General features: G+C 62.0%; 42 protein-coding genes (1 of these 42 running past the window's edge). 36 read left to right on the top strand and 6 right to left on the bottom strand.

The window, feature by feature from the left end; translation table 11 throughout:
- The 6 genes from B7Z66_08110 to B7Z66_08085 all read left to right on the top strand — a co-directional run.
- Nucleotides 1–613, top strand: partial view of a potassium-transporting ATPase subunit B gene (locus tag B7Z66_08110; protein ID OYV76623.1) — the 3' portion only. The gene continues 1,463 nt to the left of window position 1, outside the view; 613 of the gene's 2,076 nt are visible here — the last part of the coding sequence; the start codon falls outside the window, past its left edge; its stop codon occupies nt 611–613.
- Nucleotides 614–630: 17 nt separating this feature from the next.
- Entirely contained in the window at nt 631–1,218 is a 588-nt protein-coding gene (locus B7Z66_08105) for a potassium-transporting ATPase subunit C (protein ID OYV76622.1), read from the top strand.
- Nucleotides 1,211–3,889: a two-component system sensor histidine kinase KdbD gene (locus tag B7Z66_08100; protein ID OYV76621.1), complete on the top strand. Its 2,679-nt coding sequence runs from the start codon at nt 1,211–1,213 to the stop codon at nt 3,887–3,889. Before B7Z66_08105 ends, B7Z66_08100 begins: the two co-directional genes overlap by 8 nt.
- Before the next feature lie 23 nt (nt 3,890–3,912).
- Nucleotides 3,913–4,587 (top strand): two-component system response regulator KdpE, encoded by a 675-nt coding sequence (locus tag B7Z66_08095; GenBank protein ID OYV76620.1) that lies wholly within the window; start codon nt 3,913–3,915, stop codon nt 4,585–4,587.
- An 834-nt stretch (nt 4,588–5,421) separates the two neighbouring features.
- A complete protein-coding gene (locus B7Z66_08090; GenBank protein OYV76619.1) occupies nt 5,422–6,684 on the top strand; it encodes a hypothetical protein in 1,263 nt (420 codons plus the stop codon).
- 460 nt (nt 6,685–7,144) lie between these two features.
- A complete protein-coding gene (locus B7Z66_08085) occupies nt 7,145–8,518 on the top strand; it encodes a hypothetical protein (protein ID OYV76618.1) in 1,374 nt (457 codons plus the stop codon).
- A 61-nt stretch (nt 8,519–8,579) separates the two neighbouring features.
- On the opposite strand, the gene B7Z66_08080 is transcribed toward B7Z66_08085, so the two are convergent.
- Nucleotides 8,580–9,677 carry a hypothetical protein gene (locus B7Z66_08080; GenBank protein OYV76617.1) on the bottom strand — a complete coding sequence of 366 codons (1,098 nt, stop codon included), beginning with the start codon at nt 9,675–9,677 and terminating at the stop codon, nt 8,580–8,582.
- Between the two features lie 682 nt (nt 9,678–10,359).
- Here B7Z66_08080 and B7Z66_08075 point away from each other — a divergent pair.
- The 13 genes from B7Z66_08075 to B7Z66_08015 all read left to right on the top strand — a co-directional run bounded on the left by B7Z66_08075 (nt 10,360) and on the right by B7Z66_08015 (nt 26,211).
- A complete protein-coding gene (locus B7Z66_08075; GenBank protein OYV76616.1) occupies nt 10,360–11,037 on the top strand; it encodes a hypothetical protein in 678 nt (225 codons plus the stop codon).
- A 232-nt stretch (nt 11,038–11,269) separates the two neighbouring features.
- Entirely contained in the window at nt 11,270–12,883 is a 1,614-nt protein-coding gene (locus B7Z66_08070) for an ABC-F family ATPase (protein OYV76615.1), read from the top strand.
- 96 nt (nt 12,884–12,979) lie between these two features.
- A complete protein-coding gene (locus tag B7Z66_08065) occupies nt 12,980–13,393 on the top strand; it encodes a hypothetical protein (protein OYV76614.1) in 414 nt (137 codons plus the stop codon).
- Between the two features lie 11 nt (nt 13,394–13,404).
- Entirely contained in the window at nt 13,405–14,217 is an 813-nt protein-coding gene (locus B7Z66_08060) for a hypothetical protein (GenBank protein ID OYV76613.1), read from the top strand.
- A gap of 383 nt (nt 14,218–14,600) precedes the next feature.
- A complete protein-coding gene (locus B7Z66_08055; GenBank protein OYV76612.1) occupies nt 14,601–15,638 on the top strand; it encodes a hypothetical protein in 1,038 nt (345 codons plus the stop codon).
- Nucleotides 15,639–15,909: 271 nt separating this feature from the next.
- Complete coding sequence (locus B7Z66_08050; protein OYV76611.1) at nt 15,910–16,110, top strand: hypothetical protein; 201 nt, start codon at nt 15,910–15,912, stop codon at nt 16,108–16,110.
- Nucleotides 16,111–16,190: 80 nt separating this feature from the next.
- Nucleotides 16,191–17,726: a sodium:solute symporter gene (locus B7Z66_08045; GenBank protein ID OYV76631.1), complete on the top strand. Its 1,536-nt coding sequence runs from the start codon at nt 16,191–16,193 to the stop codon at nt 17,724–17,726.
- A gap of 478 nt (nt 17,727–18,204) precedes the next feature.
- Nucleotides 18,205–19,398, top strand: coding sequence for a UDP-N-acetylglucosamine 2-epimerase (non-hydrolyzing) (locus B7Z66_08040; GenBank protein ID OYV76610.1), 1,194 nt, complete (start codon nt 18,205–18,207; stop codon nt 19,396–19,398).
- Between the two features lie 76 nt (nt 19,399–19,474).
- Nucleotides 19,475–20,518, top strand: a complete 1,044-nt coding sequence (locus tag B7Z66_08035; protein ID OYV76609.1) for a peptidoglycan bridge formation protein FemAB — start codon at nt 19,475–19,477, stop codon at nt 20,516–20,518.
- Nucleotide 20,519: 1 nt separating this feature from the next.
- Nucleotides 20,520–21,755 carry a sugar transferase gene (locus B7Z66_08030; GenBank protein OYV76608.1) on the top strand — a complete coding sequence of 412 codons (1,236 nt, stop codon included), beginning with the start codon at nt 20,520–20,522 and terminating at the stop codon, nt 21,753–21,755.
- Nucleotides 21,752–22,987, top strand: a complete 1,236-nt coding sequence (locus B7Z66_08025; protein ID OYV76607.1) for a sugar transferase — start codon at nt 21,752–21,754, stop codon at nt 22,985–22,987. Before B7Z66_08030 ends, B7Z66_08025 begins: the two co-directional genes overlap by 4 nt.
- A gap of 77 nt (nt 22,988–23,064) precedes the next feature.
- On the top strand, nt 23,065–24,984 hold the full coding sequence (locus B7Z66_08020; protein ID OYV76606.1) for an asparagine synthetase B: 1,920 nt from the start codon (nt 23,065–23,067) through the stop codon (nt 24,982–24,984).
- Nucleotides 24,985–24,996: 12 nt separating this feature from the next.
- On the top strand, nt 24,997–26,211 hold the full coding sequence (locus tag B7Z66_08015) for a glycosyltransferase, exosortase A system-associated (protein ID OYV76605.1): 1,215 nt from the start codon (nt 24,997–24,999) through the stop codon (nt 26,209–26,211).
- 128 nt (nt 26,212–26,339) lie between these two features.
- Here the strand turns inward: B7Z66_08015 and B7Z66_08010 are convergent, their stop codons facing one another.
- On the bottom strand, nt 26,340–28,055 hold the full coding sequence (locus B7Z66_08010; GenBank protein ID OYV76604.1) for a hypothetical protein: 1,716 nt from the start codon (nt 28,053–28,055) through the stop codon (nt 26,340–26,342).
- Between the two features lie 665 nt (nt 28,056–28,720).
- Here B7Z66_08010 and B7Z66_08005 point away from each other — a divergent pair.
- Entirely contained in the window at nt 28,721–31,537 is a 2,817-nt protein-coding gene (locus tag B7Z66_08005; GenBank protein OYV76603.1) for a hypothetical protein, read from the top strand.
- 347 nt (nt 31,538–31,884) lie between these two features.
- Here B7Z66_08005 and B7Z66_08000 read toward each other — a convergent pair whose 3' ends face one another.
- Nucleotides 31,885–32,778, bottom strand: a complete 894-nt coding sequence (locus tag B7Z66_08000; GenBank protein OYV76602.1) for a hypothetical protein — start codon at nt 32,776–32,778, stop codon at nt 31,885–31,887.
- Nucleotides 32,779–33,622: 844 nt separating this feature from the next.
- Between B7Z66_08000 and B7Z66_07995 the strand changes: the two genes are divergently transcribed.
- The 11 genes from B7Z66_07995 to B7Z66_07945 all read left to right on the top strand — a co-directional run bounded on the left by B7Z66_07995 (nt 33,623) and on the right by B7Z66_07945 (nt 47,347).
- The gene (locus B7Z66_07995) at nt 33,623–34,237 is read left to right on the top strand and encodes a sugar ABC transporter substrate-binding protein (protein OYV76601.1); all 615 of its coding nucleotides are present in this window, start codon (nt 33,623–33,625) and stop codon (nt 34,235–34,237) included.
- 43 nt (nt 34,238–34,280) lie between these two features.
- Nucleotides 34,281–35,816: a hypothetical protein gene (locus B7Z66_07990; protein ID OYV76600.1), complete on the top strand. Its 1,536-nt coding sequence runs from the start codon at nt 34,281–34,283 to the stop codon at nt 35,814–35,816.
- A 30-nt stretch (nt 35,817–35,846) separates the two neighbouring features.
- On the top strand, nt 35,847–36,773 hold the full coding sequence (locus B7Z66_07985) for a hypothetical protein (GenBank protein ID OYV76599.1): 927 nt from the start codon (nt 35,847–35,849) through the stop codon (nt 36,771–36,773).
- Nucleotides 36,774–36,966: 193 nt separating this feature from the next.
- On the top strand, nt 36,967–38,505 hold the full coding sequence (locus B7Z66_07980; protein OYV76598.1) for a hypothetical protein: 1,539 nt from the start codon (nt 36,967–36,969) through the stop codon (nt 38,503–38,505).
- A gap of 271 nt (nt 38,506–38,776) precedes the next feature.
- Nucleotides 38,777–39,643 (top strand): polysaccharide deacetylase, encoded by an 867-nt coding sequence (locus tag B7Z66_07975; GenBank protein ID OYV76597.1) that lies wholly within the window; start codon nt 38,777–38,779, stop codon nt 39,641–39,643.
- Nucleotides 39,644–39,659: 16 nt separating this feature from the next.
- Complete coding sequence (locus tag B7Z66_07970; protein OYV76596.1) at nt 39,660–41,222, top strand: hypothetical protein; 1,563 nt, start codon at nt 39,660–39,662, stop codon at nt 41,220–41,222.
- 103 nt (nt 41,223–41,325) lie between these two features.
- The gene (locus B7Z66_07965; GenBank protein ID OYV76595.1) at nt 41,326–42,720 is read left to right on the top strand and encodes a capsule biosynthesis protein CapK; all 1,395 of its coding nucleotides are present in this window, start codon (nt 41,326–41,328) and stop codon (nt 42,718–42,720) included.
- A 35-nt stretch (nt 42,721–42,755) separates the two neighbouring features.
- The gene (locus B7Z66_07960) at nt 42,756–44,303 is read left to right on the top strand and encodes a colanic acid exporter (GenBank protein OYV76594.1); all 1,548 of its coding nucleotides are present in this window, start codon (nt 42,756–42,758) and stop codon (nt 44,301–44,303) included.
- Nucleotides 44,300–45,631, top strand: a complete 1,332-nt coding sequence (locus B7Z66_07955) for a putative O-glycosylation ligase, exosortase A system-associated (protein OYV76593.1) — start codon at nt 44,300–44,302, stop codon at nt 45,629–45,631. The genes B7Z66_07960 and B7Z66_07955 overlap by 4 nt, the downstream gene beginning before the upstream one ends.
- On the top strand, nt 45,618–46,379 hold the full coding sequence (locus tag B7Z66_07950) for a hypothetical protein (protein ID OYV76592.1): 762 nt from the start codon (nt 45,618–45,620) through the stop codon (nt 46,377–46,379). Before B7Z66_07955 ends, B7Z66_07950 begins: the two co-directional genes overlap by 14 nt.
- 38 nt (nt 46,380–46,417) lie before the next feature.
- A complete protein-coding gene (locus B7Z66_07945) occupies nt 46,418–47,347 on the top strand; it encodes a polysaccharide deacetylase (protein OYV76591.1) in 930 nt (309 codons plus the stop codon).
- 70 nt (nt 47,348–47,417) lie between these two features.
- Here B7Z66_07945 and B7Z66_07940 read toward each other — a convergent pair whose 3' ends face one another.
- Together B7Z66_07940 and B7Z66_07935 are read right to left on the bottom strand one after the other, a co-directional pair.
- A complete protein-coding gene (locus tag B7Z66_07940) occupies nt 47,418–49,286 on the bottom strand; it encodes an asparagine synthase (protein OYV76590.1) in 1,869 nt (622 codons plus the stop codon).
- The gene (locus tag B7Z66_07935; GenBank protein OYV76589.1) at nt 49,283–50,647 is read right to left on the bottom strand and encodes a hypothetical protein; all 1,365 of its coding nucleotides are present in this window, start codon (nt 50,645–50,647) and stop codon (nt 49,283–49,285) included. The genes B7Z66_07940 and B7Z66_07935 overlap by 4 nt, the downstream gene beginning before the upstream one ends.
- Before the next feature lie 50 nt (nt 50,648–50,697).
- Here B7Z66_07935 and B7Z66_07930 point away from each other — a divergent pair, with 50 nt between their 5' ends.
- Both B7Z66_07930 and B7Z66_07925 read left to right on the top strand, forming a co-directional pair.
- Nucleotides 50,698–51,675 (top strand): hypothetical protein, encoded by a 978-nt coding sequence (locus tag B7Z66_07930; protein ID OYV76588.1) that lies wholly within the window; start codon nt 50,698–50,700, stop codon nt 51,673–51,675.
- 234 nt (nt 51,676–51,909) lie between these two features.
- Nucleotides 51,910–52,557 (top strand): hypothetical protein, encoded by a 648-nt coding sequence (locus B7Z66_07925; GenBank protein ID OYV76587.1) that lies wholly within the window; start codon nt 51,910–51,912, stop codon nt 52,555–52,557.
- A gap of 156 nt (nt 52,558–52,713) precedes the next feature.
- Here the strand turns inward: B7Z66_07925 and B7Z66_07920 are convergent, their stop codons facing one another.
- Nucleotides 52,714–53,553, bottom strand: coding sequence for a hypothetical protein (locus B7Z66_07920; protein ID OYV76586.1), 840 nt, complete (start codon nt 53,551–53,553; stop codon nt 52,714–52,716).
- 77 nt (nt 53,554–53,630) lie between these two features.
- Here B7Z66_07920 and B7Z66_07915 point away from each other — a divergent pair, with 77 nt between their 5' ends.
- The 3 genes from B7Z66_07915 to B7Z66_07905 form a co-directional block, all read left to right on the top strand.
- Entirely contained in the window at nt 53,631–54,797 is a 1,167-nt protein-coding gene (locus tag B7Z66_07915) for a glycosyl transferase family 1 (protein OYV76630.1), read from the top strand.
- The gene (locus tag B7Z66_07910) at nt 54,794–56,101 is read left to right on the top strand and encodes a hypothetical protein (protein OYV76585.1); all 1,308 of its coding nucleotides are present in this window, start codon (nt 54,794–54,796) and stop codon (nt 56,099–56,101) included. Before B7Z66_07915 ends, B7Z66_07910 begins: the two co-directional genes overlap by 4 nt.
- A 376-nt stretch (nt 56,102–56,477) precedes the next feature.
- Nucleotides 56,478–57,671 (top strand): hypothetical protein (locus B7Z66_07905; protein ID OYV76584.1); only part of this gene is annotated, 1,194 nt, incomplete at its 3' end.

Here is a 57,671-nt window from a genome sequence, read left to right as displayed (position 1 = left end):
TGCCATCGCCGCTGAAGCGGGCGTGGACGACTTTCTCGCCGAGGCTACGCCGGAGGACAAACTTGCGTTGATCCGCAAGTTCCAGGGTGAAGGTCGGCTCGTGGCGATGACCGGTGATGGGACCAACGATGCGCCTGCCTTGGCGCAGGCCGATGTTGCCGTGGCCATGCACAGCGGCACCCAAGCGGCTAAGGAAGCGGGCAATATGGTAGATCTGGATTCCAACCCCACTAAGCTCATCGAGGTGGTGGAAATCGGAAAACAAATGCTGATGACGCGCGGCGCACTGACGACCTTCAGCATTGCTAATGACGTCGCCAAGTACTTTGCCATCATTCCCGCCGCCTTCGTCGCGACTTATCCGCAGCTCGGCGCGCTGAACATCATGCACCTGACCTCACCCGACTCCGCGATACTCTCGGCGGTAATCTTCAATGCCCTGATCATCGTCGCGCTCATTCCGCTGGCGCTGCGGGGCGTACGCTATCTACCGCTGGGTGGGGACGTGCTGTTGAAGCGCAATCTGTTGATTTACGGTCTTGGCGGCCTGATCGCACCGTTCATCGGTATCAAGCTTATCGACTTGCTGCTGACCACTATGGGCCTGCACTAAACTTAAGGGGAACCGCCATGAAAGCGCTCCTTCGCCCGGCGCTCAGCCTGTTTCTGCTACTGACCATGCTCACCGGAGTGATCTATCCACTCGCCGTCACCGGCTTGGCCCAGGCGCTGTTCCCATGGCGTGCCGATGGCTCGATGCTGGCGGTGGACGGCCGTCTCGTAGGGTCCGCGTTGATCGGTCAGAACTTTACGTCGCCCGGCTATTTCTGGGCCCGGCCGTCTGCCACCTCACCTTACCCTGACAACGCACTTGCTTCCGGCAGTTCCAATCTCGGCCCCACGAACCCAGCGCTAATTGATGCCGTGAAGAGTCGCATTGCGGCATTGAATGCGGCCGACCCGAACAACCCGATGCCCATTCCGGTTGATCTGGTCACTGATTCAGCCAGCGGTCTGGACCCGGACATTTCGCTCGCGGCAGCAGAATATCAGGCGCCGCGGATAGCACGCGCGCGCCATCTTACCCTCGCGCAGGTGCACACCTTGATCGCCCGGGAGGCGCGGCATCCCTGGCTGCAGCTGTTCGGCACGCCCCGGGTCAATGTGCTGAAGCTCAATCTCGCTTTGGATAGATTAAAGGTAAGCCGCGTTGACTGACACCGACCAACGCCCTTCGCCGGACGCCCTGCTGGCCCAGGTTCAGCGGGAAGATGCCAAGGTCAGGCGCGGAAAATTGAAGATTTTCTTTGGCGCCTGCGCCGGCGTTGGTAAGACCTACAGCATGCTGTCGGCCGCCCGCCAACTGCTCGCGCAGGGGCACGACGTGGTAGTCGGTGTGGTCGAAACCCACAGCCGTAGCGAAACCGCGGCCTTGCTCGAAGGGTTGGAGGTGCTGCGCTTGCGGGAGGTGGCCTATCGGGGCAACACGTTGCTGGACTTCGACCTGGATGCCGCGTTGCAGCGCCATCCAGAAGTACTCCTCGTGGACGAGTTGGCTCACAGTAACGCGCCAGGCTCGCGTCGTTTAAAGCGTTGGCAGGACGTCGCGGAGCTGCTCGACGCCGGGATTGACGTCTACTCCACGCTCAATGTCCAGCACCTGGAAAGTCTCAACGACGTGGTCGGCAGCGTTACCGGCATACGCGTGCGGGAAACGGTACCGGACCGTGTTTTTGATCATGCTGAAGAAATTCTGTTGGTGGACCTGCCCCCGGACGATCTGATCGCCCGGCTCAAGCGTGGGCAGGTTTACCTAGCCGCGCAAGCCTCCTACGCCATCGAGAATTTCTTCCGAAAGGGCAATCTGATAGCCCTGCGAGAACTGGCACTGAGGCGTACTGCCGAGCGCGTAGACGAGCAGATGCAGGGCGTGCGCCGTACGGTCCTCCAAAGCCCGGTCTGGCAGACGGGCGACAGTGTCTTGGCCTGCATCGGCCCGGAGGACCTGGATGGGCGCGTGGTGCGAGTGGCAGCGCGCTTGGCGGCCCGCCGCCAGGCTGAATGGCATTGCGTCTATGTCGAGACAGCGCGCCTGGAACGTCTGCCGGCTGCCCGTCGTGAGGCGGTGCTGGCCACCCTGAAGCTGGCCGAGCAATTGGGAGCGGAAACAACTGTGTTGGCGGCCCAGGATGCTCCGGCCACGGTCATAGATTATGCACGACAGCATAATTTGGGCCGCATCGTGCTGGGACGTGGGCCTAACAGCGGCCGCTGGAGCTGGCAATCGTTCATGCGCCGGCTTGAGCAGCTCGCGAGTGACATTGATATTCTAACCGTGGCCCGGAAGCCTGCTTTCAATCCACCCCAACGGCAGGATGTTGCCCCAGGGCACGCAACCCACAGCCCGCTGCTTCACTACGCCTACGCCGTGGTAATGTGCGCGGCAGTGACCTTGCTGGCCACGCCGCTCCTGCTATTTTTCGACCGCGCCAACATCGTAATGCTGTTCCTGCTTGGCGTGGTGGTCATCGCATACCGCTTCGGTCGCGGCCCCTCGGTGCTGGCGGCGATGCTGAGTGTGCTGTCTTTCGATTTCTTTTTCGTTCCACCCCGTTTCAACTTTTCCGTCAGCGACGTACAATATTTGCTTACTTTCGCCGTCATGCTCATTGTTGGCCTCGTCATCGGCCATCTCACGGCCGGTCTGCGCTATGAGGCCCGCATGGCCCGTTACCGCGAAAGCCGGGCGCGCAACCTCTACGAGTTCGCGCGAGCGCTGTCCTCCGCCCTGACGGTAGAGCAGGTGATGGACATCAGCCGTCGCAGTTTACAATCCAGCTCCCAGGCCAGTACGCACATCATTTTGCCTGACGATGATGGAAAATTGCACGCAGGCACCGAAAGTTCCGACGACCTCGATCGGGGCGTAGCGCAATGGTGTTTCGATCACGGCGAGCCGGCCGGCGCGGGCACCAGCAGCCTACCGGGCCACCCGCACCAGTACCTTCCCCTCGTAGCGCCCATGCGTGTGCGCGGCGTGTTGGTGGTGAATCAAAACGCGCCCTCGAGGGGGTTTCTGCCGGAACAGCAGCGCCGGCTGGAAGCCTTCGCCGCGCTCATCGGTATCGCGCTCGAACGCATTCATTTCGTCACTGTGGCACGGGACACTCTCATTAAGATGGAATCGGACCGTCTACGCAATTCCCTGCTGGCTGCCCTCTCGCACGATCTGCGCACGCCGCTTACCGCTCTGATGGGCCTCGCCGAAACGCTGTCGTTCAGCATAGCCAATGGCACCACCGGGCAACGCGCCCAGGTCGAAGCCATCGGCCGCCAGGCCCGTTCCACATTCCGTATCGTTGATAATCTGCTGCAAATGGCCAGCCTGGAATCTGGTGAGGTCAAGCTGCGGCGCGACTGGCAGTCCATTGAGGAAATCGTCAGTTCTGCGCTGCGTGAGGTGGACAGCATACTCTGCAACCATCCAGTCACGGTGCACCTGCCGGCCGACCTACCCCTGGTGCGCTGCGACGCGCTGCCCATAGAACGGGTGTTGGTCAATCTGTTGGAAAATGCCACCAAGTACACTCCGGACGGCACGCATGTGGGAATCACGGCGCGCATCAATGACAAAATGTTGGAGGTGGAGGTTTGGGATGTGGGTCCTGGAATTTCGCCGGGCCACGAAGAGGCCATCTTCGAGCGCTTTGCCCGTGGCGACCGGGAAACGGCTATACCTGGTGTGGGGCTGGGGCTCGCCATCAGCCGGGCCATCGTGGAAGCCCATGGTGGGCGGATTCGCGCCGACAACCGCCCAGAGGGTGGCGCCCGTTTCCGCTTCACTCTGCCCCTGGAGCCGCTGCCCGCTGCGGTTGAGGAAGGAGAGTAGTCATCGACCACAAAGCCGGCATCCTGGTCGTAGAAGACGAATGGGAAATCCGGCGATTCGTGAAGCACGCTCTTGAGGGAGAAGGTTATCGCGTGTTCGAGGCCGACACCATGGCACGCGGTCTTATCGAAGCAAGTACCCACAAGCCTGAACTTATCATCCTTGATCTGGGGCTGCCCGACGGTGACGGTTTAGACCTCATCCGCAGTGTACGCGCCTGGAGCGGACTGTTCATCGTCGTCCTGTCCGCCCGCGTGGATGAGACCGACAAGGTGGAGGCGCTTGATCTCGGGGCCAACGACTATCTGGGCAAACCATTTGGCGTCACTGAACTGCTGGCCCGGGTGCGCGCCGCCCTGCGCCGCCAGCCGCAACTGAGCGGACCGGAGGCAAGGGTGGAGTTCGGCAATGTCAGCGTTGATCTGGTTGCCCGCCGTATCCTCAAGAGCGACGTAGAAGTCCATCTTACCCAGCGCGAATACCACCTGCTGCTCACACTGCTCGGTCATCCCGGGAGGGTGCTGACCCACCGCCAACTGCTACACGATGTGTGGGGGCCGTCCTATGTGGAGCACAGCCATTACCTGCGCATCTACATGGGCCACCTACGCCACAAGCTGGAAGACGACCCGACACGGCCGCGATTCTTTCTCACCGAGACGGGTGTGGGCTATCGTTTTTTACCCGATGGAAGCTAAACCGAGCGGTTTCGATAAGTGCGCAATGGTGGGGCGTTGCGAAGTGAGAGACTTGGCTTGATAATGTGGTACAAATAACTGGTACAACTTCGAAGTTACCGTTAAACATAACATATTGAATTATAGCTGTATTATATAAATAACGTAGAACCACGCTCTCCGCCAATTGTTTACAAGGCCTTGAAGGGCATGTAACCATTTAGCCCTTCAGTACTTATATGTATCCGACTGGTACGCCGTGGAGGTACGCCGTGGATTTCGGATATTGGCCTGCAAAATCACCGAAGACGTGCGTACGCCATCGCCGAATTATGGGCAGGCAACCAGGGAAAAGTAGTTCAACCCCATCGTTCGGCAGGATGTGATTGCTTATAGCGACCACCTTATCGCGTGCGGGCGGGATCCAGATGGGTCGGCGTGGGCGGTAATCCCACCGCTTGCCGTGCTCTGATGCCGCGCGCGTTCTCGTGTAGTGTAATAAGTGACAGATACAGATTTTGTGCGGTGCTAAGCTTTTTGAGCGCGTTGCCAACAGGATGTCACCGATCGGCGCGCTGCAAGCGCACTTTTGGATGACAGCCAGGCGCAATTTTGATGCTATGTTCATGGCGGCTTGTTGGGCCGCGCCGGCAAGGGGCTACGCTGATGAATCGTGGGCGCGGACTGGTAGGAATCCCACGGGTGGGTACTGCGGCTATCTGGGGAAGACAGGATTAATCGATTAAAGAAGAATTCGTAATCGTTTGTGACGTTCGGTCTGTCCGACTGGAATTCATCGGATGCCCCCAACGAGGCCACGCCACCGGTACCCGGACGTACCGCCGCGCAGGGTAGATGCCCGTGCGTATCGCTATCGTAAGCAACCGGTTCGCCCCGCACATCGGCGGTATAGAGACGCAGGTCGCGTTGCTGGCGGGAGAGTTGACCCACCGTGGACATAACGTCACTGTCCTCACCCGCCGGTACGAGCGCAGCCTATCGGCACGCGAAATCCGCAACCGAATCCGCGTGGAGCGCTTCCGCCCCTACGGCCAGGGCGTGTTAAGCAAATGGCTGCTCAATCTCAGCACCTTCTGGCGCATCGTTTCACGCCGTCCGGGTTTCGACTGTGTCTTGGTCACCCAGTTTTCGGCGACTGCGCTAGGGCCGGCGCTCGCCAACGCTATACGCGGCACGCCGTTGATCCTGGTTACGGCCGAGGCGGGTGAGTTTAGCGGGGCGATATCCAGTCGCAGCCTCGGGCGGATCCCCGGCCCGCTGCGTTTCCTGCTGCGCCGCGTTCTCCACGGGGTGCGGCATTGGGCTTATCACCGTGCCCGCTTCGTCGTCGCTATCTCCACGGCGCTTGCGCGCGAGGCCGAGGCCGATGGTTTCCCGGCGCGTTGCGTAGTTCAAATCCCCAATGCCCTGGATACGGATCGTTTTCGTCCCGTGAGTCCAGACGAAAAGCTTGCGCTGCGCGCGGCGCTCGGGATCCCGTCCGATGCACAAGTCGTCGCCAACGTCGGCCGGTTGGTGCAGGGCAAGGGCCTTCCAACGCTCGTTGATGCGTGGTCGCGCCTAGCGCGGCGACACGCCTGTGCACTATTGATCATTATCGGCGCGGGTGCCGGACCGACTTCGCCTTTGGATATGGAAGCGCGCATACGGGAGACGGTGCGCGAGGCCGGCATTGAGGAACACGTCCGGCTGCTCGGCCCGCGTTTGGACGTGGAGCGCTATCTGCAGGCCAGCGATGTTTTCGTGTTTCCCTCAGAAGCCGAGGGATTCGGCATTGCGCTGGTCGAAGCCATGTCCTGCGCGCTGCCGGTCCTGTGTGGGCGCATCCCAGGCGCTGCTTCGGACTTGGTGACCGAAGGAGAGCATGGTTTAAAGTTCGAAACTGGTGACGCGGCTTCGCTCGCCTCGCAGATCGAAACACTCCTCGACAGTGGAGCAGACCGTCAGCGCCTGGGTGGCGCCGCCCGCAAGGTGGTGGAGAGCCGTCTGGGCGTCGGTACCGTCACTGACGGATACGAGCGGCTCATTCGCGCGGCAGTTGCCCGCCAAACAACCGCGTGGGTGGAAGGGGGGGTGGACGAGACTCCCCCGGCCTAGTGCCGCGTGGCGGATATGGCGTGCAACGTGTGCGGTCGGCGCTCCTGTGCGTGCCGCAGTGGTTCCCTTTCAAGTCGTCTGCGTAGTTGGCGGTGGCCAAGAGTCGGCCGGTACGGATCCCCATCCGGCGAGCTGCAGTGCCGCCGGCACCGACCGTGCACACAGGCGGCGCGTGGTCTGCTATCCTCCTTCGCAAGTCGTAGTCTCCGGTACGGATCTAGTCCGGATACGGGTCGGACCGGGCGCGATTTGGCGGCCGCCACGCTGTTGGCCGCTGGCCTCGTTACGTACATGCTTCACTGACCAGCGGAGGTCGTCTCAAGGTGCCTATCAGCGTTCTTAACGTGCCGCGCCTCTGTTCTGCAACCGACCGCCAGCCGGATGTACGTCGCGTCGTCGCTGAACTTCCGAGGCATCCGTGAAGCGGCTCGCTAATGCCACTTGGCTCACCGCGACTCGGATGTCTGCGGATGGTTTGAGCTTTGTCCTGTTTGTCGTGATCTCGCGCCACTTCGGCCCCGCCGGGACCGGGCAGTACGCACTCGGCTTTGCCAGCGCGGGCCTCATCTACATGTGCTGTTACCTGGGTCTCGCCGACTACGGGATTAGGGAATCTGCGCAGGCGCTGGCACAGGGCCGCCAGCCCACGCTATCCGGTCTGCTCGCAGCGCAGTTAACCGTAATTGCCGTAGTCGTGCTCGGACTGGTTATCTTCGTGCTGGCGGCACACCTTTCAGCCGCAACCACGGTTGTGATCGTCCTGCTCTCTTCCTATCAGGTGGGGCTTGCATTGGCGCGTACCCTGTTTGTGTCCGCCTTCGCACGCGAGGCCATGGCAGCGCCTGCGCTAGCCGAGCTGGCGTGCCGCGGCGCCGCGATTCTAGCGGCTCTGGCGATGATCGTGCGCCACCATGCGTCTCTCGCGACCGCGCTGCTTGCCTACCCAGCTGCCGGGATCGTGTTGGTGCTGGTTGCTTCCGTGTCCGCTGTGCGACATGGTGATTTTCGTCGTTGGTGCGGGTGTTTGCGGGAGGTCTGGCCCACCATCCAGGCCGCGTGGCCGTTCGGCGTTTCGGAAATCATTTTTCAGCTCTACACCCGGGTCGATCTGGTGATGTTGTCGATTCTCGTCGGCGCGACGGCGACTGGGCTCTACGCGTCCGTTATGAAGTTTGTAGAGGTAGGTGTCACCCCGCTGGTATTCGTCGGTATGGCGGCATTTCCGGGACTCAGCAGTCATTACGGCAGCAGTGACGGCGATTTTCGTAGCGCCGCGCACGAGCTGTTCCGCGTCACGCTGATGCTGGGCGGGTTGTTGGCGTGGGCGCTGTATTACGTGGTCCCAGGTTTGTTTGTGCCGCTGCTGGGGCATCGTTTCGCCAGTGTCGGACCCCTGGTGCAGGTCACCGCGCTCCTGGCCCTGCTCTATGCCGTGGAGATCGCTGCGGTGCGCGTGCTGTTGGCCGCACGCCGGCAGCTCGGCAGATTAAAGCTGCAAATTATTGGCACGGCATTCAAGCTGGCCGCGAATCTTGCGCTGATTCCGCTCTTCGGTCTGATGGGAGCGCTCGCCGCATCAATCGCTTCGCTCGCACTGATCGGCGTACTTTACGGCGTGGCGCTCTGGACGGATGTGCGTTCAACGCCACTTCGGCACAGCGTGCGCGCCTTCTTGGCGGCGCTTGCGGCCTTGATCGTTGTCGGCGCGGCGGCGCGTCTGCTCGCGATATCAGACTGGGGTGGCGGCGCGGCGGCACTCGGTGCCTACCTGCTCGTTGCGGGTGCGGGTGGGTTGATGTCGCTTCCGCCGCGTCGCGGCACCGTGCGGCCTTAGCTTCCGTGAACGACGCACGCGCCTTGCAGACCGCGCTGCGCGAGGATCGCCGGCGGCACGCTCAGGGACTGACGTTGAGCCGTAGCCCGCTGGGGGCTGGAGGAGGCCCCGCAGGAGCCGCCAGCGGTACGAGCTGGAAAGTGCCGCTGATGGTGTTCCATGCATCGTACGGCGCGAGGCCGGAGAACACCATCTCGAAGCCCGTGCCGTTCGCGCTCATCCATTTTTGTGTCAGGCCGAAGCCGAACTTGGGGACTGAATCGATCCAACTGCTGTAGTAGGCCACCGTAGTCCATGGGCCCCAAGGATTGGGTGCATCGAACATGCCCCAGCCGCTGCCTGAACCGTGTGCCATGGTTAGCAGATAGCGCTTGATGCCGGGATCATAGGTGACGCGTACGCCGAAGGTCACTCCATTTGGATCGGTGAATGCTGGCTTGTATTGGGTTATATCGGATGACCAGATTGGGTTTCCGCTGGAATCCAGTCCTGCGAAAAACTGGTACGCACTGCGGTTCATGATCTGATTCGCCGGCACGCGCGCCAGCACTATGGAAGTCTCCACCGCGCTGGCGGAGTCGTCGTTGTAGGCATAGACGTAGCTGTCAGGCGAGCCTGCGTAGTCCTGGCCGTAGGTCAGAAACGCCAAGCCGTTAAACGGGCGTGTCCAGTCCCAGCCCGTGCAGGCCCAGGTCTTCGCATAGTCGGTCGACTGACAAACTTTTCCATAAGTCCATGTGTCCTGTTGCGTAACCGACATGTAGAGGACATGGTTGATGGCTATCAGGCCGCCGGATTTGCCGTCGAAGGTGGCGGGCACTGCCGCCTGATATCCGCCAAACACGTTTGTTCCCTGCCAGCTGGTGGCGCCGCCGCTGATGCGTGCGACACCGAGCGAGACGCGCCCCAGGGTGTTGCTTCCGCCGAAGCCTCCGCCGTCGCCCCAGGAAGCATAGAGATTGCCATCGTCCGCCCAGGTCATCGGCCACAGGTCGCTCCCCTGCGCGGCGTGCTGGAGGCTGGAGTAGTCCCAGGTGATCCCGCTTATGACCGGGCTCGGCGGGTAGGGGGCGGTCGCTGCAAAGCCTGTCGTGAGCCAGGTGAGCAGTATCGTCAGGCTTAGCGGGCGCGCGGTTGTTCTGATCAGCCGATTCGCCATATCACGTTCCTCTGGATTGTGGTGATCCTGCCGCGCGCAAGCCGCGTGGGACGGGAGATTGTACCAACACGCCCCAGATGTACACACCCGCTGCGGCGGCGGGGTGGTGACGGCAGGCGATTAGCATAATAATGCGGCACGGGACGTGACGAAGTTGAGCGCTGATTCACAGAATCACGAGACTATACCGGCTGCCGGGCTCATGACCGGGCATTCGGGCGGCAACGGACATCGTGTAGCGGCGGTATGCCGCGCAAACGCCACGTACGGAGAAAGCCGTACTTAGTTGAAAACGTGCTATTCACAGTCATGTGCGTCGTTTCCGAAGCCGATGGTCTACCATAGTAGGGCATATCCGTGCCCGCGTGGCTTCCGCGTGCCATCTGCGGGGCCAGGTACGCCCTAGCCGGATCGGTGCGCAAGGTGGACCCTAGCCAGCATACCGGATGCCCTCGTTGCTTGCGCGCCGGACGTCGCCAGGATGCACTTGCGGCCGGGAACAGGGCGCGGATTTATGTTTTCCAGGTGATCTGGCAGTCGCGTGGGGACCGATGGGGCATGCTCACCCGGTTGGGGAATGTTTGCGGAAGCAAGATTCAGGGCGGACCTAAACGCACTTGGTCTATGACGATTTCGGGAGTGGTTGCGTGTTGCGAACGGAGAGTCACGGGTTGAGACCGGCATGACACCATGGGTTTTGCTCGATAGCACGCAGGTGCCTGGCAACGGTGGGGTACTGCGCCTGTACCAGCGGGGTGACGAATTCTCCATCACCATCGTTGGCCAGGGGGAACTGATGAACAGCCGGGTGCACGGCTCCGAAGACGCGCTGGCGGAGCATACCTGTACCCGGCTTGCGGGTGGATTGGAACCGCGGCTGCTTATCGGTGGCTTGGGCATGGGTTTCACTTTGGCTGCGGCGCTGCGGCACGTAGGGGAGCGGGCCGAGGTGTGGGTGGCGGAGTTGGTGCCGGCGGTGGTGGCTTGGAATCGGGGCCCGATCGGGGCGGTTGCGGGTCATCCACTTCAGGATCCTCGAGTGCGCGTGCGCGAGGCGGATGTGGCGCGTATTCTGACGGTCGAGCAGCAGGCCTACGATGCCATTCTGCTGGACGTGGATAACGGGCCGGAGGGGCTCACCCGGAAAGAGAACGACTGGCTCTATGGCGTAGACGGGTTGAACGCGGCCTACGCGGCGTTGCGTCCTCGGGGCGTGCTGGCGGTTTGGTCGGCGGGTCCGGATGCGGATTTTCTGCAACGGCTGCGCAAGGTCGGGTTCGCGGTGGATGAGGTGCGTGTGCGTGCCCATGGGTCGAAGGGGGCACGGCACACCCTGTGGTTCGCCCGGCGTGACGTCTAGTACGGGAACCCAGAGGGATCGGATCGGATCCCGTCTTCCACCCCGCTCTTGGGTTTCCGGGGCGCCTCGGGTCGCAGGCACGCGGCGGATATGCGAGAATATGTGGCTCGCACGATCCGTGTCCTCTGCGGTACCCCTATCCCGTACCCGGTTTTTGCGTAGACCGCCCGGCACGCCGGCCCCAGGGCCAAGCCTGGTGCTTTTTTAACCTATTGATTATGGAAGAAGTACCTTGATCACTACCGCTAATATCACGATGCAATTCGGGCCCAAGCCGTTGTTCGAGAACATCTCGGTCAAATTCGGTGACGGCAATCGGTATGGCTTGATCGGCGCCAACGGCTGCGGCAAGTCCACCCTGATGAAGATTCTGGGCGGCGATCTGGAGCCGACCTCGGGCAATGTCAGCGTCGATGCCAATGAACGCGTGGGCAAGCTGCAGCAGGATCAGTTCGCCTTCGAATCATATACGGTGCTGGATACCGTGATCATGGGGCATGCCGAACTCTGGCGGGTGAAGGAGGAGCGCGAACGCATCTATGCGCTTCCGGAGATGAGCGAAGCAGAGGGCATGCGGGTCGCCGATTTGGAGGTGCGTTTCGCCGAGTTGGACGGCTATACCGCCGAGGCGCGTGCCGGCGAACTGCTACTGGGGTTGGACATTCCGCTGGAACAGCATGCCGGTCCTATGAGTGCGGTCGCGCCGGGCTGGAAGCTGCGCGTGTTGCTGGCGCAGGCGTTGTTCGCGGATCCGGACATCATGTTGCTCGACGAGCCCACCAATAATCTGGATATCACCACCATCCGCTGGCTGGAAGGCGTTCTGAACGCGCGCAACAGCACTATGGTGATCATCTCCCATGACCGGCATTTTTTGAACAGCGTGTGCACCCACATGGCCGATCTGGACTATGGCGAATTGCGGGTTTATCCCGGAAATTACGACGACTACATGATCGCCTCGACCCAGGCGCGCGAGCGTTTGTATGCCGACAACGCCAAGAAGAAGGCACAGATTTCCGATCTGCAATCCTTCGTCAGCCGCTTCTCCGCGAACGCATCCAAGGCCAAGCAGGCGACCTCGCGCGCCAAGCAGATCGAAAAGATCAAGCTTGACGAGATCAAACCGTCCAGCCGGGTGAGTCCGTACATCCGCTTCGAGCAGACCAAGAAACTCTACCGCCGAGCGCTGGAGGTGACTGGCCTGAGCAAGGGGTATGGCGGGACGCCGTTGTTCAGCAAGCTCGATCTGACCGTAGAGGTGGGTGAGCGCATCGCGGTTATCGGGCCAAACGGCATCGGCAAGAGCACGTTGCTGCGGACACTGGTCGGGGAGTTGGCGCCCGACAAGGGTACGATAAAGTGGTCCGAGAATTCGGACATCGGCTATTTTGCCCAGGACCACGCCGCCGATTTCGTCGAGCCCATGCGCTTGTTCGACTGGATGAACCAGTGGGGGAAGCCCGGCGACGACGAACAGGTGATCCGCGCCACGCTCGGCCGCTTGCTGTTTTCCTCGGACGAGACCAATAAGTCGGTCAAGGTGCTGTCCGGTGGCGAGCAGGGCCGCATGTTGTTCGGCAAGCTCATACTGCAGCGACCGAACATTCTGTTCATGGACGAGCCTACCAACCACTTGGATATGGAGTCCATCGAGTCACTCAATACCGCCCTGGAGCATTATCCGGGGACGCTGATCTTCGTGAGCCACGACCGCGAGTTCGTGTCCTCGCTTGCGACCCGCATCATTGAGCTGACGCCGAACGGCGTGGCCAATTTCAGCGGCAGCTACGACGAGTATCTGCACAGCCAGGGCGTCGAGGTGGTGGGCAAGACCGGCACCTGAACGGGAAGTGCTGGGCGGGGTGCCGTCAGATGGAATACGGTCGTCTATGCGGCCTGCGCAGCTGAGCGGAACATTCCATTGCGAATTCCATAAATCATGGATGAGCGGCGAATTAGTGGCCTTGCCGGCAAAATGAAACGCCACTTGGCGAATTCGGCAATACGAGCACTGTGTGCGTTCGCACTCGTCGTTGTTTTAGGGGTGAGCGCTGACGCGGCTACGACGACCGTGTTGCCCTTGACAGTAGGGCATCCGGATGTTCCGCTGGGCGGTAGAACGGATCGCTTTGACTACGAGAGCGTGGATCCGCAGCGTCGTTTACGGGTTATAGCGCACCTTGGATCTGGCCTGGTTACCGTATTCAATATTTGTTGGGTAGTGGCTACGTTGAGTTTGACGCGCATTCTGTCGTGGTTGATCCGGAAAGTCATAGGGCATACTTCCCTCTGGAGAATGTTGATGGCGTGGATGTCTTGCGCGTTATGGCCCCTTCGGGGAGGTAATAGCTGAGGGTTAGGCCAATGTTTCGCTGGATCAACATCCCGTGTCTGTTGCTGCTCTTCGTGCTTGAGCCCGTAGCGCACGCGCAGCCGATCCCTGATCCGTGTGGCGGCCGCGCGGCGCTGCTCGCACTACTGGATCGCCCTACGGTCGGCGACAGTGCCTGCGCGGTACCGGAGGGACGCGTGGTCGTGGAGGCGGGCGGCCAGTACCTTGGCCTACGGGGCGGCGGGACCGGGTACAATCTCCCGGAGTTGGAACTGCGCTTAGGCCTACCGGGGCGTAACGAATTAGTCCTGTTGCCGCCGAACGGGAATCGGCAGTCAGCGCCCGGGGTTCCGGCGGCGAGTGGGTTCGGGCCCACAGTGGTCGGAATCAAGCATGAATTCTCTTATACGGCGCACTGGCTCGGCGCGGTCGAAGGCCTGCTAACCGCGCCTTCCGGAAGCCGCAATTTCGGCAGCGGCGGTACCGGGGCCGCCATCAATGGGATTGTGGCCTACAGCCCTACGCCGAGCACCAGTGTGTCGCTTATGCTCGGCGCCACGTCTCAAACGCTCGGTACTGCGTCGGGAGGGGGGCGTTACACCAGCATCAATCCGGATTTTGTGGCGACCTGGGCGCCCACCGGGCGGCTGCAGCTCTACGCGGAGACCTACGGCCAGACGCAGACCGGCCCCGGCGCAGGGTCGGGTTGGGATGCCGACGGTGGGGTACAATACCTGCTGACCGACACGTTCGAGGTCGATCTCGAAGGCGGGGCCCGCCTGAGTGGAAACCTGGGTGGTTTCGATCGCTACGTCGGGGCCGGCTTCGGACTTGAGTTCCCCTGAACCGGCGGTGCTGTAGGCCGTCAGGTGCGCACCGCCCAGCCCAACGGCATCCCTCCCTCGCCAGTGGCACGGGGTTCTGCCGTACACCGCGCACGCGCCGGCAAAGTGTTCGAGCTTATGTGGTCCGCCGGCCCTGGGACTGATTCCGGACAGGGTGTTGTCCCGGGACACAATTTCCCGCAGCCCACGGGCTGCCCGGCCGGGGTGTCCGACGGTCCGCTGCCAACTGCGGTTGACGGATTCGTGGGTACGCCGGATGATTCGCAGAGCAGGCGCTGGATGAGGCGCCAGGGCCTGCTCCCCGGGCTGGGGTGCGTTGAGTGACTGGGTGCGGTGGTGCTTGCGCCCGGTGGGGTGGACCTGGAAACGGCAAGGGATTCGCGGTGCCCATCATCGGCGGTGATCTGAAAATCCGTTCCTTCCTGATGCCCAACAGCGGCTTGCGCGGGCAGATGAAGCATGAGAGCTTCGCGTACAATCCGGCCGACCGGCGGCTCTACTGTGGGTCGGGCGATTATTTCTATCCTCCGATCCAATCGTCCTATCAGCGTGCGGCCTGGTCCACGGCCATCGACGGGGCATTCGATTGGCGCGAGGAGGTGGGGACTTGTCCGCCGACTCCCGATGCCCCCTGGAATCGCGGTCGCTGCCAGGCGGCCTTCGTCATCGACCAGGAGCGGAACGTGGCCTGGCTCGCCGGGGGCAACTACGTGGGGATGAACAACTTCAACGGGTGCGGCGTGCCCGCGGACAAGCTGAACAGCGCGTTCGTCATGGGCTTGGATCTAGAACACCCACGCTGGTTTATCCCGAAGCAGTCTCCCGCGGTGCCCGAAAAGCTGGTGGGCTCGGGGATCGAGAAGATGTTCAAGTATGGGTGCTGGGATGAGGCGCGCAAGCGGATCGTGAGCATCTCTGGCCATAATACGATGGTGGAGTGGCATCGCGACACGGGCCAGTGGGACGTGGTGGAGACCCCGCGGGTTGGCTTCCTGTGGCAGCGGGGCGATTTTTGCCGCGCGGGCCGCCTGCTGTACATGATCGACGAGGTAGGGGGGCACCTCAGCGGTGGCAGGCCCGGCCTGATGGCCTTCGATCTGGGGCGCAACCGGACCGAGTTCGTGGATACGCTGCCGGTGCCGCCGCGCCCCCATGGCAGTTATGAAGTGACCAACATCGTCTACTGGGAGGCCCGCGATACGCTGGTCTACTATCGCTCCTTCGAGAAGAACGTGGTCTACTTCCGGCCGTTCTCCAGCGGGAAGTGGGAGCGCCACACGCTGATACCGCCGGAGCCCGAATCCCCGATTCTGACCCGAAACCTGCTGGTGGCAGGGGACGCCTTGATTTTCTACGGGCGTAATGACATCCCGTGGGGGGATCCGCGGTTTTTTGATTATCACTACTGGGTCATCCATTAGTGGAGCCGCGAGGCCAGCCGCCCGCGCATCGTGAGCCCTGCCGGTACGGAATCTACAACGGTGTCCGGGCCGCCCGGGGTTTGTTGAAATGGATTGCCGGTGTCGGGGACGCTTCCGCGCGCACCTCACGCCGCCAGGAACCTGTCCGAATCGCCCGTACGTAGCGACGCGCGGGGAAAATCGAGGACCGATTTGACACCGCCGCAGTAGCGTCATAATGACTCCACAGGCTCCCAGACCGATCCCCGCGCAGACGAGGAGCGACAAGACGATGACCGGATTCCCACGTCGCGGACGCCGCAGGCTCTGGTACCTGCTGCTTTGCCTGCCTTATGTCGGTGTGCTCTGGGTGCCGTTTTACAATTTCATAAACCCGCAACTCGCTGGAATTCCGTTTTTCTATTGGTACCAATTCCTGTGGATCGGGATCAGTGCGTTGCTGACCTGGGTGGTCTACCGGCGCACGGAGTAGCGGCTTGGTCCACGGCGCCGCCGGGACGGTTGCGGGTCTGCGGCGTCCAGAAAAAATAACAACACAGCTGGGGGATGCACGTGAATTGGATCGCATTTAGCGTCTTCGCCGCCCTGTTTATATTCGTGACCCTGCTGGGGTTTGTGGCCGCCCGCTGGCGGCGCGGCGATCTCGACCAGCTCGACGAGTGGGGCTTGGCCGGACGGCGCTTCGGTACCGTCGTCACTTGGTTCCTGCTGGGTGGGGACCTCTATACAGCTTATACCTTCATCGCGGTTCCGGCCCTGGTGTTCGGCGCGGGGGCCATCGGGTTCTTCGCGTTGCCCTATACCATTGTCGTGTACCCGCTGGTGCTGGTGGTGTTTCCGCGGCTCTGGTCAGTGGCTCATCGGCACGGATACGTGACGGCCGCGGACTTCGTGCAGGGGCGCTACGATAGCCACGTGCTGGCGCTCCTGGTAGCCATCACCGGCATATTGGCCACCATGCCCTACATCGCACTGCAGCTCGTCGGTATCGAGGTCGTGATTGCCGCCATGGGCCTGGGTGGAAAGGGGCTCATCGGGGATCTGCCCCTGATTGTCGCCTTTGGTATTCTGGCGGCCTACACCTATACCAGTGGCCTGCGCGCCCCCGCCATCATTGCCGTGGTCAAGGATGCGCTGATCTTCATCACCGTGATCGCGGCGGTGATCATCATCCCCAGCCAACTCGGCGGTTATGCACATATCTTCGCGTCTGTGTCCGCTGAGAAGCTGATCCTGCCAGTGCCACCGCACGGTAGCTGGGGATCCTATAGCGCCTACGCGAGCCTGGCCTTGGGCTCTGCCCTGACGCTCTTTCTCTATCCACATTCAGTCACCGGGGTGCTGAGTGCCAGCAGCCGGCGTGCGATCCGGCGCAACGCGGCACTGCTGCCCGCGTACACTGTTCTATTGGGGTTGATCGCCCTGCTGGGTTACATGGCAGTGGTCTCGGGGGTGGACCGGATGCCGGAGTTTGTGCCGTACTTCAAGCAATACGGCGCTAACTTCGCGGTGCCCGCGCTGTTTTTGCACGCGTTCCCGGCTTGGTTCGTGGGCCTAGCCTTCGCGGCTATCGCCATCGGGGCCCTGGTACCCGCCGCCATCATGTCCATCGCCGCCGCCAATCTCTTCACTCGCAACGTCTACCGGCCGTATCTACGGCCGAACTGCACCGCGTTGCAGGAATGCACGATGGCCAAGCGGGTCTCGTTGGTCGTCAAGGTCGGGGCATTGGCATTTGTGTTGTTCTTGCCCCTGAAGTACGCCATTCAGCTCCAGCTCCTGGGCGGGATCTGGATCATCCAGACCTTGCCGGCGATCATGATCGGGCTCTATACCCGCTGGCTGCACCGCTGGGCCCTGGTGCTGGGTTGGGCGGCCGGCATGGTGTCGGGTACCCTGATGGTCGCCGCGCTGCACTTCAAGGGCACGGTCTATCCTTTGCATTTCGCCGGGATCACGGCGCCCGGTTATGCGGCGGTCTATGCGCTGATCGTCAACCTCGTGGTCGCGGTACTCGCTACGCCGCTGTTGGGCGTTCTCGGCATATCCCGCGGCACGGACCGGACTGTCAGGCCAGCGGCGGCGTGATCCGCTGCACATCGGCCAGTCGGCAGTGCGGTTCCCGGGCAAGGTGCCACCGGTGCCCGAGTTTCAGGGCCGCAGGCGGGCGTGGGCTAGGACGTGTTCCGCGCCATGACGAGTAGAGTACTCGCACGCATCCGCTCGGATGCTGGGCGCGGATCCGCCGGGCGGGCTCATCCGCGACGCTGTGTCTGCCGCGCGCCTTGCCGGACTTGGGCGGCTATGCTATCGTATGATCCAAGCCTATGTTATTAAAAGTACTTTCAGATTGCCCTCGGATTTTTACCATCCCGCTCTCCGGGGATGAGCGTAGGAAGGTTCTGCGGCGATCTGTGTTGAACCCCTGCCCCGACGGCGCGTTCAAGGACCCGGTTGGCGCAACGCTATAATCTTCGAAGACCGTGCCGCGGCCCGGCGGGTGCCGACGCACGCGTGAACGTGTCACGCCCCGAATCCGCCCTGCACTCAGAGCCTATACGCGTCCATGACTCGCCAACCATTGTCTGATTCCCTGGCCCCGGATCTGCTGGCGCGGATTCCCCCGGGTACGGTCCTGTGCGTGGTGGGCGCACGGCCGAATTTCATGAAGATCGCACCCATCATGAGTGCCCTTTCCGAGGAACTCCCGGCGGTACCCGCCTGCCTAGTGCATACCGGACAGCATTACGACGCTGGCATGAAGGAGGCGTTTTTTGTTCAGCTCGGCATCCCCGAGCCGGACGTGGACCTCGGCGTCGGTTCCGGTAGTCACGCGGTGCAGACCGCTGAGGTGATGCGCCGTTTTGAACCGGTGGTGGACGCACTACGGCCGGCGGCGGTACTCGTGGTGGGCGATGTGAACTCCACCATCGCGTGTGGACTGGTGGCGGCCAAGAAGCAGATCCCCGTGGTGCATGTGGAGGCCGGGTTGCGCAGCTTCGACCGCGCGATGCCGGAGGAGGTCAACCGGGTGTTGACCGACCAGATTTCGGATCTGCTGTTTATCACCGAGGCGTCCGCCCGGGAGAATTTGATCCGGGAAGGTATCGATCCGCAGCGCGTGCATTTCGTCGGCAATGTGATGATCGACACCCTGCGTCGGCACCTGGAACGCGCGGTTCCGGCGGCCGAGACCCTGAAGGGATGGCCGCCGGCCGCGGTTCCGCGCGGCGGCCGTGTGGACTTTGCGGTGGTAACTCTGCACCGTCCGTCCAACGTGGACGACCCGCGGGTGCTGGAGGCCTTGTTGCGTGCGCTGGCGGAACTCAGCGGCGCGATCCCTCTGGTCTTTCCCGTCCACCCGCGTACCGAGCGGGTGATCCGCGAGCACGGATTGGCCCCGGTACTGGAGCAGGCAGCCAATGTGCTGATGCTGCCGCCCCTGGGTTACCTGGAGATGTTGGGCCTCATGGCGGGTGCGCGGATGGTGCTGACTGATTCCGGTGGCATGCAGGAGGAGACCACGGCACTGGGAGTGCCCTGCGTCACACTCCGGGAAAACACCGAGCGGCCGATCACCGTGGATCAGGGGACGAACACGGTGGTGGGCACGGATCCGCACAAGATCCTTGCGGTGGCCCGCGATATCCTGAATACGGGTGGCAAGGGGGGGCGTGTGCCGGAACTCTGGGACGGACACGCGGCACGCCGGATACGCCATATCCTGGCCGACTGGCTGGAGTCGAGGCGCCACCGGTAATCGGTGTCGGGGCCGCGATGCGGCGTAGCCACCACTCCCGGACCGCCGGGCGCGGCGCGGCGGTGACATAAGAATCATGGTAATGGATTCCAATGGGGTGCAGATACGGGAATTCACCGCGGCGGATGCGGGCTGCTGGGACGCGTACGTCAGCGCCCACCCCGACGGGACCTTCTTTCATCTTTCCGGTTGGAAGACGGTGCTCGAGCGGGCGTTTGGCCATGGGACGCATTTTTTCCTGGCGGAGCAGGACGGCGCGGTACGTGGTGTACTACCCCTGGGGCGGATTCGCAGCTGGCTGTTCGGTGACGCGCTGATCTCCACGCCGTTCTGCGTGTACGGCGGGCCGCTGGCGGACGACGATGCGGTGCGGCGCCGGTTGGAGGATGCCGCCTGCACGCTGGCTGAGCGCCTCCGGGTGGATTACCTGGAGCTGCGCAACCTCCAGCGCCGGCGTACGGACTGGCCTTGCAAGGAACTCTACGTGACCTTCCGTAAGGCGATCGATCCGGACCCGGAAGTCAACATGGCGGCGGTACCCAGGAAGCAGCGCGCCATGATCCGCAAGGGGATCAAGGCCGGCGTGGAAGGCCGCATCGATCCGGGTATCGGCACCTTCTTCTCGGTCTACTCCGAGAGTGTGCGCAATCTGGGGACCCCGGTGTTTCCCAAGCGCTACTTCCAGGTGCTGCGCGAGGTCTTCGGTGCGGCCTGCGAAGTGCTCACCGTCGTGCGTGGTGAGCAAGCAGTGGGCAGCGTGATGAGTTTTTATTTCCGCGATGAGGTGATTCCATACTACGGCGGCGGATCCAGCGGTGCGCGCGACGTGGCCGGAAACGATTTCATGTACTGGGATCTGATGTGCCGCGCCACTGAGCGCGGCGTGCGGATGTTTGATTTCGGCCGCAGTAAACTCGACGTCGGCTCCTTCCGGTTTAAAAAACACTGGGGCTTCGAGCCCCAACCCCTGTATTATGAATACCACCTGGTCAAGGCCGATCGGGTGCCTGACGTCAATCCGCTCAATCCCCGTTATCGCCTTTTTATCGAGGGCTGGAAGCGGCTGCCTCTGGGCGTAAGCCGTCTCCTCGGACCGCTGCTCGCACGCAGTCTCGGATGACATGGACGAACTCCTCTTTCTGGTGCACCGGATCCCGTATCCGCCGAACAAGGGAGACAAGGTCCGATCCTTTCACATTTTGAAGGCCCTGGCGGACCGCTACCGGGTGCGCCTTGGTGCCTTCGTCGACGATCCGGACGACTGGCGTCACGCCGAGAAGGTTCGGGAATACTGCGCCGAGGTCCGGCTGATCGGCCTGCATCCGAAGCGCGCGCGCCTGCGCAGCGTGCGCGGATTTCTTACCGGCCGGCCGCTGACACTGCCGTATTTCTTCGATCGCAGGATGCGGTCGTGGGTGGATCAGGTGCTGCGCGAGCACGATATTCGGCGGATCCTGGTATATTCCTCGGCGATGGCGCAATACGTTCTGTCCACGCCGGTTTGCGCCGCAGCGCGACGGGTGCTGGATTTCGTGGACGTGGATTCGGATAAATGGCGTCAATACAGTGCCCGGCTGACCGGGCCTATGCGTCTGGTGTACCGCCGAGAGGCACGCCGTCTGCTGATCTATGAGCAAACCATCGCGGGTGTGTTCGATGCCAGCGTGCTGGTGAGCGCGGCGGAGGCGGCGCTGTTTCGCAAGCTCGCGCCGCGGGCGGCGGCACGGGTAGTTCACATCAACAACGGGGTGGATACCCGGTTCTTCTCCCCTGATGGGGGATACTCCGACCCCTATGGCGCGGGTGGGCGGGTGGTGGTGTTCACCGGGGCGATGGATTACTGGGCAAACGTGGACGCGGTGTGCTGGTTTGTTGCAGAGGTATTCCCGCGGATCCGTGTCAGGGTCCCCGATGCCCGCTTCTATATAGTCGGGGCTCGGCCTGATGACGCGGTGCGGCGCCTGGTGGACCGGGCGGGGGTCTTTGTGACGGGGAGCGTCGAGGACATACGGCCCTACTTGGCCCACGCCGCGGTCGCGGTCGCGCCGCTGCGCATCGCGCGGGGCGTGCAAAACAAGGTGCTGGAGGCGATGGCCATGGCGAAGCCGGTGGTGGCCTCACCCCAGGCGCTGGACGGACTGGAGCTGGGCGATCCGGCGCCCCTGGTGGCGACGGATCCCGGCACCTGGGTGACGCAGGTGGAGCCGTTCCTGCTCGGGTGTGCGAACGCCGGTCTCGGCGCGGGCCTGCGCGCATGGGTGCGCGCGCGATATGACTGGGACGCCAATGTGCGGCGATTCCAGGATCTCCTGGAGGGTGTGGCGCCAGCGGGTGATGGTGGGAAGGCTACACCATGACCGGAGGCGCTGCGCGACCGGGCGAAGGCCGGCCGGGTGGGTCTTCGGCTTCTGCGGTACGCCGCACACGGGACGGAGGCGCAACGCCGTTGATCGCCCATGTCATCCATCACTTGGACGTGGGGGGCATGGAGAATGGCTTGGTGAATCTGGTCAACACCCTGCCGCGGGAGCGCTACCGCCACGTGATCATCTGCATGACCGAGTACACGGATTTCGCCGCACGCATCCGCCACGCGGACATCGATGTGCATGCCCTGCATAAACGGGAGGGCAAGGATTTTTCGGTCTACCTGCGCCTGTGGCGATTGCTGAAGGCGCTGCGGCCGGACATCGTCCATACCCGGAATCTCGCCACCGTTGAGGGGATGCTACCCGCGGCCCTGGCCGGCGTCCCGGGGCGCGTGCACGGGGAGCATGGGCGCGATGTCCACGATCTGGACGGAACCCGACGCCGCTACCAGTGGTTGCGGCGCGCCTACCGGCCGCTGATCCAGCATTACATCGCACTCTCGGCGGACCTGGAGGCGTACTTGCGCGCGCGGGTGGGGGTCCCGGCGCGCAAGATCACGCGCATCTATAACGGTGTGGACACCGTGCGATTCCATCCGCCCGCGGGAACCCGGGACCCGCTGCCACCGGACGGTTTCGCGCCCCCCGGCACCATGGTGATCGGAAGCGTCGGGCGCATGCGGGCGGTGAAGGATCCACTCAATCTGGTGCGCGCGTTCCTGCTGCTGCTGGAACGCCGCGCGGACGCCCGGGAGCGGTTGCGGCTGGTCCTGGTGGGGGACGGCCCGTTGCGCGAACCAGCCGTAGCACTGTTGCGTGCGGCCGATGCCCACGGGCTGGCGTGGGTTCCGGGGGCGTGTGACAACGTGCCCGAACTGCTTAGGGCCATGGATGTCTTCGTGCTGCCGTCCCTGGTGGAGGGCATCTCAAACACGATCCTCGAGGCCATGGCCTGTGGTCGTCCGGTGGTGGCGACCCGGGTTGGGGGAAATCCCGAGCTGGTGGGCGAGGGTGAGACCGGATACCTGGTGCCACGGTCGGATCCGCATGCATTGGCGGGCGCCATCGAACGCTACCTGGACGAACCGGCTCTGATGCTTCGCCACGGGGCGGCGGGCCGCGCCCGGGTGGAGGCGGCGTTCAGCCTGGAGACCATGGTGGCTTGCTACTTGGCGGTCTATGACCAGTTGTGGAACCAGCAGAATGCCTCCGGCACGTAATGGGCGTGAAACGACGTAATAGGCGCCCCGCGCGACCGGTGCGCGGGATACCAGAACGGACGAAGTAGGGGCAGACCATGTGTGGAATCGCCGGGATGTTTTCCCTGCGCTCGGAAGCGCCGGTAGACGAGGCGCTGCTGATCCGGATGCGCGACGTGTTGATACGGCGCGGGCCGGACGAGGGGGGATTGCATCGGGAACCCGGATTGGGGCTGGCGCACCGCCGCCTGTCGATCATTGATCTGGCGAGCGGCCAACAGCCGCTGTTCAACGAAGACGGTTCGGTGGTGGTGGTCTTCAACGGGGAGATCTACAACTTCCAGGAACTGGCCCGTGAACTGGCGGCAGCCGGTCATCGCTTCCGGACCCACTGCGACACGGAGGTTATCGTTCACGCCTGGGAGGAGTGGGGGGATGCGTGCGTGCGTCGCTTCCGGGGCATGTTTGCCTTCGCGCTTTGGGATCGTAATCGCCGCACACTGTTCCTGGCCCGGGATCGGCTCGGGATCAAGCCGCTCTACTACGGGTTGCTGGACGACGGCACGCTGCTGTTCGGCTCGGAACTGAAGGCGCTGATGCAGCATCCGAAGCTGCCGGGCGCGATGGACCCCCACGCGATCGAGGACTACTTCGCCTACGGGTATGTTCCAGAGCCGCGCACGATCCTGCGCAACGTCTGGAAACTGCCGCCGGGCCACACCCTGACGGTGGCCCGGGGCGGGAAGCTTCCGGCGCCGGTAGGGTACTGGGACGTGCCGTTCCGGTCCGTGGGCGCGCGCGATCCGCAGGCGGCGGCCGCGGAGCTGATCGAGCGATTCCGCGATGCGGTGCGCGTGCGGTTGATCGCGGAGGTCCCGCTGGGCGCGTTCCTCTCCGGTGGCGTGGACTCCAGTGCGGTGGTCGCCATGATGGCGGGCCTGTCGGCGGACCCGGTGAACACCTGTTCCATCGGGTTTCCCGATCCGCGCTTCGACGAATCGGAACACGCGGCCCGGGTCGCTGAACGTTACCAGACCCGGCACCGCCTGGAGGTCGTGAACCCTGACGACTTCGGCCTGGTGGATCAACTGGTCGCGCTCTATGACGAGCCCTACGCAGACAGTTCGGCGATGCCTACCTACCGGGTCTGCGAACTGGCGCGCCGTCAGGTGACCGTTGCGCTTTCCGGGGATGGGGGCGACGAATTGTTCGCGGGATACCGGCGCTATCGCGGACATCTGCTGGAGGAGCGGATGCGCTCGGCGGTGCCGCTGGGTGTGCGCCGTCCCGTGTTCGGCCTGCTGGCCGCGCTCTACCCCAAGGCCGATTGGGCGCCACGCATGTTCCGCGCCAAGGCGACCTTTCAGGCGCTGGCCCGGGATTCTGTAGAGGGCTATTTCCACGGCGTCTCGATCCTGAAGGACGGTATGCGCCAGCGCCTGTTCAGCCCCGAATTCCGGCGCGAGCTGCAGGGCTACGGTGCCATTGAGGTGATGCGTGCGCACGACCGCAACGCCCCTGACCATCCGTTGTCGCGTATCCAGTACCTGGATTTCAAGACCTATCTGCCGGGGGACATCCTGACCAAGGTGGACCGCGCGAGCATGGCCCATTCCCTGGAAGTGCGGGTGCCGATCCTCGACCACCTGCTGGTGGAGTGGGCGTCCGGGTTGCCACCGGAGTGGATGGTGCAGGGAGGGGCGGGCAAGCATCTGTTTAAGACCGCCCTGGAACCCTATCTAGACCCGGATATCCTCTACCGGCGCAAGATGGGCTTTGCGGTGCCCCTCGACAGCTGGTTCCGCGGGCCGCTGCGTGAGCGCGTGGAACATGCGGTGCTGGGGCCGGCTCTGGCGGATTCGGGGTTGTTCGATACCCAGTATCTACGCGCGTTGGTGGAACAGCACCAGAGCGGGCGCCGGGATCACAGTGCGGCGCTCTGGTCGCTGCTGATGTTTGAGGGGTTTCTGCGGACGCTGGATCGTCCCGGCGGGTTCCCTGCGGCGCGAGCCGGCTGAGGGGTTGGCGCGATGCGCATCCTGCACATTCTGGACCATTCGTTGCCGTTGCAAAGCGGATATACGTTTCGCACCTGCGCGATCCTGAACCAGCAACGCGCGCGCGGTTGGGAGACCTTGCACCTCACCGGTCCGAAGCACTACGGCGCGACGGCGCTGGAGGAAGAGGTGGATGGCTGGCGTTTCTACCGCACGCCGGCAGTGGCGGGGATTTCCCGACGGTTGCCGGTGATAGGTCAATGGGCGGTGATCGGTGCGCTTACACGGCGCTTGTTGCAGGTGGTTGGGGAGGTGCGGCCTGATGTCCTCCATGCCCATTCCCCCGCCTTGAACGGCATGGCCGCGTTGCGGGTGGCGCGGAGTCTCGGTATCCCGCTGGTCTATGAGGTCCGCGCTTTCTGGGAAGACGCCGCAGTGGATCACGGTACCAGCCGGGAGGGAGGCCTGCGGTACCGGTTGACGCGGGCGCTGGAGACCTACGTCTTACGGCGCGCCGATGCGGTGACGACGATCTGCGAAGGCCTACGCGGTGATATCCTCGCGCGCGGTGTGGATGCGGAGCGGGTCACGGTGGTGCCCAACGCCGTGGATACGGACCGCTTCGATGGCGCCGTCGCAGACGACGGCGCGCTGCGCGCGCGTCTGGGACTGGGCGGCGCGACCGTGTTCGGGTTCATCGGGTCGTTCTATGCCTACGAGGGCCTAGACTTGCTGATTGCGGCCATGCCGCGCATCGTGCAGGTGGTGCCCGACGCTCGGCTCCTGCTGGTCGGGGGTGGGCCGGAGGCCGAGCGCCTGAAGACACGCGCGGCCGCGGCGGGGATTGCCGAGCGGGTGATCTTCACGGGCCGGGTGCACCACAGCGAAGTGGAGCGCTACTATCAGCTAGTGGACGTGTTCGTCTATCCCCGTCACTCCATGCGCCTTACGGAACTGGTTACACCCCTCAAGCCGCTGGAGGCCATGGCCCACGGCGGATTGGTAGTGGCGTCGGACGTCGGGGGACACCGGGAGCTGATCCGCGACGGAGAAACCGGAAGGTTGTTCCGCGCCGGGGATCCCGCGGCGTTGGCTGGTGCCGTCGTCGGCTTGCTGCAGGATCGGAACCGCTGGCCGGAGCAGCGCCGAGTGGCGCGGGCATTCATCGAGTCGGAGCGGACCTGGAGCCGTGTGGTGGGCCGTTACGAAGCGGTCTACGCGGCGGCGATGGCGAGGCGTTCCCGCTGAGGTTTCCGTCGGTTTCGTGGCGCAACGCGACGGCGTGGCCCGGCTGCAACGCCCGGCGCTCAAGTAAGCGCCATCCGCCCTAGCTCGTGTATCGCGCCGGTGTTTCCGTTGCCGCGTGGGTCCGCGCGCTACTGGAGGGGTCGAGTGGTGCTGTGGCTGGCTGGCGGGCTGCCGACGGCGAGGGCCGCGTCCGGCACCCGGCTCGGCGTGGTGTTGAGCCGATGGTGGGAAGCCGCCGCGGCGCCGGCCCAGGAATTACCAGTGCTTTTGGAGCGCCCAGCCCGGGGTACGGGCGCCGCGGCTGGATGTTCCCGGGGTGGTGGGGCGTGTCGGTCGGTGTGCCCCGGGTCGCTGGTTGGCTGGGTTCGGGAGACGTAATGGTCCGCGGTGATCAGGCTGGCGCCGAGGGCCATCATGGTGACCAGGAGACCGCTGATCCGGCGGTGGCGGGGCCCACGCGTCGCCGTGGCCCGCCGGACCGCCGGTGCCGCAGTGGATTCTTTCCCCTTGGGCGCGTGTTTCGTGAGCCGGAGATGAACCTCGATCTCTTCCCGGTCCAGGGGCATGGTGACGGGTCCGTTGGCGCGCCCGTCCTTGGTTCCTCCCGGCGGTCCCGCTACCGGGTGCTTGCGCGTGCGCCGGGGCGGGGATGGCGGGGATACAACGCCCGCTGTGCCTGCACCGTCTCTCTTGGCCGCAACGTTAGCGGGCGTCGTCACGTGGCGTATCTCGGGGGACGCTGGCACGGGTTCCGGCGCCGTGGGAACGGGATCGGGAGCCACAACCGGCGCGGGCGTGAAGTGCGCCGCCGCCGGGTTGTCCGCGGGTGTTGCTGGCGCTGTCCGCGCTGCCACTTCGGATTCAGGCCCCGCGGCGGATGCCTGTTTACCAGGGTCCGGCGGAGGCCCGCCGGAATCGCCACCGGGGGCGGCGTCGGGCGTGCCCGTCGAGCTCGCGGCTGGCGGCGTGCCGGATGTGGGCGGATCGGGTTCCGGGGGTACATCGCTCAGGTCGATATTGCCCTTGATGTGAAACATTTCGTCCTGCAGTTCGTCCAGCACCGCTTGCACCACGTCCCGATTGATGAGGTGCTGTTCCTCGATCGATGCGTACAGCAGGGTGCGGTCGCACAGGGTGTTGATCTTGCGGGGAAGGCCCCCTGCGGCGTGATGAATCAACCGGCACGCGGTGTCCGTGAACTGCGGATCGCCCTTCCAGCCGACTTGCGCCAGGCGGTGTTCGATATAGTTGCGGATCTCGTCCGCCGCCAGTGGGCGCAGTTTGCAGGTGGCGATCACCCGTTGAGAGAACTGTTCCATCCCGGGGGATGCGAGGATCTCGAGAAACCGTTCCTGGCCCAGCAGGAAGGTCTGGAGCAGCGCCTTGTTCCGCACCTGGAAGTTGGAGAGCATGCGAAGCTCTTCCAAGGTAACGGCAGGCAGGTTCTGGGCCTCGTCCACCACCAGCAGGACCCGCCGACCCTCATGGGCCCGCGCCACCAGGAAGCCGCCCAGGTCATTGAGCAGGGTGGCCTTCGCGAGCCCTTCGGAGGGCAGCTTGAAGGTAGCGGCGACCATACGCAGGAGGTCCGAGGCCTCCAGCTGCGTGGTGACCAATTGGCCGACAACCAGACGCCGTGTGTCCAACTGGGAGATCAGGGTTTGGGCCAACATACTCTTCCCAGTGCCCGCTTCCCCAGAGATGACAACGAAGCCTTCTCCTTGATTCAGTCCATATTGGAGATAGGCCAGTGCCTTCTTGTGGATCCCGCTGGGGAAGAAGAAGTGCGGGTCCGGGCTGAGCCGGAACGGAGCTGCGGTCAGGCCGTAATAGGATTCATACATTGGGTCGTCCCGGTGGTGTGAAGGTCGGGGTGTCTGGCCCCTGGGTCCTCATTCTGCGGAAAATCGCCCAAGGGGTCCAGGACGGTGATCCGTAGAGCCCGGCGTTCCGGAGATGGCATTACCGGTTTTGCTAGCGGCCAGCCGGCCCGGCAATTGAATCGCGCCGCTTGGTTACCGCGGGCGGTGTGCCCGAGTCGGTAGGGCGTCGGCTGACGCTTGAGTGGTGGCGCAGGGCGACCGTGGCACGGCGTCCACGACACCCAGGCGCCCGCATGGCGCACGCGGCGATGTGGCGCTATGGTGCCGCGTAGGTGGGTTGTTCGTGATCTGCTAGAATCGGGCGTTACGCGGGGACATCGGTAATGTACGGGTAGCGGGCGCACCGCTACTGCCTGCGCAGCGGGAATCACTGCATACTGGGGCGGTGTGGCGTCGATGTGGTGGGTGTACCCGCTGGTAATGGCCCCGATCTACGCGTCGCCTCCAGGTCAGTCCCGGCACCGGTTCATCCGGGCGCGGGCAGCGCCGTTGCATTCCGGCCCGGCAGACGCCGTGATGTAGGGCCCAGTGGCCGTGTGGCGGGGGCATGCGGGCACTTTGGGTGCGGAGTAGACGCTAGGTGCCGACATATCGGCCACGAACAATCCCGGGGGGTAGGGCGAACGATGAGAATCTTTCAGGGTAGAGGACCGGTACTGATGCGCGCGCGCGTGGTGGCGATGGCCGTGGTGTTCGCGGTGCTTGGCGCTTGCACCGGGAATCCGAAGCTGGATGCCAAGGAGCACATCGCACGCGCGCAGCAGTACATGGCGAAGGGAAACGACCGCGCGGTAGTGATCGAGCTCAAGAACGCGCTCCAGATTGAACCGGACAACAAGCTGGCTCGTTCGCTCCTGGCGGATGTCTATCTCAAGGACGGCGCCGGGCCCCTTGCAGAGAAGGAGTTAGCCCGACTCGTCAAGCTTGGGGAACCTCAGGGCCGGGTATCGGTGCGTATGGCCCGGGCCTTGTTACAGCAGCACGAATTCAAGAAGACCCTCCTGCTGCTTGATAAGCCGGCGGATCTTCCCCCTGATCAACGGGCACTCGCGCACCAGCTGCGTGCCGAGGCCGACCTGGGCTTGGGGGATCTTGACGCGGCGGATCAGGAATACCGCGCGGCGCTGGCCCTGGATCCCAAGCGTGTCGATGCCTGGGCCGGTCGGGGGCGGGTGGCGCTCGCCCGGCCGGACTACCCGCAGGCGAACCGGTACATTCAAAAGGCGCTGGAGGTGGCTCCCGGAAATAAGCCCGCCCGGGTCCTGGAGGGGGAGTACTACCTGAACGTCAAGGACCCCACCGCGTCGCGCAGTGCCTTCGAGCAGGTACTGAAGGCGGATCCTCGCTACGTGCCCGCGATCCTGGGGATGGCGCAGGTGGCTACTGTGGACGGCAAGCCCGACGACGTGTTGAGTTATACCGGCCGCGTCCTCAAGGTGGAGCCTGGGAATCTGCTCGGCAACTACCTGACCGCCCTGGCATATTACAACAAGCACGAGTTCGGAAAGGCCAATGATCGATTGCTGGATATCCTGGGCAGTGTACCCAGTAACATGCCGACCGTACTGTTGCTGGGCGCGACCAACTTCGCCCTGGGGAACTACGAGCAGGCGACCATGTATCTCAATCGCTACTTGGTAACCTACCCGAATAGCGCCACGGCGCGGAAACTGCTGGCCGCGACACGCCTCAAGAGCAAGCAGCCCAAGGCTGCATATGAGCTGCTTCAGCCCATGGTCGCGGCGGCTCCCAAAGACCCGCAACTACTCGCCTTGCTTGGCGAGGCTGCCTACGACTCCGGCCTGTACGCACAGGCGACCCAGTATTTTCAGCGGGCGGTGAAGGAGGTGCCGGCCGACAGCCGTCTGCGTACCCAACTCGCGCTCGGGTATCTGGCGTCCGGCGATACGGCGCAGGCGATCAAGGAACTCGAAACCACGGTCGATGTGGGCGCCGATCCGACGCAGCCGGCGACCTTGCTGGTCCAGGCCTATATCCGGGAACACAAACTGGATGAGGCATTGAAGGCGGCGCAGCGGGTCGTGGAGAAGGACCCCAAGAATCCGGCCGCATTGAATCTGCTCGGTTCGGTGTATTTTATCCGGGGAGATCCGGCCAAGGCCAAGGAGCAGTTCGCACGCGCGGTGACTCTGGATCCCCGCTATCTCCTCGGCCAGCTCAACTTGGCCAGGCTGGCGGCCCGGGCCGGCGAGGCACAGCAGGCGCAGACGGAGTTCAAAAAGGTCCTGACCATCGACCCGACGAACCTGGACGCCATGGTTTCCCTGTCGCGGCTGCGTTACGCGGCGAAGGATCAGAAGGGGGCCAAGGAGTGGTTGGACAAGGCCCGGGCGGCGCATCCCAACGCCCTGTTCCCGCGGCTCCTCCTGGTGCAGATGCGCTTGGCGGACAAGGCCTATCCGGCGGCGATGGATGGGGCGCGGGAAATGGTGGCGGCGTTTCCCAACAACCCTCTGGCCCTCAGCTTGGCGGCAGACGCCTATGTGGCGGGGGGTGACAAGGACTCGGCGGTGCGGGCCTTGACCCATCTGGTCGAGATCGCTCCCAAGGCGGCGGCTGTCTGGTATCGGCTGGGCCAACTCCAGTCTGCGGTCGGCAGCCCCAATGAGGCCATGGCATCACTGGCCACGGCCTTGAAGTTGCGTCCGGACTTCGGTCCCGCGCTTGGCGCCCTTGCGACACTGAAGGTGCAAGCGGGGCATGCCGATCAGGCGATGGCCCTCGCGAAGCAGGCCGAGACCCAGCAACCAAAGTCCCCGTTGGGATTCGAGGTGGAGGGGGATCTGCATGTGAATGCGCACGACTACCCGGCGGCATTGCGTGCCTACCGGACGGCGTACGGGAAGGCTCCCAACGGGGAGATCGCCGCCAAGTGGTATGCGGCGGCCCGCATGGGACGCGTGCGCGGCGCGACGATTCTGGAAACGATCCAGGGTTGGGTGAAGGCGAGTCCGAAGGACGTGGCGACCCGGATGGTGCTGGCGAATGCCCTGATGGATGACGGCAAGACCGGGTCCGCCGTCGGGCAGTACCAGAAAATCATCGGGGAAGACCCCGACAACGTGGTGGCGCTCAACAATCTCGCGTGGCTGTACGGCGAGCAGGGGGACCCGAAGGCGCTCCACTATGGTCGCGAGGCCTATCGTTTGGCGCCGGACCAAGTGGAAACCATAGACACCCTGGGGTGGATCCTGGTCCGGCAGGGACAGGCGAAAAGCGGTTTGACCCTGCTCCAGAAGGCCGTGCTACAGGACCCCGGCAACCAGGAGATCCGCTACCATCGCGCGGTGGCCTTGGACAAGACCGGTAATGCGGCGGCGGCGCGGGCGGACCTGGAGACGATCATCCGGTCCAAGGCGGCGTTTCCCTCCCGTTCGGATGCGGTAGCCCTGCTGAAAAAGCTTACGGCGGCCGGCTCCTGATCGCAGTGCTGTCGCGTTGCGTAACGAAGGGCGGGTGGGCTACGCGTCATCGCCGCGGTGTGTCCGAAATTTCCCGTTGGCCCAACCGGAAATCCTAAGCCGCGTCCGCGGGCGTTGCGTCGAAGGACGGTCCAGCGCAGGGCGCGATCCCGTCCCCGGGCGCGTTGTGACCCTGCTGGGTTCCCGAAAAAAAAGGCCTCCGCAAGGGAGGCCTCTGTCAGTGATGCCGTGCGTCGACCTTATTGTACCGCCCGAGTCGGTTGCATCGGACTCGGTCTGCCGGCGATCTTGGTTGTTTTTCTTTCAGCGAACGATTAACACACTCCCTGAAGCCTCTGGCCTTTTCCTCACTCGCTCCGGGACCGCTTGCCGCGGGTTGCCCCCGCCAAGCCCAGCACCCCCGCGGCCAGCAGTACCAGGGTGCCCGGATCCGGCACCGTGATGCGCTGATCTCCGCTGAGGACGAAACTGGAGTTCGCACCGCCTGCGGGTTGGAGCGTGAAGTCCCATTGCCGGGCATAGGTTGTGTCCCCGACGGTACCGCCGCCGCTGTCGCTAAGGGTGGTGGGGTTGCCGTCGGACAGGCTATCGAGAATGCCCGAATAGGGTCCAATCTGCCAATGGGAGGGGGCAGGTACGACGCCGTCCGTCTCGATCATGCCACCGTCGCTCTGCACGATGGTGTTGGCGTTGGTGGTGACGGCTTGATCCTGGGTCCCGTTGCCCGACAGATCGAAGTCGCTGTATTGGAAGAGATGAACGTCCTTCCCCGTATTGGTCAGGTTGGTGAATGTCAGCTGGGTGGCAAGATCCGAGGTCTTGCTGCCCGGCGCCCCGCCCGCAAGGCTGAGGCCCAGCGCGACCGTGAAGGTGGAGTTGCCCTGGGTGGTGCCATCGCCATACAGCAACGACAAGTGGTTATTACCCGGATTGAAGTTAGTGTCGGTGGCCTTCGCGCCGAGCAGGGTAAGCACGCTTAAATTCTGCTCCCCGCCGGTGGCGCCGATCCGGTACCAGTACCCCTGCTGATAGAGCTGATTGACCCCGTCTACGGTCCAGGAGTTGATGCCCATATCGCTAGTGGGATCCACTGAGAGGGTGCTGTTGCTGTCGGCAAGATTGTATAAGGTGGCGTGGGCCAACGGCATCATCGCCGCCAGTACCGCTCCCGATACCACTTGCAGGATCCCGCGCCGCCATGCGCTGGCGGAGGACCCGGAACTGACCTGACGTTGCTTCATGGCGGTGTACTCCCGTCTATCTATGCCGATTGATGATGACGTCGGCCGCTTTTTTGCTGACTGCGGGCCCTGAACGTTCGTATCATTCCCTACTCTGGCTACCTTGGGGAACGTCGCTGTCAAATTAATGGCAAGGAGCGTGCCAACATATATATAATCAGTTAATACAGTATATTAGGAGCACGGAGTGGGGGTGGCGGTTTGGCCAAGCGTGGCCAATTGTAAATAATTCTGACAGTGGTTTGCCGGTGGAATCCCACCGTTTTGGCGGTTAATTTACCATTCAACAATAAGTTATGCGCCAGGTATGGCCACGCCCTTGTAGATGTAGCCGTAAAAAAATTGGACAGCCCTGATGGGGGTGGCGATCCTCCCTTGTGGACTTTGTCGGGGGCTCAGGACCCGGGTTGGTTTTCGCCCGGATGGATTCCAGGTATTGATACGGCATTTCGGGGTGCGGCGAAAAATGTCTTGTCATACGTAGGTGCTACAGTCAACATGGAATGTAAAATCGCGGTCCGGAGCGGGTGGCGGCGCGCGCCAGATGCCACGAAATTACCCCAGCCATGGGTGGTTGGGCTGGGTGGGGGGGTCTCCCCGGGGGGATTCAATGATTTGCGGGCGGTGGCCGATATGTAGCCCACAACGGCCTTGGACGCCGACGTTGTGTTGCCCGGATCCCTGGGCGCCGCGTACGTGTCCAACACCGCTCGCCCGGGTCCTTTAGAGATGTGTCCACGGCGCACTGGCGTCAGGGAACGCCGGGTGGGCGCGATTAGGCCATCCCTCGGTGCGGCGGGATGCGAAGTGACAGACAACAAGTCCGTAATTGAGGGGAGAGAACGTGAATAGCCCAGTGCGAAATTTCATTTCGGTGATACTCTGCGCATTCGTTGTGGTGTTGGCTGGGTGTGCGACTACCGGTCCGAGCACTAAAACGCTTGTCGGTCCGACCCCCGAATATGTCATCGGTCCCGGAGATACTCTGGAGATCTTCGTCTGGCACAATCCGGAGGTGTCCGTCACGGTGCCGGTACGTCCCGACGGACGCATCTCGATCCCCCTGGTTCAGGATCTGGTTGCAAGCGAGAAGACGCCGACCCAGTTGGCGCATGAGATTGAGACTCGGCTTGCGCAATACATCAGGAACCCCATGGTGACGGTGATCGTTACCGGTTATGTGGGTACCTACGGCAATCAGATCCGCGTGGTTGGCCAAGCTGCGAAGCCCCAAGCGCTGCCCTATCGCCAAGGCATGACCTTGCTCGATGTCATGATCGCGGTCGGTGGCTTGACGCAATACGCGGCGGGCAACCGATCGGTCGTCGTGCGGCATGTCAACGGCAAAGAGGAGAAGATCCACGTGCAGCTGGGTAGCCTGCTGAATGACGGCGACATCAAGGCGAACATACCGATGAGGCCTGGCGACGTACTGATTATCCCTGAGTCCTGGTTTTGATCCGGTATGGTGTCAGCTCCGCTGATACGGCAAGGACCCCGTCATGAATGAAATCATTTCGCAATTGTTGAACTACGCCTACGGAGCGTGGCGTTACCGCTGGTACGGTGCTGCCGTCGCATGGCTGGTTTGTATCTCCGGATGGACGTGGCTCCATTTCCAGCCGAATATCTACCGCGCCACCGCTCAGGTCTACGTGGATACGGACACCATACTGCGTCCTTTGCTCGCGGGCATGGTGGTGCAGTCCAATGTCCAGGGCAAGGTGCAACTCGTTACCAAGATCCTGCTGAGCAGGCCTAACCTGGAAAAGGTCGCGCGGTCGACTGATCTCGACTTGCGGGCGACAACGCCGGACGCGATGGAGAAGCTTCTGCTCAAACTGGACCAGCGGATCCAGATACGCGGTACGGAGCGCGACAACTTTTACACGATATCCTACGTCGATCCGGACCCCAGGGCGGCCAAACGGGTGGTGCAGACGCTGCTCAACAGCTTCGTTGAGAACACCCTGCATGCCGGCCGTCAGGATTCCAACACCGCGCAGCAGTTTCTGGATCAGCAGATCAAGTCATACGAGGCGAAACTCAACGCCGATGAGGACCGGCTGAGAGATTTTAAACAGAAGAACGTGGGCATGATGCCGCAGCAGGGTAAGGATTATTACAATCGACTGCAGGATGCCATCACCGAGTTGGACGGGGCGAAACTCCAACTCGCCGAGGCTCAACAGACCGGGGATACGCTGAGCAAAGAGCTGGGTGGTGATGAACCAACTTTCGGCATCATGTCGGAGGCGGGAGACAACGGGGGACCGTTGGACACCCGGATCAACGCGTTGCAAAGCCGTTTAGATGACCTTCTGCTGCAGTATACCAACCGCCACCCCGATGTGATCGCGGTGAGGGAACAGATCAAGGAACTCAAGGCTCAGCGTAGGAGGGAGTTGGCCAAACTCGCCGCTTCGGGTGCTGTCGGGGGGGTGAGCGATAACCCGGTTTACCAGCAGTTGAAGATATCACTGAGCGAGACGCAGGCCAAAGCCGCTGGTCTCCGGGTGAAGGTGCAGGAATATCAGAAACGGGTCGACTATCTGAGGAAGATGGTCAATACGATCCCGGCCGTGGAGGCGGAGTTGGCGAGCCTCAATCGCGACTACAGCGTAACCCGAACCCAGTTCAATGACCTGCTCAGGCGGCGGGAGCAGGCCACGTTGTCGCAGCAGGCCGACCAGAGTTCAGATGACATCAAGTTCAAAATCATCGATCCACCCTTCGTTGCACCGAAGCCCGTGGCGCCAAAGCGCCTATTGATCATGGCGGCGATATTCGCCGGGGGCTTGGGCGCTGGGATCGGTTTCGCGTTCTTTCTCTCACAGATCAAGCCGACCTTCAATGATCGGCGCGTCCTCCGGCGCGTGGCCGGTTTCCCCGTGTTGGGTACCGTGGGAACAGTATTTACCGGTGACATGCTGATGCGCCGGCGCATTGATGCCACGATGCTGGTTCTGACCGCGCTACTGTTGATGAGCGTATTCATCGGCGGCGTGGTTTTCACGGTTTTGACGACTGGCGCGTGAGGTAACGGGCGCCCGCAAGAGAATCCTGCCATGGGTATAATCGAGAAAGCGATCAGTTTAGCGAACGGGAAGTCCGTGCGGGACCGGCCTGCCGAAAGACCGGAGCTCGCGGGGGCGACTGCGGTTCGACCCGAACATCAGGACCTGGCTACGACCCGGGAGGGGACCGACCGACCGGATTCCCAGGAGCGCCATGGTCAACCGCCGAGCCAGATCGCGAATGAGCCGGCGGCGCGCAAGTCGTCGCAGACGGTGCAGGTTGATGTGGAGCGGCTTACCGCGATGGGGATGGTGACCCCCGCCACCACCGGCACACGTATTAGCGAAGAATTCCGTCTGATCAAGCGCCCGTTGCTAACCAACGCCTTCTCTTACGGACCGGGTGCGGCGCCGAAGCGCAACTTGGTGATGGTTACCAGCGCAGTGGCAGGCGAAGGCAAGACTTTCAGTTCCATCAATCTGGCCATGAGTATCGCCATGGAGCGGGATCGTCGGGTGCTCCTGATCGACGCTGATCTCCAGCGACCCAATGTCGCGCAGGTTTTGGGGATCTCCACCGATAGGGGATTAACGGATGTGATGGAGGACCCATCACTGGACTTGAGCGAACTTCTGTTGCAGACGAATATTCCGCGGCTGAGTGTGCTTCCCGCCGGTAGGCGGCACCAATATGGCACAGAATTGCTGGCCAGCGACGCGATGAAGGATTTGGTGGAGGAACTCTCCGAACGATATCCCGACCGGCTGGTGATATTCGATTCCCCCCCCCTGCTCGCAGCGACTCAGGCGGTGGTACTCGCGAGCCTCGCGGGACAGATCGTCGTGGTAGTGGCGGCCGGCAGCACCAGTCAGGGCGTCGTGAGCGAGGCCTTGGCGCTCCTGGATGCGGAAAAGCCCGTTGGACTGATTCTCAACCGGTATCCGCGCGTATTTCAATCGGAATATTACTACGGGTGAGATCCGCCCGACTTATCGGCCGGACGGCTGCATAACGGTACACCGCGGGGCAGACCAGTGGTGTGCGGCGCATCGATTCGGGGATCGCCTCCAGTGCGCGGCGACATGGGTTTGTCCGGTCGGTACGCGCTAGGTTGGTGGATCGGGGATCTGGGTGAACCCATAGGGTATAAAACGGCCAGGGACTGTGCGAATGAGAAGAACATCTAATAACCGGGTAATACATAAATTGTGGAGATGGGCCCAACTTCTGACAACGGCTGGCGTGATGGCGGGTCCCGGGATTGGAACCGCGCACGCGCTCGACGTGAACGCGGCGTTGGGTAGCGGCAACCCGTATGGAGTCAATGTGGGGCCTGGGTCCGGGCCTGTGGCTCCCACACCGACCGGGCCCGGATGGAATCTCGTTCCGTCGCTCAACGTGCAAGAGCTCTACGACGACAACATTGCCCTCGCGGCGTCGGGCCAGGAACGCAGCGATTTTGTTACAGAGGTCAATCCGGCGATCTCTATCAGTAAGGCCTCACGACGATTAAATCTTCTGGCCAACTACCAGATGCAGAACATATTTTATGCCAAGAATTCATCCAGCAACGCAACCTTCCATCAGCTTTTCTCTACCTTGGACGCGGATCTGTGGCCGGGGACGTTCGCACTGGGTGCCGAGGCGACGGCATCCCAGGCCCTGATATCCCCAACTGATCCGGTTCCGCTCAGCAATGTATCGATCAGCGGGAACCGGACCAATGTTCTAACCTACTCGGCCACTCCGCGTTTCCAGCATTCGTTTGGTCAGATGGCCATTGTCCGCGCCCACTATTCCTACAGTGTGGTCGACTACAATACCCAACAGCTTTCCGGGAGCCAGACCAGTGAGGAAGGCACTTCAATCGAGACCGGGCCGGACGTGCCGGGTCTCGGGCTCCGCTTGTCTTACAATCACAGCCGGACCAACTTCGACGGATCACAGGACGTTATTTTTGAGCGCGTGCTGGGCGAGGCCCGTTATCCCGTGCAGTCGAAGTTCCGGCTTGTGGTGCGTGGCGGCTACGAGAACAACAATTTCCAGTTCGGTCCTACCGTACAGCAGCCGAAGGGGAAAATCTGGAGCGGCGGATTTCAGTGGGACATTACACCGCGCTCGTACCTCGAAGCCAGTTACGGCAGGCGTTTCTTCGGACGTACCATTGAGGCATCGTTCCGGAATGAAGGTGCGTGGACCTCAGCATCCGTGAACTATTCGGAGGAGCCGAGCACGATCTCCTCTTTGGCCCTAGAGTTGCAGCCCCTGATCGCTGGTCCCAACGGACAAGTCACGCAGGTGCTGGCTCCCTCGCTCCCGGGCTTGTCCGCAGAGGTATTCATCAATCGGCAGTTATCCGTAACGCTCGGAGCCCACGGGCTCCGTGACCGGGTGTCCGCTACGGTGTCACGGTCCGAACGCACGTACGAATTTACCGGCTCCAAGGAAACCGTTACGGGAGTCGACGCATCCTGGAACCGCAACCTGGGGGTGCGCACGAGCGCCGAGGTTTCCGGCTATTGGCAGCGATGGCAGTTTGTTGATGGTGTCCGGGTCGACAACTTGTGGGAGGCCAGTGGGGCCTTGATATATCAACTCGGACGGTACGCCAATACTTCGCTGTCGGTTACGCACCTCCAACGGAACTCCAATGCATCGGCGGATTATTCCGTGAATATGGTGTCGTTGGGGGTTACGGTGGAGTTTTGATCGGATACGTCCCGGCGCGGTTCCGGGTCGTGTACCCGTAGTGGACGACCCGTGTGTCGGGTACGTGGCGCGGCGGGATCCTCAGGTGGTGGACGATTTCCGGTCTCTGGCATAGCGCGCCTGCAGCATCGTCGACACAATGCTTCTGTATCGCCGCTGGGGCCGCGGGCGGGTAGCGACATCGGCGGCTCCGTCTCGGAGAGGGCGGTAGCATACGTATCATGACGGATCCAGGAAAACAGTGGTAATGACACAATGCGTAGTCAACGCAATGAGCGTCGATGTGGAGGATTATTTCCAGGTCTCGGCGTTCGAGAAACAAATTCCGAAGCAGAGTTGGCCAACCCTACCCTCGCGCGTGGAACGTAACACGCGTCTCGTGCTCGATTTGTTCGATCGGTGTAGCGTGAAGGCCACGTTCTTTACGCTCGGCTGGGTTGCAGAGCGGTTTCCGGATCTCGTGCGCGAGATTGTCCATCGGGGACACGAGCTTGCCAGTCATGGGTACGCGCACGTCCGGGTAGTACGGCAGTCACAGGCCGAGTTCCGCGAGGACGTCACTCGCACCAAGGCACTCCTTGAGCAGGTCGCGGGCGTAGCGGTAGCCGGCTATCGTGCTGCGAGCTATTCCATCGGGCGCGACAACCTGTGGGCGCTGGATGTGCTCGAAGCGGCCGGTTATCGGTATAGTTCAAGTATCTACCCGATACGTCACGATCTCTACGGGATGCCGGAAGCACCACGCTTTCCGTTCCGGTATGGGCGTAGCGGGATCCTGGAAGTGCCGATCACGACGGTGTCGCTTCTCAACCGCAATCTGCCCTGCGGCGGCGGCGGATATTTCAGGCTCTTCCCGTACCAGATTTCCCGCTGGGCCATCCGGCGCGTGAACCGATCCGATCACCAGCCCGCCGTGTTCTATTTTCACCCCTGGGAACTTGATCCGGAACAACCCCGTCCGGACTCCCTGAGGCTCAAGACCCGGATACGGCACTACCTGAACCTCGAGCGTATGGAAGCACGTCTGGGCCGGCTCCTGAAGGACTTTCGATGGGACCGGATGGATCGCGTCTACCTGGAAGCGTCCGGGGAGGTACCGAGAGCGACCCCTTGCGCGCTACGGGACCCCGGCTGTTGATGGATTGCACACGCGCATGGCAACACAAACGGCCGAGGTAGTCGCAGAGGCCCCCGGCGTTCGCTGGGGCACGACGCTCGCTGCGTTGTGCGTGTCTCTGTCCGCGCTGCTGCTGTTGTACGCCGGAACGGTTCGGTCGCTGGTGGATATCTGGTGGCGGTCGGAAACCTTCGCGCACGGATTTCTCATCCTGCCTATCAGCCTTTATCTGATATGGTGCCGGCGCGCAATCATCCGCCGGATCCAACCGGTACTCAATCCATGGGCCCTGCTATTAGTACTGTCAGGGGCGCTCGCATGGGCGGTGTCGGCTCGCATCGACGTGCTCCTGACCCAGCAGCTCATGCTGGTGGCGATGGCCATCGCCATCGTTTGGGGCTTGCTCGGAACCCGTGTGGTGCGGCAGATGCTGTTTCCGCTCGGCTATCTGTTTTTCGCCGTTCCCATGGGGGATGGTTTGATCCCGCCGTTGCAGGACTTTACCGCCCGATTCGCGGTATCGATCCTTCAGTGGGTACACATTCCGGTGTTTCTGGAGGGGCGATATATCTCGATACCAACGGGTACGTTCGAAGTCGCACAGGCCTGCTCCGGGCTGCGCTACCTGATCGCATCCGTGGTACTGGGGACGGTGTACGCCTATCTCGTCTACAGGACGGTGTGGCGGCGACTTCTGTTCGTCGCGTTTGCGGTCATAGTCCCGATCATCGCGAACGGGCTCCGGGCCGCGGGTATCGTCGCGATCGCCTACGCGAGCGACATGCGGCTTGCGACCGGCGTGGATCACATCATTTATGGCTGGATATTCTTCGGTCTGGTGATGTTTCTTCTGTTTTGGGCGGGTCAGTTCATTCGGGAGCGGAACGCAGCCCCGGACGCGGGCCGTGCGGAAGGAGATTCCGTCACCGCGTGGCGGGGACGTAGCAGTGGCTGGTACGTGGCGCTATGCGCGGCGCTGCTCGTCGGTTCCGCGGGTGCTGGTCCGGGCGCCTTGCGGTGGCTGGACGTCCGGGCTGCGCATACTCCGGAGCCGACGGCCCTGATGGCGCCGCTGGCGCGTTCTCCATGGCGTGGCCCGTTGACGACTGCGGACGATTGGCGTCCGGTTTTCCGGGGCGCCAGCGGCACATTTCTGCGAGCCTACACCATGGGCGCTGACACGGTATACCTATACTCCGCGTACTACCTGCGCGAACGCCAAGGCTCTGAGTTGATCAAGTGGGGAAACCAGTTATATGACAACCGGCACTGGGCCCGGATCAGCTCGGACTCCCGAGAGATATCCATGGGTGGCCGGCGCATGTGGGTAGTCGAGACGATGCTCCGGTCTGGGGCCACGGATCGCCTGGTCTGGAGTTGGTACCGGATTGGCGGCCGGATTACCACCGACCCGACGCAGGCCAAGCTGCTACAGGCTTGGGAGGATCTCCGGCATGGTGGTGACGTGGCCGCAGTGGTTGCGATCAGTGCCGATTACGAGGTCGGACCCAGCGCGGCGCGCCGGGTCCTACAACAATTTGCTCGCGACATGGGGCCGTTGGCACCGGTTGCGGCCGTGCATAGGCCGGCCAGGGATTGAATAAGCGTGGGGTGCCGGACCGGTGCCGGTGGATCGGCCTGGCTTCTAACGGGGTGCGTCCGGAACCGTGGGACACCCGTGGTGCGGATGGGGCTGGAAATCGATGAAAGAAATTCCAGCCGCGCTGCGCGAGGCACTGCGCAACATCCGAAGAGCTTCGGTTACGCGTGCCCTGTTCCCGGTTCATGAATGGGTTAAGGGGCACGACACGGTGCGCCGCCGGCGCAGCCTCGAGCGCAGCCAGTGGTGGAGTCCGCAGGTACTGGAGGAACTCCGAATTGAGCGGCTGCGTGCGCTCCTGGCCCATGCGGCGGACAATGTGCCCTATTACCGCGACCTCTTTCGCGCCACTGGGTTTTCCTGGGATGCGGTCCGGAGCATCGATGACCTGAGAGATCTCCCGTTTTGCACGAAGGAGATCATCCGCGTCAATGGAACGCGCTTGTGCTCCGACGTTCCGGGTCGGTTGCAGCGTTCCAACACCGGCGGTTCTACTGGCGAACCGATGGTGTTCTATCTCGGCGCCGAGCGTGTAAGTCACGACGTCGCCGCCAAATGGCGAGCAACGCGCTGGTGGGGCGTGGATATCGGTGACCCTGAGATTGTCCTATGGGGATCACCGATCGAATTGGCCGCACAGGATCGCGTGAGAGCGATTCGTGATCGATTGTTCAATAGTCGTTTGTTGCCCGCCTTCCGCATGTCGGATGCCGATCTTTCCGCTTACGCGCGGATTGTCAACGCCCGCCGGCCACGCATGCTGTTCGGATATCCCTCCGCGCTACATCGGCTTGCATCCTTCGCGCAGGGGCATGGGGTGGTGTTGTCCGACGCGGGGATCCGGGTAGTCTTCACAACCGGAGAGCGTTTGTATGAGGAGCAGCGACGATTGTTAGGCGAGGTATTCGGTTGCCCAGTCGCCAACGGCTATGGCGGTCGTGATGCGGGATTCATCGCCCACGAGTGCCCGTCCGGCGGAATGCATCTGTCTGCCGAAGATATCATCGTAGAGATCATTGATGGCACTGGTAAATCAGTGGCACCGGGGGAGGCAGGGGAGATCGTCGTGACGCATCTGGCGACCAGGGCGTATCCATTTATCCGCTACCGCACCGGTGATATTGGGACCCTGCACGATGCGGAGTGCCCATGCGGTCGGGGGCTTCCTTTGTTGAAAGATATTCAGGGGCGGTCCACGGATTTCGTCGTCGCGGCCGATGGAACCGTCATGCATGGTTTGGCGCTAATCTACGTGATCCGGGAGTTGCCCGGCGTACGGGCGTTCAAGATTATTCAGGATACCCGCAATCAGGTCCGCGTGCTTATTCAACCGATCAATGGTTTTGCACCAGAATCACGGGAACGCATCGTTCGGGGTTTCCAGGAGCGGCTCGGGCCCACGGTCGAGGTGCTGGTTGACCTCACTTCCGAGATCGAGGGCGAGAAGTCGGGGAAGTTTCGCTATGTTGTCAGCCACGCTCCCGAGGCCAGGCCTTGACCAGACCAGACGCAGCCCGGCCCGTGAACGGTGTAATGCCAATAGGCTCAAGCAGTTCGGAGCCGGAGGAAGGGTTAGGTACTACGGCTGCCCGAGGCGTTCTGTGGACCGGAGGTGGCCAAGTACTGCGCCAAATAGTCCAGGTGGCGACATCAGTGCTCCTCGCGCGACTACTGATGCCTGCGGATTTTGGCCTGCTCGGAATGGCACTGGTGTTCTACGGGCTGGTGCAGCTCTTTGCGGACTTTGGCCTCGGGGCCGCAATCGTTCAGGTCAAGGAACTAACCGGCGTCGCCCTTTCATCGAGTTTTTGGCTGAACGTATTGGTGGCGGTCGTTCTTGCGTTGGCGCTCGCCATTTCGGCTCCCTGGATCGCGAGTTTCTATGGTGACCCCCGGCTTGCAGCGATCATCACAGTCCTGTCGATCGGACTGGTATTCGGCGGATTCGTGGTGGTACCGAGGGCGATTCTGTACAAGGGGTTGAGATTCGCGGAAATCGCCAAGGCACAGGTGGCGGGTAGCATCATCGGCGGCGTATGCGCGGTAGCTATGGCGTGGCTGGGCTTTGGGGTATGGAGTCTGGTTGTGCAACCGCTGGTCGGTTCCGCAACCACCATGCTGTTGACTGTGCTGTATGCGCGTTGGGTTCCGGACCGGAGCTTCCAGTGGGCGAGCATCCGCAAGATGACCGGGTTCAGTGCAGCGGTCCTCGGTGCCGACATGGTGAACTACGCGCATCGGGAAGGCGACAATCTGTTGGTTGGAAAATTTCTGGGGAGCGGGCCGCTCGGGTACTATTCGCTTGCGTATCAACTGATGTTGTACCCCATGAATCAGGTCAGTCAGGTCATCGTTAGAATTCTGTTCCCGCTCTTGTCGACGTTGCAGGACGAATTGGCGCGCTATCGAGAAGTATATTTGAAGGCCGTAGCGGCCATTGCGTTTCTAACATTTCCAATGATGGTCGGTCTGTTCGCTGTTGCTCACGATCTAGTTACGGTCGTATTCGGTGCCAAGTGGCTCCCGATGCTTCCGGTCCTGCAGATCCTCTGCTGGGTTGGAATGCTCCAGAGCGTCGGTACCACGGCGGGGCTGATTTATCTGAGCACCGGGCATGCACAGAGACGTTTGGTCTTTTCCCTGTTCGCCACCCCGGTTTTCCTCACCTTTGTCGTGCTTGGGTTGCCATGGGGGGTCGTGGGGGTTGCTGGCGGCTATGCGCTAGCGGCATTTCTGGTGGCCTATGCAAATTATTGGGTGGCGTTCAGGCTGGTTAAGCTGCCGCTCAGGACGTTTCACGCGTCGCTTGCCCGACCGGCGGGAGCATCCGCATTGATGTTTTTAGCGGTCAAGGTGGCGCAGTGGTGGATCGGCGGCCACATGCATTGGCTAGTGGGCGAACGGCTGGCATTTCTGGTGGGGATTGGTGTGATCACCTACGGATTAATCAGTATTGTTATCAATCGGGCGCAAATTGCCGAGATCAAATCTTTGTTCATGAGTGTCCGTGCCACCAGGACCGCAGCGTCTGGCGTGCGCTCCGCGGCCGCAGGCAGCACCGGATCCGGAGATTTCCGATGAGAGGCGTAGCAGTTGCGATCATCATTTTTGGTTCCCTGCCGTTTATCCTCGTCCGACCCTGGATCGGGATTCTGATGTGGTCCTGGATCGGGTATATGAATCCGCACCGCTTGACCTGGGGCTTCGCGTACAACTATCCGTTTGCGATGATTGTCGGTGTAACCACCCTTGCCGCCCTGGTGATATCCCGGGAGCCGAAGCGTCTGCCTTGGAATGGGTTGATGATCATGCTTGTCGTATTCAACGTGTGGGTTATCTTCACATCGCTGTTCATGCTCAATCCGGTGGCTGGGTGGATCGAGTGGGAAAAGGTGGCCAAGGTGCAGTTGATGACTTTCGTCACTATAATGCTCATGCAAGATAGGAAGCGGCTGCATGCCTTGGTCTGGGTGATCGCGTGCTCAGTCGGTTTCTTCGGCGTCAAAGGGGGCCTGTTCACAATCCTGACTGGTGGACAGTATATGGTGCTCGGCCCACCGCACAGTTTCATGCCGGGAAACACGGAAATCGGGCTGGCGCTGAGCATGACATTGCCACTGTTCCGGTATCTGCAGCTGAATACAGAGAGCAAGTGGGTGCGGCGCGGGCTAGGGGTAGCGATGGCGCTGACAGGGGTGGCGATCGTAGGCACCTATTCGCGAGGCGCGTTTCTGGCCGGGGGAGCGATGGGGTTCATGCTCTGGGCAAAAAGCCGCAAGCGTGCGCTGATCGGAATTGGCCTGATCCTGGTCGTGTCCACGATGTACCATTTCATGCCCAAGCAGTATTTTCACAAGATGGACACAATCGAGACCTACCATAAGGACCGGTCCGCCCTGGGGCGTATCAACGCATGGTGGTTTGCTTTTCACCTGGCGAATGCCAGACCCATCGTGGGAGGTGGATTTGAGGCCTTTACGCGGCCGTTGTTCAAAAAGTATGCGCCGGAACCGGACAATTACCACGATTCTCACAGCATCTATTTCGAGATGTTGGGTGAACACGGTTATCCCGGGCTGATGATTTTCTTGACGATCGGGATTATGGCCTGGCGCTATGGTTCACGGACCGTGCGCGAATGCCGGGATCGTCCTGATCTGAAATGGGCTTCTGATATGGCTGCGATGGTGCAGGTGAGCTTGGTGGCCTACGCCGTGGGCGGGGCATTTCTGGGGCTTTCCTATTTTGACCTTGCCTGGCATTTGGTTGCAATTCAGATCCTGCTGCAGGTATTGGTGCAACGCCACTTGGCGGAAGCCCCAACCATCGGGACGGAGGTGGCAAAGGTGCGGGCACCTATTCGGGAATTTGTCAGACCACCCGGAGTCACGGCGGATGGCGGACGGTAATCGGCCGCGGGCGCAGGAACCCTTCGAGAAGGGTTGGCGCCGGCGTTTCACGCGGTTCGCGGAGGCTTCAGAGGATGACGCCGGAATCGCCGGTTGGAGCCCATCCGGCCTGCAGGCGCGCCTACAGAACTTCCGGTGGTTGTTGGGTGATAGAAGGCTCGCTGGTCTGTGGGCGGATGCTGGCTGCGGTGCGGGGACCTATGCACGAGACTTGGCCTTGCGCGGCTGCCGGGTCATCGGATTCGACTACTCGGTGCCTACGATTACAAAGGCGCGTGCTCGCGGGAATACGGATATCTACTGGGCAGTTGCGGACGTGACGGACCTCCCGGTTCCAGACGACGCGTTCGACGGCGCACTATGCTTTGGTGTAGTGCAGGCATTATCGTCGTCAGACCGGCTCGTACGTGAACTGGCGCGGGTTGTACGGTCAGGCGGAGAAGTATGGATCGACGCATTGAATGGCTGGTGCTTGCCGCACGTGTCTGAACGCCTGCGGCGGTGGGTGCAAGGCCGGCCACCCCATGTGCGATACGAGTCACCTTTTCAGCTCAAGCGCATGGCTAAGGAATGTGGTTTGTGTGATGTGCATCTCTATTGGATACCGATTTTCCCCGCCCGCTTCGCTACACTCCAATGGCTGGGTGAGACCCAGGTTGCGCGTTGGATCCTCAAAGTGCTGCCAATCGTCGGAGCGCTGACGAGCCATGCGATCGTGATCCACGGAGTTGTGGAGCCCCGGCCTTGAGTGGGATACGTTCCGTTGCGCTCCGCGCCCTGGGGAGCATGGTCTCCCCAGCGAACAAGCGTGCACGCCTCTCCATCCTGATTTATCACCGGGTTCTGTCGGAGCCTGACCCGTTGGTGCCGGGGACCATTGATGCGCGCACCTTCGAGCGTCAGATGGCGGCACTGGCACGGCATTTCCATGTTCTTCCACTTAGCGAGGCCGTGCGGTTGCATCAACAAGGATGCCTGCCGAGCCGCGCGGCTGCCATAACCTTTGACGATGGATATGAAGACAATGCAAGGATCGCGCTCCCGATCCTGAAACGCAATGGTGTGCCGGCATGCTTCTTCGTCGCGACGGGATTTCTGGACGGTGGAATGATGTGGAACGACGTGATCATCGAGTCGCTGCGCGTGGCCCGCGGTGGCCGGATTGATCTGAATACGTTGGGGATTGGATGTTTGAGTATCGACGGCCTAGCCGAACGCAGGGCCGCGCTGCGGGCTATTATCGACGCGTTGAAATATCGTCCGGCTCAGGAGCGTGATGCGGCAGTGGATCTCGTTCGAAGCGCGTGCAACGTGCAGCTTTCGGTGAAGCTTATGATGTCCACGCAGGACGTGCAGCGTTTGCACCGAGAGGGGATGGAGATCGGCGGACATACCATTACTCATCCCATCCTTGCCCAGGTCGGCGACGATGAAGCCCGTAGAGAGATCCTTGGTGGAAAACACCGTCTGGAGGAGATCCTTGGCACCCCAGTGGAACTGTTTGCTTATCCCAACGGAAAGCCCGGCCGTGACTATACTCCAGCCCATGTGGGGATGGTTCGGGAGTTGGGTTTTAAAGCTGCGCTTAGCACTCAGTGGGGCGCGGCGTCGGCTGTGTCCGACTGCTACCAGTTACCGCGTTTCACGCCGTGGGACCGGAGCCCGGACCGGTTTGTGCTGCGACTGTATCAGAACTGCATGCGCGGCACCGCATGACTCTGGCAAGGAATATCCTGACAGGGTTAGACGGCATGGAGCCGTCGAGTGGCGGGGTCGGCGCCGTGTGCTATCCGGGGGGATAGCCGGCGGTCGGATGGGTTTCGAGCCATAATGCAAGCATCATAAGGACCCAGATCATAGTACCGTAGTAGGAAGCGTGTTCAGCGATCTGGCGGTTCGTGAGGGAGTCGAGAAAATCTCGCTTGAAGATGTTCAGGGTGCGCAGCTGCGACAGGCTGTCACTGGCGAGGTCCCGCAATGGCGGGTACTCGTTCATCCAGACACCAAAAGGCAGTCCGAAGCCGTGCTTGGATTTCGTGAGAATTTCCGGCGGAAGAAAATCGGCAAGGGCCTTTTTGAAGAAATATCGCAGCCGCGTCCCGCGGACTTTCATCCTCGCGGGTAGTCGCGCAGAGAACTCGATGAGCCCTTCACCAAGTAGCGGGAAGGCGGCCTCCACGCCGGCAAGTTCGCACATGCGTGTTACCTTCGGGAGGTCGTTGTCGGCCAAGGTCTGCTTTAGGTCCAGCGCCAAGAGGCGGTTGATCGTGTTGGATGCGTGGGCATTTCGGTAGGTTGCGCGCAATATCTGTAACGGGTGGTCGGTCACGATGTCGTGCAGAAAATCGGGTGCAAATACATTTGATGGACCGAAATGCATGAGGAGATTGTAGGACTCAGCCCGGTCCGGGAGCGGTATGGCGGCCTGGGCGACATAGCGGCGCAGCTTGTGGAGTAGGCCACCTGTGTCGTCGGTGGGTGTTCCAAACAACGGTTCGATGATGCCTTGCCGAAGTTTTTTGGGAATGCGCTCGTAGAGGGAGAAGATGTACTGTTTGGCGTATCGGCTGTTGCCGCCAAACAGCTCATCACCGCCGTCGCCGCCGAGCAGCCGTCCAATGCCGTGTTCGCGCGCAAGTTGCGCGCAATGATAGGTCGGAAGGGCGGACGCATTTCCGTAAGGTTGATCATAGCTTCTTGCGATCAGGGGGATCGACTCAACAACGTCTTGGGGGGTTACATAGTATTCGTGGTGGTCGGTTCCGAAATGGCGTGCGGCGATCCGCGCGTAGCCGGTTTCGTCGTATCCCGGCGCGTCGAAGCCTATGGAAAAGGTACGTGCCGGGCGATCTGCGATACGGCTCAATACTCCGGCGACCGTCGAACTATCCGTGCCACCACTCAGAAACGCGCCTACCTCGTCGCCGGCCGCATTGGCAGCGACGGATGTGTGCAGCAGCTCAAGGAATTCCTGTTTCAGTGCTTGAAAATCAGTATGGGTGTCCTCGGCGTACTCCATGCGCCAATATTCGGCGGGTACGGCGTCGTTTCCGGGTCGGAACCGCAGGCAATGTCCCGGCAGCAGACGCTCCTGCCCAACATGCGCGCTGAGTGGGCCAGGAATCATATGAAAGTAGACATAATCGTAGAGTGCTTGGGGGCGCAGCATGTGGGGCGTCTCTGGATGACGGCTTAGTGCGTCCGCCGTGGATGCGAAGATCAATCCGTTTCCGGAAACGGCATAGCTCAGGGCGCAGATTCCCAGGCGGTCGACGGCGAGAAATGTTTCAGAGGGGTTATCCCGGATCACGACCAGTGCGTAAGCGCCGTGCATGGCCTGAAGGATATCGGCCCCCCGTCGTGGGTACTCCATGGCGAGCACATAGGCCGGACCTCTGCGTTCGGACAAGGTGGCCAGTTCCTTGTCCGACCAATACGGTCGGCCGCAGACTGCGGCATGGGTTGGTCCCTCATCGTGCATCCATCCCGGACCCCGGGTCGCGGTGACGGCAAGGGCGGAGCCGGCCGTCGTTACGGTGCGTGGAGGTGTTCCGCCGTGGGCCGTGGTGGGCAGGGCGCCGGCCATATCTTCAATTCGGCGGTGCTGTTCGTCCGTAGACGTCGAGAGGCCGGTCCAGCCGCAAATTCCACTCATAGATTCCCACCGGTTTTCGATCCCGATAGACGGACGGTTGTTAACCGCCGTAGCGCCGGTTTCAGATCCAGATTCCAGACAGAGAGTGCGCGTCCGCGCAGTGACGGACTGTAGGCACGCGCTGTGTTCAATGCGGCACCGGTTTTTGACCAGCGCAGTTTATAGGTATTTTCACCGGGTCCCATATAGTAGCGTGATAATCCGGTGTCGAACAATGATTCCAGGATCTTCCAGTTCAGGTAGGATCCCGGTGAGTATTGGCCGTAGGATTCGTCAAAGTCGGCGCGCAGTGCGTGTACCGTGCCGTCGTGTATGATTTGGTATTCCATGGCGACTGGCGTGTCCGACAGGTACAGTATCCAGATCGAGAGCCACCCATGTCGCAGCGCGGCCTCCGAAAGGGTGCGGATGAAAGCCCCAGGCCCAGGTTGATCGAGGCTGAACGGCGTGTGTCCTTTCCAGCTCCGAGCTGATATGCCGCTGATCAAGTCAAGGATGGAGGGCAGGCGGTGAAGATCTCCGGATTCCGGCCGGAACCGTTCGATGCGCACATCGCCGGCGTGGCGCAGCCGGCTGGCGGCAAGGTTATTGCCTTTCTTCAATCTGCGGCTGCAGCTGCGGTAAAATGTGTCCCAGCTTCCGCTGAGGTCAACGTAGGGATTGCTTCCCCCGGAATCGATGCTGGAACGCATGCCGTTGCGCGCCCAGACACTTGTAAGGGCCTTGGCGGCACCGGAATCTTCGGTGAGATAGCGGAGCAACATGTGGTCCCATCGCTTACTCTCCCGGCGCAGGTGAGCAGTTGCAGCTTCCAGGCAGGCGTGGACGTCCGATTCGCTGCAGATGAGACCGCAGTATTGAGTGTCCGGTACAGAAAGGAATTCGATCTGGTGGATCGCGACGTGTCTTCGATGCGCGCGACGCAGGATGAGCGGGAAGAGACCTACGACGTCATCTCCACGCCGTATCCGCAGCACATGCAAGTCGGAGTCCAGTCGCGCCCATTGCCACGCGGCCTGAAACCACTCGTGGAGCAGAAACACGCCGGAGGAATTCATCGCCGTAACCAAGCGGTTCCAGGGCTCACGCAGCGCCATAAAGGCGCGCTCGTCCCCGATACAATCGACCTGAAGCCCGTCGTACACCGCCATGCGCCGATTTGCGCCTCTTGTGGGTCGGGTTCCGTGTGTCACTGGATCACTGGACGCCGGACCATGGTGGATCCTGTCGCGCGCACTGGTGGTTCGTGTGCCCCTCGCGGTCGATATGATACCAGTTTTGATCCGTTCCCGAGGGCTCCTGATAGCCACCGCGGCGGAAAAGGGGCAAGTATAATCGTCAGGCGCGGCACCGTGGGTCATGTTGTGCGGCGTCTGGCGGGCCGGGACATTACGCTGAGGGACTGCGGGGCATGAGTCTGGAGGATCCGATCGTCCTGCTGGTGGGGATGCCGAGGTCGGGCACCACCTGGATAGGGAAAATTTTCGACAGCCACCCGGATACCCTGTATCGTCATGAACCCGATAGCATAGAACCGATCTCCAGTCTTCCCGTTACCGCATCGGTAAGGGACGCGGAACGATACCGGGCGGACGTTTATGCGTTTGCCAGCCGGCTTCCGGGAATGTGTTCCGCGAAGGTGGCCGGTTCGCTGCCGGTGTTTTCGAAGAGTTATCGTTCCAGGATCGGGGATTACTCACAACAGGCAGGGATCGTCGTTGCAAAGCTGGCGTCGCGCTTGTTTGGGGAATGGGGTGTTCCGCAGTTCTTGCGCTATGAACGCATTCCTCAGCTCCGGGTAGTATGGAAATCGATCGAGTCCACCGGTCGTCTTGGGGTCCTGTTACGATTGCTCATGACGCGCTCGGTACTGATTTTACGCCATCCTTGCGGGTACGTGGCATCGGTGTTGCGTGGAGAGGCACGCAATAAATTCGGAGATTCTGACGGTAGCAGTGAGGATTACGGGATACTGGAAATGCTTCTGGAGACGGACTCCGCGCGCGAGTGTGGTTTGACTATGGAGACACTGCGTGCGGCGGAACCTATCGAACGGCTTGCCTGGCGTTGGAGACTGTTCAACGACAAGGCATTGAAGGATATTCAGGATCGCGCGGATGCGCTGGTGATCCGCTACGAGGATCTATGCACGGCGCCGCTGGTGCAGGCCAGGATGTTGTTCCGGTTCGCCGGCCTGGATTGGTCTCCGCAGACGGAGCGTTTCCTGGCGGAGAGCACATCGGTTAGTCGGTCGGGCTATTATTCAGTATTCAAAAACCCGCGGGAAGCGGCGTGGGGGTGGCGCAATGAGCTTTCGCAGGCATCGATTGACCGTATTATGGCCGTCGCTCAGGCGGGGAAGGCTGGGGAAAGGTACGGCCAAACGTAATTTGACGACTTGAGTTCGCGCGCCATCTGGCGGGGGTCTGTAGTCACGCGGCAGTCCTTGGTTGGTAAAGTGGGAGTTGCCCGAGCCAGCAGGGGGATCGTCGAAGCGATAGGTGTATCGGGTACCGGCTCGTTCACGGGATCGGGTTCACTACGCCTGGCCTGGATAGCGCAGCCGTATTGTACCCGTATTTCTGTATTGACGAGGCGTTCCGGACGGGGGGCAAAGGTTTCTATGTTTATTGAAGAATCCATGTGGATCCGAGATGCGTTGTCCGGTCTCGCTGCGCGGTCGGGGATAGAGGTGTTGGATATTGGCTCGGCAAGTTTCGATTTCCGAACGCGCGTGCAGGCACATATTGGAGAAAACGTCCATACACCCCTCGTAGACCGCGGTTACCGTATCACCTATCTTGATCGAGAGCCCGACGTGGGTGTGGACGTGGTCGCGGATTTATGTGCGCCGATGCTTAACGATGCACTCGTGGCGGTGCCGTATGACCTGATTCTTTGTTGTAATATTCTCGAGCACGTCGAGAACAGGGCGGCATTCATTTCGAACGTGATGCGCTTGTTAAAGCCGGGCGGACTGTTGTTGGTCACGGTACCGAGGAGATATCCTTGCCACCATGATCCTATCGATACGATGTATCGGCCGAGTGTGTCCAAGTTGGTTGGTGACATCGCTCGGGCCGGCGCTGTGACAGTGATCCGTTCCGGGGTGGTCCGCATTTCAGAGCGGAGTTCGTACATTCGGAAAAAGATCAGGCGCCTCGATTATCTGCTTCCGTTTCGCACCAACAGCTTATGGCGGTACTACTTGCCTATATTTCGATGGCAGGTCGCCTGTGTCCTGCTGGAACGCAGCGGGTCTGTGCGTTGAGCGATTCACGCTTTCGTGCCATAGGCGTAGGGCGTAGACGCACTTGTTAGCCAGGGTATCGCGGGCACAGGTTTGCGATACGCGGATACGACGCTAAAACCCCGTGCCGGTGATCCGGCAGACCCTTGGGCAGCCAACTCGCGCGAATAATGCGGGCTATGGGTGGGGCGGGTGGCTATCGGTGGTGATGGGCGTGATCGGTTCCCACTTCCCGGCGCGCTGGAGTTTCTCGCGCAATCCTGGAAGAGGGTACCCGAGCCGGTAGGCTGCATGCGCATGCTGGTTCGCCAGGGCGTAGTCACGTAGTGTCAGGTAGGCGAGCCCCAGGTCGTAGTTGGTTTCTGCAGAACCCGGGTCGAGCTTCAGCGATTCTTTGTATTGGATGATGGCCTGCTTGAGTTTACCCGTCCGATGCAGAAAAACGCCATACACCGTATGCGTAGGTGCCCGGTCAGGGAACATCTTGATCGCGGTCTCGAAATAGTGCGTGGCGTCTTGGGGTTTCCCGGTCTTGACCGCCAGTTCGCCCATGAGCAGCAGCGCCTTGGGATCATTCGGGAAATACCGGAGGATGAAATCAAAATCCTGTTTCGCGTACCCGTACTCTCCCCGCGCCATCTTGTCGGTTCCCTGCTGGAGGTGGTGGCCCTCGACCATCGTGAGCAGGTGTCGGCTTTCGGCGTCGGTGGCGTAGTAGTCATGGGGGCGGCGCCACGCGGGCGTGTCGACCGCGAGCGCGGCCGTTGGGAAGGCGGTCGCAATCAGCGTAGCGGTCAGCAGCGTGAGCAGAAGGCGGGTTGGGGACGACAATGCGGACATGGCCAAAGCTCCTCGTCTTGCGGGACCCGGAAAACGCGGTTGTTCCGCGTGTACGGTTACCATAGCCGGTCGGGCCCATGGCGTAAAGGGTGGGCCGGGTTGGCGGTTTTCCGCGGGGTCCGGAGCGATGTGCAGGACCCAGGTGCAGCCGACCCAATTCGGTGTGCAGTTTGTCATGGAGGTAGGCTGTGAAGGTGGCAGGCGGTGGGTTTCGTCTTGCGCTGGTCGGGCCGTTTCCACCGCCCGCGGGTGGTATGGCGAACCAGACCAAGCAGTTGGAGGAACTGCTGAGATCTGAGGGCATCTCCGTTGAGGTGGTCCGCCATAATCGGCCCTACGCGCCTGCCTGCCTAGGACGGTTACCGTGGGTTCGTGCACTAGGACGGCTGATCCCATATATGTGGGATCTCTGGAAGGCCGGGGAGCGGGCATCGATTTTTCATGTAATGGCGAATTCCGGATGGTCGTGGCACCTGTTCGCGGCGCCGGCGATTGTGATAGCGCGGCTGCGCAAGGTGGCGGTCGTGGTCAACTATCGAGGTGGTGAGGCGGAGCAGTTTTTCAGGCGTTCGTATTTTTTCGTGAGACCGGTTTTGCGTCTGGCGGATGCCCTGGTTGTGCCCTCGGGCTTTCTCCACGAAGTATTTGGGAGACGCGGCGTGCAGGCGCAGGTGGTGCCCAATATCGTCGATACTGACCGGTTTCGGACCGGGCCCGAGGCGGCGGATTCTGACTTGCGCGGCGCGCATCTTGTCGTGGCACGTAACTTAGAGGCTATTTACGACAACGCGACCGCGGTGCGCGCGTTTCGCCTGGTAAAGGACCATGTGCCCGAGGCGCGGCTGACCATCGCGGGGACTGGGCCGGCGGCACCGGCGCTGCACCGGCTGGTGGAAGAGCTCGGTTTGGCCGACGCAGTCGTGTTCGCCGGGCAGGTGGAGAACACGCGAATGCCGGAGTTATACCGTTCGGCTGCAGTCGCAATCAACCCAAGCCTGGTGGACAACATGCCGATATCGGTGCTGGAGGCACTGGCGTCCGGTGTGCCCGTGGTGAGTACTGACGTCGGCGGTATTCCGTACTTGGTGGAGGACGGCCGGACTGCCCTGCTGGTACCCCCGGGGGAACCGGCGCGGATGGCCGACGCCGTGTTGCGGCTGTTACGGGACTCCGGGCTGGCGGAGCGGCTTGCGGAGGCGGGGCAGGCCGCGGTGCTGGATTACTCATGGGATCGGGTTCGGGACCGGCTGTTCGCGGTTTATGAGCATGCATGGACGGTCGCGCGCACGCGCCGGGGATGCACGGAACCTCCTATCGAGGGGATCGGCACGGAGCGATCGGCTGCGGACGACAACCGCAGGATCCCGCGCGCTCCGGGACATGTTGCGCCGCCCGGTAGTGACGATGGAGGTGAGTCTTGACCGCGAATCCGGGGCGGGGGCCGCGCAGGTTGCTGGTGATCGCGTTCCACTACCCCCCGGACAACTCGAGCACCGGTGTCCTGCGGACCCTGAAGTTTACGGAGTATTTGGCTGATCACGGGTGGTCTTCGGAGGTCATCTCGGTGCCCGAAGATCTCTACGAGAGCCGCGATCCGGCGCTTGCCGCGGCGATTCCGTCCCATGTCAATGTGCACCGGGTGTGGGCCGCAGACGTCAAACGTTTACTGGGCGTGCGCGGGGTGTACCCGCAAGCGCTGGCGTTTCCCGATCGATACTGGCCATGGTGGCGCGCTGCGGTCAGGAAAGGGGCGGAACTTATCGCCGCGGGCCGGGTGGATGCAGTCTATTCGACCTACCCGATGGCGACCGCCCACCTGATAGGTCTGCGTCTGCACCGGCGTTTCGGCTTGCCATGGGTGGCGGATTTCCGGGATCCCTGGATCGAAGATTCGATGCCCCGCTTCCGGCGCTGGGCCGAAGGCGCTATCGAGCGGCGCGTAATGGCCCGTGCCGGGCGGGTTATCTGCAATACCCCGGCGATGTGTCAGTACCTGCGCGGACGCTATCCCCGGTTGCCGCCGGAGCGATTCGTGACCATCACCAACGGATACGATGAAAAGGATTTCGTCGACCTGGAGCCGGAGGGGATCGATCGGTTCGAGATCCTGTACCCGGGAGCGATCGACGCCGTTAACCGGGACCCACTCCCCCTGCTGGCGGCCGTTCGGCTGGCCTTGGAGCGGGGGTGGCTCGACCGCAATGACCTCCAGGTGACACTCCTGGGCGGCGGCCCGTATGCGGATACTGAGACTTTCCGCCGGGCGTTGGCGCAATCCGGTGTAGCGGATGTCGTGTCGGTTCAGGCGGGCCGCATGCCTTACCGGCGTGCCCTGCAACGGATGGCTGGGGCGGATCTGCTGCTCGCGTTGAGCGAACCGGCCGGGGAGGACGCGCGGGCACGTCGGAACCGGACCTGGACCTATATGCAAGTTCCGGCAAAAACATATGAGTATCTTAGAGTTGGACGTAAGATCCTGGCGCTGATGTCGGGCGGCGCGGTCGCGGAGTTGCTCGAACAGACACTGGGACTCGCGACCATTCCCCCCCACGACATCGAAGCGGTGGCGCAGGCGCTACGAACTCATTATGAGCTCCGCCGGACTGAGGCGGCGGCTGTCCCCCAGTCGGAACCCCTGCCCCAGGTGGAGGCCTACAGTAGGGAGCGGCTGACGGCGTGCCTGGCTGCTGAATTGGAGCGGATCGTCACGGGCGGACCGCGCTGAAGTGAAGCGCGATCCACGCACCCGGCGCGGATCCTTACTGGAACCACGCGATGGCGGGCGCGTGCGTCCTGCGGGATCTGTGCAACAAGCCGCTTTCTGAGTGTTTTTCGGCGATGCCAACCCGTGGTGTCGCACCCGCCTGGGCTGCGGAGCCCGGCGTGATCAGCCCCCGGCCGGGACAATTGTCCCACCTTTGCCGCGCGTTCCGGGGTTTTGACGAACTGCCAATCGGGTCACACAAGCCGGCAACAACTCGCCGATATACTTCCCAGTGACTTCCGTGGGTTTTGCTGGGCTGGATCCCGGTGCCGCCACGGGGGAGCGGTACGGATGCGCCGGACCGGCGCTTCCACATGCAGCTGGGGGGAGGAATCGAATGCGCAGGCTCTACGTGCTTCTGTTTTGGTTCACGGTGGCCGCGGCAAGCAGCCTACCGGCGCAAGCCAACCCGGTGGACAGTCTGGCCCCGGGGTACTGGTATGAGGCGCCCGGCACGATGATGAAGGACGTGGCGCCGTTACCCTATGATTCCCGTGTTCAGAATGTCATCGACGCCTGGAGCGGCGGCGCCTTCGATACCAAACGTGACCGCCTTATCGTTTGGGGAGGCGGGCACGGAGATTACTGGGGAAATGAAGTATACGTATTCGATGTAAATACCCTCAAGTGGCAACGTCTGAACGACCCATATTGGCCAGCAAAGGACTTTGGCTGGGGCGTCAGTGCTACCGTTTTTCCTGATGGTTCCCCGGGTTCCCGGCATACCTACGACGGCATGGTTTATTTGCCCGTTCAGGACCGGCTCTGGGAGAGCGGCGGTTCGATCTGGCGCAGCGGAAACGGGGTGCATGATACCGAGGAGTTTGACTTCAACACCCTCAAATGGCAGCAGATGGCTGATGCCCCCCATGCCTCCAACGGCGTCGCGACGGGCTATGATCCGGTGACCGGACATGTGTTCATGTTCTGGTGCGGCTGGCTGACGGAATACGACCCCGTCGCCAACACCTGGACGACGCGCGGACAGGATGCCTGCATCAGCAGCCTCGTTGCCGCGGTCGACCCGGTCAACCGAAAATTTGTCGTGATTGGCCGTGGCAAGGCCTACGTCTATACAATCTCATCGTCTGGAACCATGTCACAGCAGAATCTGAACGCAGCCGGCGCAGGCGCATCGGTGATGATGAATGCGAATGCACCGGGGCTTGTGTACGATCCCGCGATCAAAAAGCTCGTCGGCTGGGCCGGCGGTACCGATGTCTACACGCTCGACCTCTCGGTATCTCCTCCGGTCTGGACCCGCGTTCCGGCTGCGGCTGGCAACACGGTTACCCCAACACCACCCGCGCCCAACGGTACTTACGGCCGGTGGCAATACATTCCGTCCAAGAACGCATTCGTTGTCGTAAACGGCGTCGACCAAGATGTATTTTTCTATAAGCTTCCGAGTTCCCTACCCGCGCCGGACCTGACTCCGCCAGTATCGACGTTGCCGGTGGTGCCGGCTGCGACGTTGAGTTTAGGGGTAGACAAGGCGTCGGTAGTTTCTGGTGGAAGTGTGAGCCTGACG

This window comes from Chromatiales bacterium 21-64-14 (genome assembly GCA_002255365.1).
Taxonomy (GTDB): Bacteria; Pseudomonadota; Gammaproteobacteria; order 21-64-14; family 21-64-14; genus 21-64-14.
Note: the sequence above shows the minus strand (reverse complement) of the source record. Positions and strands in the feature narration are given on the sequence as shown.

Excerpts from the sequence above, each read along its gene's own strand:
- B7Z66_08105 (OYV76622.1), top strand. The coding sequence starts at position 631 with ATGAAAGCGCTCCTTCGCCCGGCGCTCAGCCTGTTTCTGCTACTGACC.
- B7Z66_08090 (OYV76619.1), top strand. The coding sequence starts at position 5,422 with ATGCCCGTGCGTATCGCTATCGTAAGCAACCGGTTCGCCCCGCACATC.
- B7Z66_08085 (OYV76618.1), top strand. The coding sequence starts at position 7,145 with ATGTCTGCGGATGGTTTGAGCTTTGTCCTGTTTGTCGTGATCTCGCGC.
- B7Z66_08080 (OYV76617.1), bottom strand. The coding sequence starts at position 9,677 with ATGGCGAATCGGCTGATCAGAACAACCGCGCGCCCGCTAAGCCTGACG.
- B7Z66_08075 (OYV76616.1), top strand. The coding sequence starts at position 10,360 with ATGACACCATGGGTTTTGCTCGATAGCACGCAGGTGCCTGGCAACGGT.
- B7Z66_08065 (OYV76614.1), top strand. The coding sequence starts at position 12,980 with ATGGATGAGCGGCGAATTAGTGGCCTTGCCGGCAAAATGAAACGCCAC.
- B7Z66_08060 (OYV76613.1), top strand. The coding sequence starts at position 13,405 with ATGTTTCGCTGGATCAACATCCCGTGTCTGTTGCTGCTCTTCGTGCTT.
- B7Z66_08050 (OYV76611.1), top strand. The coding sequence starts at position 15,910 with ATGACCGGATTCCCACGTCGCGGACGCCGCAGGCTCTGGTACCTGCTG.
- B7Z66_08040 (OYV76610.1), top strand. The coding sequence starts at position 18,205 with ATGACTCGCCAACCATTGTCTGATTCCCTGGCCCCGGATCTGCTGGCG.
- B7Z66_08035 (OYV76609.1), top strand. The coding sequence starts at position 19,475 with ATGGTAATGGATTCCAATGGGGTGCAGATACGGGAATTCACCGCGGCG.
- B7Z66_08030 (OYV76608.1), top strand. The coding sequence starts at position 20,520 with ATGGACGAACTCCTCTTTCTGGTGCACCGGATCCCGTATCCGCCGAAC.
- B7Z66_08025 (OYV76607.1), top strand. The coding sequence starts at position 21,752 with ATGACCGGAGGCGCTGCGCGACCGGGCGAAGGCCGGCCGGGTGGGTCT.
- B7Z66_08020 (OYV76606.1), top strand. The coding sequence starts at position 23,065 with ATGTGTGGAATCGCCGGGATGTTTTCCCTGCGCTCGGAAGCGCCGGTA.
- B7Z66_08015 (OYV76605.1), top strand. The coding sequence starts at position 24,997 with ATGCGCATCCTGCACATTCTGGACCATTCGTTGCCGTTGCAAAGCGGA.
- B7Z66_08010 (OYV76604.1), bottom strand. The coding sequence starts at position 28,055 with ATGTATGAATCCTATTACGGCCTGACCGCAGCTCCGTTCCGGCTCAGC.
- B7Z66_08005 (OYV76603.1), top strand. The coding sequence starts at position 28,721 with ATGAGAATCTTTCAGGGTAGAGGACCGGTACTGATGCGCGCGCGCGTG.
- B7Z66_08000 (OYV76602.1), bottom strand. The coding sequence starts at position 32,778 with ATGAAGCAACGTCAGGTCAGTTCCGGGTCCTCCGCCAGCGCATGGCGG.
- B7Z66_07990 (OYV76600.1), top strand. The coding sequence starts at position 34,281 with ATGAATGAAATCATTTCGCAATTGTTGAACTACGCCTACGGAGCGTGG.
- B7Z66_07985 (OYV76599.1), top strand. The coding sequence starts at position 35,847 with ATGGGTATAATCGAGAAAGCGATCAGTTTAGCGAACGGGAAGTCCGTG.
- B7Z66_07980 (OYV76598.1), top strand. The coding sequence starts at position 36,967 with ATGAGAAGAACATCTAATAACCGGGTAATACATAAATTGTGGAGATGG.
- B7Z66_07975 (OYV76597.1), top strand. The coding sequence starts at position 38,777 with ATGAGCGTCGATGTGGAGGATTATTTCCAGGTCTCGGCGTTCGAGAAA.
- B7Z66_07970 (OYV76596.1), top strand. The coding sequence starts at position 39,660 with ATGGCAACACAAACGGCCGAGGTAGTCGCAGAGGCCCCCGGCGTTCGC.
- B7Z66_07965 (OYV76595.1), top strand. The coding sequence starts at position 41,326 with ATGAAAGAAATTCCAGCCGCGCTGCGCGAGGCACTGCGCAACATCCGA.
- B7Z66_07960 (OYV76594.1), top strand. The coding sequence starts at position 42,756 with ATGCCAATAGGCTCAAGCAGTTCGGAGCCGGAGGAAGGGTTAGGTACT.
- B7Z66_07955 (OYV76593.1), top strand. The coding sequence starts at position 44,300 with ATGAGAGGCGTAGCAGTTGCGATCATCATTTTTGGTTCCCTGCCGTTT.
- B7Z66_07950 (OYV76592.1), top strand. The coding sequence starts at position 45,618 with ATGGCGGACGGTAATCGGCCGCGGGCGCAGGAACCCTTCGAGAAGGGT.
- B7Z66_07945 (OYV76591.1), top strand. The coding sequence starts at position 46,418 with ATGGTCTCCCCAGCGAACAAGCGTGCACGCCTCTCCATCCTGATTTAT.
- B7Z66_07940 (OYV76590.1), bottom strand. The coding sequence starts at position 49,286 with ATGAGTGGAATTTGCGGCTGGACCGGCCTCTCGACGTCTACGGACGAA.
- B7Z66_07935 (OYV76589.1), bottom strand. The coding sequence starts at position 50,647 with ATGACCCACGGTGCCGCGCCTGACGATTATACTTGCCCCTTTTCCGCC.
- B7Z66_07930 (OYV76588.1), top strand. The coding sequence starts at position 50,698 with ATGAGTCTGGAGGATCCGATCGTCCTGCTGGTGGGGATGCCGAGGTCG.
- B7Z66_07925 (OYV76587.1), top strand. The coding sequence starts at position 51,910 with ATGTTTATTGAAGAATCCATGTGGATCCGAGATGCGTTGTCCGGTCTC.
- B7Z66_07920 (OYV76586.1), bottom strand. The coding sequence starts at position 53,553 with ATGACAAACTGCACACCGAATTGGGTCGGCTGCACCTGGGTCCTGCAC.
- B7Z66_07915 (OYV76630.1), top strand. The coding sequence starts at position 53,631 with ATGGCGAACCAGACCAAGCAGTTGGAGGAACTGCTGAGATCTGAGGGC.